The following is a 57,671-nucleotide window of genomic DNA, read 5'->3' on the forward strand; positions in this document are numbered from 1 at the left end:
GACATCAAAGATTTGATGTCTAAAATAAACAGATGTAAAATGAAAGTCGAATCCGCAGAATCTTCTATGGATATTTTTGCTCCTAATGGATATTCTTCTCAATACTCTCGTGGAGAATATGCGCGGGCAAAAAAAGAGAAAGAAGAAGCCAAATCTGATTTGGATAAATATACCAAGAAACTTTCAGAACAACTTGTTTCTCTAAAAGAAAATGTTGCAAAATATCACAAAGGTGAATTTACAGGTTGGGCGGTAAGTCATAGATTTAGGAGTCTTAATGGCGCAGGCTCAATGACCATTCCGGGAGAAATGATTTTCTTTTGCGATAAAGAGTTTACAACTTGTGGCGGTTATGAAGTTGATAAGTTTGAGAACTTTGCAAAAATCTTGAAAGCTGTAGATGAAGCAACTTCTGATGAAGATATAATAGATTATTTTAGGGAGGATAGCTTTTTACTGTAACTCTCGTCTTTTAATAGAATAGAAAGTTAGCGTGCCTTCATGGCACGTTAACCTTTTATACAATGTAAACTTTATCAACGGCAAATCTTTCTTTTAGTATGCAGGCATTGTTTATTGGGGTAATTTGTATTATAACTATTTCAATTTGTTATATAGCTATAACAAGAACACGCCTAAAAAATAAGTCCAAGGAACTTTCTGAAAAGTTAAACCACATATCTTCTTATAGCAATAAATCCAATTATGAGCAAGCAAGAGAAAGATTGTCGGCATTAAACAACGGAGCATTTATTGATATTCCGTCCGACCTTAATAGCACTTTTTCAGGGAAGATAATATCTGCAACGCAAGAAAAAGATTTTGTCAATCATTATAAGCCGCATTTTCAAGAAGCATATTCACTTGTTAAGAAACTTGAAGCCTTTAATATCACTCCATCTGAAACCATATTCAAATTTATCAGTGACTTTGGGGCTATCAATAGACTTGTAAAACAACATAATGAGGGAATCATTACATTTCTACTTGACACGCATAAAGAGTTTTTCGACCATTGCCTAAAATATCCGTTAGACAAGCAACAAAGACGCTCAATCGTTTCAGAAGAAGAAAATTGTTTAGTAGTCAGTAGTGCAGGGAGTGGAAAGACTTCATCCATCGTAGGGAAAGTAAAGTATTTGACTGAAATAAAGAAAATCAACCCTCAAAATATTCTCCTTATCAGCTACACAAACAAGGCTGCCGCTGAATTAACAGAAAGAATGGGTATTGCTGGTTTGCGAGGGTACACTTTTCACAAACTTGCCCTTGACATTATCGGACAGACAACAGGACAAAAGCCATCAATATATGAAAATACGGACGCGCTCTTCGTGAAAATCTACCATGAATTATTGAACGACAAGAAATTCAAGAAAAGCGTAATAGAATACTTCATTGATTATCAAACGCCCGAAAAGGAGTGGGAAAAGCGGAAGAATGAGCGTAGGCAACAACTTTCAGAGCAAAAAGAGGTGCGTTTGAAAGCAACGTTTCCCGATATGGATGGAAAAACTGTTTATGTACGGAGTGAACAAGAGCAGAAAATATGCTTTGCGCTATCTTCCCTTAGCGTAAAATTCAGATATGAAGAGCCATACGAGCATCCATTGGTAGACGAGATGCACTCTCAATACAAACCGGATTTTTCCATTTATTTTGAACAAGGTGGAGAAACAAAGCGAATATATTTAGAGCATTTTGGAGTGGACGAGCATGGGCTTGTTCCTATATGGTTTGCCAAAGACAGAGGCATTACCTATGAAGAAGCAAACCAAAAGTACAACGATGGCATAACATGGAAAAAAGCGGCACATGAGAAATTCGGCACTAAGCTGTTGACAACTTCAAGTGCAGACTTTCATTATTCCGATATTCGGGAGAAGTTGAAAACCTTATTGGAAAAGGCTGATGTTTCCATCCAAGAGAAAACAGATGCAGAATTATACGATATGGTTCTTCCCCCGAACAGCAAGCATGAGAAGGCTTTTATCCGCCTTGTCGTGACTTTTGTGACATTGATAAAGTCAAGTTGCAAATCTGTAGATGAAGTATTAAGGCAAACTAAAAACGCAGGGGACGAACGCAGTACGTTCATTATCAAAAACATCTTTCAGCCCGTTTATAAACGGTATATTGAAGAATTGGCGAACATCAACCAAATAGATTTTACGGATGCAATTCTGCAAGCTACCGACATTTGTCGTTCCTCCCATCCTGTGAAGTATGATTATATCATTGTGGATGAGTTTCAAGACATATCAGTTGACCGTTACAACTTCTTAAAAGTATTGCGAGAGGGAAATCCACCCGCCAAGTTGTATTGTGTGGGCGATGACTGGCAGTCCATCTATCGTTTTTCGGGGAGCGACATGGCACTTTTCAATCAGTTTTCAGATTACTTCGGCCAGACAGAAATCAATAAGATTGAAACAACATATCGGTTTGGAGAGCCTTTAGTCAGCCTGTCCTCGCAATTTATCCAACGCAACGAAGCCCAAATTAAAAAGAACATCCATCCTTTTAACCCACAAGTTAAAACAGAATTACAGTTTTGCGATTATGAAAGACGAGATTATTGCAATGTTATCGGACAATTGGTCGCGTCAATTCCATTAGACAAATCAGTCTTTTTGTTATGGAGATATTCCTTTGACGATTATTACCTGTCGTTCATGTATAAATCCGTGAAAGAGGGTAATCGCTTTTTCTATATCATCGGAGACAGGAAAATAGAGTTTCTGACCGTTCATAAATCCAAAGGACTTGAAGCAGACTATGTGATAATTCTTCAATGCAACAAGGACACATACGGGTTTCCCTCACTTGTAAGCGATGACCCTGTGCTTAATTATGTCTTGACAAAAAGCGACCAATATCCATACGGAGAAGAACGCAGGCTGTTTTATGTAGCCATTACCAGAGCTAAAGTAAAGACCTATATACTGTATGACAGACGCTTTCCTTCCGTTTTCGTAGACGAATTCTTGCATCCGGAAAAAATCACGGAAGAAAGTTATGCCAAGCATCCAAACGCCAACAAAAAGTGGACACGCAGTGCGGATAATTTTCTGCTTACCCTTTATCATGAAGGGAAAAGTATAAAATACATAGCCGAGAAAATGGGCAGAAGTCAAACCTCGATAGTAATGCGATTAGGAAAATTGGAAGGGAAACGGCAATAAAATACTGATTGCATTTCGTTTGTCGAAAATATATGTTACCTTTGCATAGAGTTGTTTGACAGCAATGTACTACACATCGCAGAATTTATGACCGTTGCCAAGTCATTACCTCACTTGTGGCAGAAAGTGCGCAAGTTGCTTATTTCTAAATTATTCCTGTCTTATAGCTGTATTTTATCGAAAAAAATGATACCTTTGTGAAAGTAAATCTATGGCATATTTTATTATTAACGTAAAACAAATCATATTTATATGAAACGGATATTGTTGTCTATTATCGCCTTTTGGTCGGTTGCGGTTCATTCGTCGTTCGGAATAGTTCAAAATCCTATGTTGTGGGCCGATGTTCCCGACCCTGATGTAATCAGAGTGGGAGATTATTATTATCTGGTGACCACGACAATGCATCTGATGCCCGGTGGGCCGATAATGCGTTCGAAAGACCTCACGAACTGGGAGACCGTAAGTTATCTGTTCGACAGACTGGAAGACTCGCCCAAGTATGACATGCGGGGCGGTACGGTATACGGTCGCGGCCAGTGGGCAACATCGCTGAAATATCATAACGGAAAGTTCTACGCCCTGTTTGCGCCCAACGATAATCCGGGTGGACAGACTTATATCCTTACAGCCGATGACGCTGCCGGTCCGTGGAAGCTCGTGTCGCGCATGAGACACTTTCATGACGCGTCGCTTTTCTTCGATGACGACGGACGTGTGTACGTGTTTTACGGTACGGGACAGATACAGGAACTGCTCCCCGACCTAAGCGACGTGAAGCCGGGAGGAGTGAGCATGACATTATTTAAGCGCGATGCGGAAGAAACCGGCCTGCTGGAAGGCTCACGGGTGATAAAGCACGACGGAAAGTACTACCTGCTGATGATATCATGGCCTAATGGCGGTAAGCGCCGTCAGGTGTGCTACCGGGCAGACAAAATCACCGGACCGTACGAGAAAAAGGTCATATTGCTTGACAACTTCGCCAGATTCCCATACGTGGGACAGGGAACAATCGTTGACGGCAAGGACGGAAGTTGGAATGCCGTAATATTCCAAGACCGTGGCGGAGTGGGGCGCGTGCTTACGGTGATGCCGTGCCGCTGGACAGACGGTTGGCCGATGCTTGGCGATGAGAACGGCAAGGTGCCCATGGCTGTGAGCGGTGAGCCGGCATCGCTGGTAGAGTCTGATGATTTCGAAGCCACGAAGTTGAAGTATTGCTGGCAGTGGAATCACAATCCGATAGATGCCGCATGGTCGCTGACGGAGCGTCCGGGATATCTGAGATTGAGAACAGACCGTGTAGTAAGCAATCTATACGAGGCTCTCAATACCGTTTCGCAAAGAATGGAAGGCCCTCGATGCTCAGGTGCCGTAACGATAGATCTGTCGCACATGCAGGACGGCGACCGATGCGGATTGGCTGCGTTCAACGGCCATTCTGGAATACTGACGGTGAGCAAGGATGGTAAGCGTAATTACCTTACAATGTCTTCCGCAGTGGTCAATTTGTCTGATAAAGACAAGAAGGTGGAAGGCGTGGATGAAGAGACATTGGAGCGTGTGGAAGTGGACGGTAATATCATTGAACTCCGCATAGATGCCGACTTCACGCTCGGTAAGGATATTGCCACATTCTACTATAAGACATCCGCAGGGGAATGGAAAGAGATCGGAAAGCCTTATAAAATGCGGTTCGACTACCGTCGTCTGTTCATGGGCACGCGTTTCGCCATATTCAATTATGCCACAAAGAAAGCCGGAGGATATGTGGATGTGGATAATTTCACATATAACCGTGAGCCTAACTTTGACTCGAAAGTTATTTCGGCAAGCCTGATGGAATGTACCGATGAAGCTCTGACAAATGTGGGAGGAAATAAATTCCCGAGAATAGACAGCGAACGCCGCGGGTGGTTCCGTCTGCATGCTCCGCAAGCAAAGAGGGTGCAGGTGGATATAGCAGGCAAGAAATACGATATGCAGCGTGATGCCTCCGGCACATGGCTTGGTGTCACGGATCCGCTTGTAGTGGGATTTCATTATTACTTTCTGATAGTAGACGGAGTGTCCGTGATAGACCCGGCAACCGATACGTTTTACGGATGTTGCCGTCAGGCCGGCGGAATAGAGGTTCCGGAAGGCAAGGAGGGCGATTATTATCGTCCGCAAGCCGGTGTGGCCAAGGGACAGGTACGTTCGGTACAGTACTGGTCGGATGCGAAGAAAGAATGGCGCAGGGCAATGGTATATACGCCCGCAGAATATGAGAAAGGAAAGAAAAAGTACCCGGTACTTTATCTGCAACACGGAATGGGAGAAGATGAGACCGGCTGGTCGAAGCAGGGAATGATGCAGAACATTATGGACAATGCCATTGCAAAAGGAGATGCAGTGCCGATGATCGTAGTAATGGAAAGCGGAGACGTGGAGCAGCCTTTCGACTTCAGGAACGGAGGCCCGAACACGCAGGAGCGCAGTAGCTACGGGGCATCGTTCTATGGAGTGATGATTAAAGACCTGATACCGTATATTGATTCCCATTTCCGCACGATCGCCGACAGGGAACACCGTGCGATGGCGGGACTGTCGTGGGGAGGTCATCAGACATTTGACATCGTGCTTTCGAATATAGACAAGTTTGCGTGGATGGGCGGATTCAGCGGCGCGATATTCGGATTGGACATCAAGAAGAATTATGAAGGTCTGTTATCTCGTCCCGATGAGTTCAATAAGAAGATACATTACCTGTTCCTTGGTTGCGGCAGCGAAGAGAATATGGGAACAGCGGCTCTTGTTAAGACATTGACCGATGCCGGTATAAAAGTAGACAGCTATACGTCGCCCGGCACACATCATGAATGGCTCACATGGCGCCGCTGTCTGAATGAGTTTATTCCCAATCTGTTTAGAAAGGCATCGAAATGAGACTAAAACTGTTTGTTTTCCTATTATTGTTGCCCGCATGTATGATAAAGGGGCGCACTTTCCATGTGGCCAATACGGTTGTCAGTCACGATAAGAATGAATCAGTATCGGTATGTAAAGCCATAGACGCTTTATGCGCCGATATAGGAAAGGTGACAGGAACGCATCCTGAAATAAAGGTCGGCAAAGCCAAAGGCGCACGTATAATTATCGGTACTTACGGAGAAAGTAAACAGATTTCCGCACTTGTGAAAAAGGGAGTGTTGAAAGAAACGGATCTTAAAGGCCATTGGGAGAGTTACGTGATAACCGTTACCAAAGATAAAAATCCATGTCTGGTGATAGCCGGAAGCGACAGGAGAGGAACCATTTACGGTATATATGAAATATCGAAACAAATAGGAGTGTCTCCGTGGTATTGGTGGGCGGACGTGCCTGTGCGCCATAATGAGAACGCGACAGTGGATTATGATTATTATATATCGGGAGAACCTTCGGTTAAATATCGCGGTGTGTTCATCAATGATGAGGACTGGGGGTTGAAGCCTTGGGCATCTCACAATTATGAAAAGGAACTGGGCGATATCGGTCCGCGCACTTATGCCAGAGTGTGTGAACTGTTGCTCAGATTGAAGGGAAACATGCTTGCTCCGGCAATGCACTCATGTACAGGAGCGTTCTATTCTCATCCGGAAAGCAAACTTGTGGCAGACTCTTTCGGAATAATCATCACTACTTCGCATTGCGAACCGCTTCTTCTCAACAACGCGGCAAAGAGCGAGTGGGACTCCAAGCGTGACGGCGAGTGGAACTACAAGACGAACAAGAACACAATAATAGGAAAATGGGAAGCAAGGCTCGGTGAAGCGGCACGTTTTGAGAATATCTATACACTTGCCATGCGTGGCGTACATGATGAGGGAATGCGCGGCAATCTGCCCATGGAGGAACGTGTACGGCTTATTCAGCAGGTAATCGGCGACCAACGGGAAATGATAGCCAGACATACGGGAAAGAGCATTGCCGATGTCCCGCAGATATTCGTGCCATATAAAGAGACAATGGATATATATGAAAACGGACTGTGTGTGCCTGATGATGTCACGCTTGTGTGGGTTGATGACAATTACGGATACATGAAACGTGTGTCTGACGAGAATGAGAAAAAGCGCGGCGGACGTGCGGGAGTGTATTATCACTTGTCGTATCTTGGCGCACCGCACGACTATCTGTGGCTCAACACGACGGCTCCGGTTCTCATGTATGAAGAATTGAAAAAGTCTTACGACTCAGGTGCGGACAGGTACTGGCTGCTTAATGTAGGCGACATAAAGCCTATGGAGATGGGAATACAGACTTTCTTCGACATGGCCTGGAATTTCTCTTCGTTCAATATCGTGAATGTGAACAATCATCAGGCGGAGATGCTTGCCGGAATATTCGGAAGTAAATATAAGGATGAGTTTCAAGCTGTCCTTGATGAGTATTACAGGCTGGCATGGATACGCAAACCGGAATATATGGGTTTTGAATATGAATGGGATGACGCCGCACATACGGGACTTCGCGATACGGATTTCTCATTCGGCAATTACCGTGACGCGCAAAGACGTTTGGCCGACTATGAGGGACTATCAAACAGGGTGGAGATGATGGCTCGTTCGCTCGGAGATGACAATTCTACCCTGAAAGAATCATTCTTTCAGTTTATACAATATCCCGTACAGGCCGCATATCAGATGAACCGTAAGTTTCTCATGGCCCAACTTAATCATGAACTATATTCCGCGGGACGGTATGCGGAAGCGAACTGGTCTGCAAGACAGACGGACATGGCATACGACAGTATACGGTCGTTGAACGGTAGATACAACGGTATGCTTGAAGGAAAATGGAACGGCATGATGAGCGTGCCTCCCGGATTTTGCGCATTATACCACAAAAAGCCGAATGTGGCTTATACGGATGGAGAAGAGGAGAAGGTGCCGGGCGACATTTTGGAATATGACAGCGAAGAAAAGGCTGGGTTGAAGGGTTGCCATGTGGTAGATTTGGCCGGTTACGACCGTAAGACAGATGAAGTGAACATAATAAAAGGCATGGGTTATGACTGGCAAGTGGTGCAACTCGGCCGGCCGGGTGCCACGCCAAAGGAAATAAAGGGACAAACCGTTCCAGCGATAGAATATATATTCCCTAAGGTGGATCGGGATTTTATAGACGTGATTGTATATACGGTTCCGTTCTGGCCTCTTCATGCCAAGCGCGGCAATGCGATAGGCATATCGGTGGATGGAGGCGAAAAGAGTATTTACGACAACCGGTTTGAGGAATATTCGCGCAGATGGAAAGATCAGGTCATGAAGAACGGAGCGGAACACCGCGTGACATTTGCTGTGGATAAGACACGTCCTTATCACACGTTATCGTTTTTTATCGGTGACTCCGGACAAATGATAGAGCGGGTAATCATTGATTGGGGAGGACCGGAACAATCTTATATAGGCCCATCGGGTAAGTAATGACGAAAAAGTAATGTAATGAAACAATTGAAAAATAAGATTTTGTTGTTGGCGCTTGGGATGACAGCATGCTTTACAGTATCAGCCCAGGAACACAGACTGTGGTATGGCAGGCCGGCAGAACATTGGCTGGAGGCATTGCCGGTGGGTAACTCTCATCTCGGAGCCATGATTTATGGCGGCACTGATACAGAGGAAATACAGCTGAACGAGGAAACATTCTGGGCGGGGTCGCCATATAATAACAACAGTATGGAAGCGAAAGGGCATCTGCGGGAAGTGAGGGACCTTATATATGAAGGTCGCGAGAAAGCCGCCCATGAACTTTTGGACAAGTATTTTGTGAAAGGCCCGCATGGAATGCGTTATCTGACATTGGGCAGTTTGAAACTAAACTTGGGACATGATAGTGTGAAAGAGTATTATCGTGATCTTAATTTGGGAAGCGCCGTGTCGACAACACGTTATAAACATGACGGAGTGAAGTATGAGAGAACGGTATTCGCGTCTCTTTCCGATAACGTGATAATAGTGAGATTGAATGCCGACAAAAAAGGAAAACTTAATTTTAAGCTGTTTCATGACTGTCCTTTAAAATCCGATGTGTCAGCAAAAGGAAATGAACTGACAGCCACAATAAACAATGCAGGACAGGAGGGAATAAGAGGAGGACTGACAGCGGAACTTCGTGTGCGTGTGGAGAGTGACGGTAATGTAAGCGGTCATGGTGGATATATAGATATAAAGGAGGCTTCCGTGGCAACACTTTACATAACAGCCGCAACCAATTATGTCAATTACCATGATGTGACAGGAAATCCGACCTTAAAGAACGACAATGCGTTTAATGCCATAAAAGGATTGTCATACAAGCGGTTGCAGAGACGTCATGTGGATAAATACCGTGAACAATATGACCGTGTGTCTCTGACTTTGGAAAAGTCGGAGAACTCATTGCTGGAAACAGACAAGAGGCTTGCCGCTTTTGCGGATGGCAAAGACATGGATTTTGTTTCGTTAATGATGCAATACGGTCGTTATTTATTGATATCATCATCGCAAAAAGGAGGACAACCGGCAAATCTGCAAGGTGTATGGAACCACAGGATGAATGCTCAATGGGATTCCAAATATACCATCAACATCAACACGGAAATGAATTACTGGATTGCCGATGTCGGAAATATAGGAGAAACATCCGAACCGTTGTTTTCAATGATAAAAGACCTTAGTGAGACAGGGGCGGAAACAGCGCGGGACATGTATGGCTGTAACGGATGGATGGCTCATCATAATACCGATTTATGGCGTATAACGGGAGTTGTGGACGGCACGACATGGGGAATGTTCCCTACCGGTGGCGCATGGTTGTCGACGCATATATGGCAGCATTATTTGTTTACGTGCGACCGCAGTTTCCTTTCTGATAACTATGAAATAATGAAGGGGGCGGCAGATTTTCTCCTTGATTATCTTCAAGAACATCCGAAATATGGATGGCTTGTAACCGTGCCGACGGTATCTCCCGAGCATGGACCAAGGGGAAAAGGAACAACCGTGACGGCCGGTTCGACGATGGATAATCAGATAGTTTTCGATGTTTTGAACAATATGCTTTGTGCAATGGATGCTCTTGGAAAGAAAGATGAGGCTTACGCGGAAAGATTGCGTAAGGCCATAGAGCAGCTACCGCCCATGCAGATCGGAAAATACGGGCAGTTACAGGAGTGGCTGCACGATGCGGATGACCCTAAGGATGAGCATCGGCATATATCCCATTTGTATGGGTTGTATCCGTCAAACCAGATTTCCCCTTACAGTAACCCTGAATTGTTCACTGCCGCAGCCAATACCTTGAAACAGCGTGGGGATATGGCTACGGGGTGGAGTCTTGGTTGGAAGATAAATTTCTGGGCACGCATGCTTGACGGCAATCATGCTTTCCGTATAATAAAGAATATGCTTCATATTCTTCCGGATGACGGCAAGATAAAGGAATATCCTGACGGTCGTACGTATCCTAATCTTTTCGATGCTCATCCACCTTTCCAGATAGACGGTAATTTCGGCTGTGCGGCAGGTATTTGTGAAATGCTTATGCAGAGTCATGACGGTGCGGTACATTTATTGCCGGCATTGCCGGATGCGTGGAAAGACGGTGATGTAAAAGGGCTTTTGGCGCGTGGAGGTTTTGAGGTGGATATCAAATGGACAGATGGGGAATTGGATAAAGCCGTAATTCTTTCGAAGTCAGGTGGTGTGTTGCGCCTGCGTTCTTATGCGCCGTTGAAGATGAAAGGACTGTGTGAGGCAAATGGTGATTGTGCCAATCCGTTGTTGAAGAAAGCCAATATAAAGAAACCGCTCACATCCGGGGAATTAAAAGATTTCAAGACATTACCGATACGGAAAGTATACGAATATGAAATAAAAACCGAAGTCGGCAGGTCATATACGATACAGCCGGCAAACAAAAGGTAAACATAGAATAATTATGAAAATGAAAAAGGTTTTTTGGCTTTCTTCTTTAATGTTGTTTTTGACTGTTGCGACAAGTGCAGGCAGCAGAACGGAAGAACGTAAATTGCCGTGTGGATTATTGGATGGTTTTACGGAATGGGACTATTCCGTATGTTTGCCCGATAGCTATGATAAAGAGAAAGACAGGACATATCCTGTACTTTATCTGCTTCATGGCGGAGGATGCCCGCATACTCAGTGGGAAGACAACGGACATCTGTCTGCTTTGGTTGACGAACTGGTCGCAAGCGGAGAGATGGAGGAGATGATTATAGTATGTCCCGAGGCCAATAAGCATCGAATGAGTTGGGTGAATGACGAGGTATGGCCTTATGAGGATTTCTTCTTCAAGGAATTTATTCCACATATAGAGAACACATTCCGTGTACGTGCCGATAAGTATTCGCGTTATATAGGCGGTTTTTCCATGGGAGGCGGTGGAGCCGTAGTTTACGGCCTGCATCATCCCGAGATGTTCCGTGCCGTTTATGATATGACCGGTTATCTCCGTCGCCAGCCGCTTGATTTCCTTAAGAGCGATCCTTTGGGTGAGTGGCGCCAGCAGGCTGTGGAGCGCAACAATCCTATACGTACTGTTATGGAAGGTTCGAAGAATGATATTGACAGGTGGAAAACCGTAAGTTGGTTTATAGATTGCGGTGAGAGTGATTTTACTTTTGATGCCAACAAGGATTTTGTGTCGGCATTAAAAGAAAAGGGTATTGTGTGTGATTGGAAAACAGGTGATGGGAATCATAATTGGGATTATTGGCAAAAAGCATTACGCCGTGCGCTAAAGGTAGTAGGTGGAGTTCCGATATCTGCCGCATGGAATGTGCGAAGGGCTGAATATCCGTGTGTAACAAAAGACCACAGAGTGGTATTCCGCATGAAAGCGCCAGATGCCAGGCATTTGGTTGTCGACCTTGGCCGTCGTTATGAAATGTCAAAATCGGCAGATGGATATTGGACTTGTATAACCGACCCGCAAAGCGAAGGCTTTCATTATTATTTTCTTATCGCGGACGGTTTGCGTGTCGCCGATCCCAATAGCGAGACATTTTTCGGATGCAGCCAGATGGCAAGCGGTATAGAAATACCGTATTCGGAAGATATTGATAAGTTTGAGATGAAAGATGTCCCTCATGGCGATGTGCATAGAATACGTTATTATTCGGATGTAGAGAGAGCATGGAGACGGATGTATGTATATACCCCTGCCGGTTATGAAGAAAATGATAATCGTTATCCGGTTTTGTATTTGCAGCACGGTGGAGGTGAAGACGAGCGTGGATGGAGTCATCAAGGACTTTGTGATATAATCTTGGACAATCTTATTGCCGAAAAGAAAGCGGTGCCGATGATTATAGTCATGGCAGATGGCAATACGAAAGATTTTGCGGCAGAACTTTTACAATGTGTACGTCCGGTAGCGGAAAAGAGATTTCGCATTAAGGCAGGACGTGAAAATCGCGCTTTGGCCGGTTTGTCTATGGGTGGAATACAAACATTGTCTACAGTTGTCAGTCATCCCGATGATTTTGCTTATGTAGGCGTATTCAGTTCGGGGTGGTTTCGTACTTCCCAGTCTTTCATGGCTAATTCGTCCGGTGAGCCATATTATAAGATTTTGGCGGAACGGCCGGATTATTACAACAAACAGTTCAGGCAGTTATGGTTCTCAATGGGTGGAAAGGAAGATATAGCTTATGAGAATTGTAAAGCCATGCTTGGGCGTATGGACGGAATCGGCATACGTTATACTTATTACGAATATCCCGGAGGCCACACATGGCCTGTGTGGCGTGAGAGTTTATGGAAATTTGCGCAATTATTATTTAAATAACACGATATGAAAAAATCTATATTGATAACAGCTTTGGCGATGACCGCAACTATTGCGGGTGCTCAGAACCCCATTGTTCAGACACGTTATACTGCCGACCCGGCTCCAATGGTGGCAGGTGACAGATTGTATCTTTATACCAGTCATGACGAAGCCGGGGCTGATTTCTTCTGGATGTATGATTGGAGATTGTATTCAACCGAAGACATGGTGAACTGGACAGATCACGGAGTGCCTCTGGGACTTGGTACATTCAGTTGGGCTGATGATAGGGCGTGGGCTGCGCAGTGTATAGAACGTGATGGTAAGTATTATTGGTATATATGTGCCCATTCGAAGATTACCAACGGTATGGCAATCGGAGTTGCGGTGGGGGACACTCCGACCGGGCCGTTTAAGGATGCCATAGGCAAACCGCTTGTTGATAATGGCAGTTGGGACAATATAGACCCGACTGTGATGATAGACGATGACGGACAGGCTTGGCTGTTCTGGGGCAATCCCAATATATATTACATACGTCTTAACCGTGATATGATTTCATACAGCGGGGAAGTGGAAAAGATAGAACAGACGGAAGAAGGTTTCGGTGCTCCGGGTATGAAACAGAGGAAGAAGGACGTAAAGTATAAAGATTGTTATACGGAGGGGCCTTGGTTGCTTAAACGCAATAAGCTCTATTACTTGCTTTATGCTGCCGGTGGAGTACCCGAGCATATAGCTTACTCCACGGCAAAGAAACCTACCGGCCCGTGGAAATATCGTGGTGAGATCATGCCTTTGTGCAAGACCGGTTCTTTTACTAACCATTGCGGTGTGGCAGATTTCAAAGGACATAATTATTTCTTCTACCATACCGGAAAATTACCCGGTGGCGGAGGATTCGGACGTAGTACGGCTGTAGAAGAGTTTAAGTACAATTCCGATGGTACATTCCCTGTAATCATGCCTACTGACGAAGGTGTTAAACCGATAGGTGTTTTAAATCCGTTTATAAAGACAGAGGCTGAGACCATAGCTTTTTCAAAAGGAGTGGAAACAGAGAACAACGATCGTACGGGTGTATATGTGTCAAACATAAATAACGGTGACTGGACGAAAGTGCGTGAGGTGGATTTTAATAAAAGGGAATATAACAAGTTTATTGTTTGTGCAGCCTCTGCCTTGAAGGGTGGTACTATTGAAGTTCATGCAGATAGTATAGGCGGAACCTTGATAGCGGAAACAGCCATTCCTCGTACCGGTGGTTGGGAAGAATGGAAAATCTTTGAGGCACCGGTGAAAAATAAGATTAGCGGAAAGCATGATATTTATTTCGTTTACAAGGGATATAAGGGCTGCAAGCTGTTTAATTTCGATTGGTGGAAATTTGAATAAGTATAATAATGACGTGGTTTTGGGAAATAATGAGGCTATTGCCATAGCCTGCACTGTTGAGTGTATAAAACAATTTGTTTATGGCAGTGGACACATGTCAAATGTCAATCGACTATTGTGAACATGTTTTAGCCGGTCATGGCTTTATTCTGAGTTCGTGGAACTAACGTTATAATAAATGAAGTAATATATGAAAAAACTGTTTTTGATATCTTTGTTGGTATATGTTCCTATGTTTTTGTTTGGGGCGGAATATGTTGTAAACAGTCCTGACGGACGGATTGCGGTTACTGTTTCCGATGAGAACGGCACTCCTCAGTATGAGGTTAAATACGATGGCAAGACTTTTATCGGTAAATCCTTTTTGGGCTTGATTACCGATATCGGTGATTTCAGCCGTGAGCTGGTGTTGAACGGTTCGGAAAGAAAAACAATAAACGAAAGTTACGGCTTGCGAAACATAAAGCAAAGCAATATAAATTATTCGGCCAATGAAATGATTTGCCGGTTTGATAAAGCCGGCAAACAGGTAATGTCCGTTATATTCCGTGTCAGTGACCGTGACGTGGCATTCCGTTATACGCTCAATGCGCCGAAAGGAAAATTCAGTTGTGTGATAAAGGAGGAAAAAACATCCTTTGATATGCCGGAAGGCACGACAACATTCTTGTGTCCTCAATCAAAGCCAATGACCGGATTTGCCGGAACGGCTCCGAGCTATGAGACAAGGTATGCCTGTGATGAGGCGACCGGAAAGAATGGTTGGGGATTTGGATATACTTTCCCATGCCTTTTCCGTAATGGCGATAACGGATGGACACTGATATCCGAGACTGGTACGGACGGCGACTATTGCGGATGCAGATTGCTTGGCGGACCGAATGGTAATTACAGAATAGGCTTCCCGATGGCCGAAGAAAACAACGGTTGGGGAGATACATCCGTACAGATGGCTTTGCCGGGTGAGACGCCATGGAGAACGATAACAGTGGGTGCGACATTGGCAAATGTGGCGGAGACTACTGTTGCGTGGGATTTGGTAAAACCGAAATATTCTACGGAATATAAATATGAGTACGGTAAAGGTACTTGGTCGTGGATTATAGGCATGGATTCCAGTTGTAATTTTGACGAACAGCGTCGTTATATCGATTTTGCTGCCGCTATGGGATACCGTTCTGTTCTTATAGATGCTCTTTGGGATGTTCAGATTGGTTATGGGCGAATAGAAGAACTGGCCAAATATGGAAAGCAAAAAGGAGTGGGACTGTATCTTTGGTATAACTCTAACGGTGCATGGAATCATGCTCCGCAATCTCCGCGTGGCATAATGAATGATCCTATTAAACGTAAGGAGGAGATGCGGTGGATGAAAAAGACCGGTATACTTGGAATAAAGGTTGACTTTTTCGGTGGAGACAAGCAATCGACAATGCAACTTTACGAACAGATACTTACGGATGCCAATGACAATGATCTGCTCGTAATATTCCATGGATGTACGTTGCCTCGAGGATGGGAACGCATGTACCCCAATTATGCGGCAAGTGAGGCTGTTCTCGCAAGTGAGAACCTTCATTTCTCGCAAGGGTTCTGCGATGTAGAGGCCCATTGTGGAACGATACATCCGTTTATCCGAAACACAGTAGGTTCGATGGATTTCGGAGGCTCTACGCTCAATAAGTTTTATAATGCCAATAATAAAACTGGCAGCCGTCGTGTGACTACGGATGTATACGCTCTTGCCACGGCCGTGCTTTTCCAAAGCGCCGTGCAGCATTTTGCCCTTGCTCCCAATAACCTCGATGACGCCCCGTCATGGGCGATAGATTTTATGAAACAGGTGCCGACAACGTGGGATGAAGTGAGATACATCGACGGCTATCCCGGGCGTTATGCCATAATGGCTCGCAGATCAGGAACCAAATGGTATATAGCGGGAATAAACGCAACGGGTGAGACAATGAAGAAGACTTTGGAGTTGCCGATGTTTGAAGGTGGTGAGACCGTAAGCCTTTATATGAACGATAAGCTCGTGACAGCAAAAATATCGAAGAAAAAGACCGTCAGCGTCAGCATACCGAATAATGGCGGGGTAGTTATTGTGAGATAGATGCGATATGTTATGTATTGCAAATAATATAGGAACAGAATAAAACAACAATGATGATAGGAAAGATGCTTCTGGTGTTCATTGTCGCGGCATTGGTTTCGGTGCGGTCGTCAGCACAGTCATGGACGGCAGATAACGGCAATGGGACATACACAAATCCGTTGTTTTACGATGAGTTCTCAGATCCGGATATCATTCGTGTCGGCGAAGATTATTACCTTGCCGGAACGACGATGCACTGTTTGCCGGGACTTATTGTCTTGCATTCGAAAGATCTTGTGAATTGGGAACTGGCAAGTTACTGCATGGATAACTTTAATCTTGGAGACCAGTTTAGGCTTGTCAATGGTAAGGAGTCTTATGGACAGGGAATATGGGCGCCTTGCATTCGTTATCACGACGGTAAGTTCTATGTATTCTCGAATATCAATGGCGTAGGAATGCAGGTTTTTATTTCCGACAATCCCAAAGGGCCGTGGGAACACAGGAACATGGGAGGAAACATTTATGACCTCAGCGTTCTTTTCGATGATGACGGCAGGATATATGCGGTGCATAAGTATGGTTCCGTTCAATTGACTGAACTGAAATCCGATCTTAGCGGTATAGTTGAGGGTAGTACCCGCGAGATAATACCCGAAGGGAATGCCATGGGTGAGGGGCATCATATATACAAAATAGATGGTAGGTATTATATCATCAGTGCCGACTATTCTCCGATGGGACGTATGCAATGTGCGCGTTCAGATAAAATAGATGGCCCTTACGAGACTGTTACTATATGCCAGCGCGAGTCTTTCGGAACCCCTATCGGGCACATGGTTCACAATGTGGGGCTTGGACATCCTGTTCCTGGTGACGGATTTAAATTCAATGTCGGAGGGCAAGGCGGCAATCGTCTTGGGTGCGCTACCGTGCATCAGGGTGGAATAGTTGATCTCCCGAATGGAGAATGGTGGGGCATATCAATGCTTGATTTTACTTCCGTCGGTCGTACGGTGGCTCTTTCTCCTGTCACTTGGAAAGACGGATGGCCTTATTTCGGAACAGAAGGTAATCTCGGACGTGTACCGCGTACATGGTTTAAACCCAATACGGGGAAAACTGTTGCTCCGCATGCGCCCTATGTGCGTAATGATGATTTCGATGGAAAGAAATTGCGTGAGGTATGGCAATGGAATCATGAGCCTGTTGCCGGTATGTGGAAGTTGTCAGGTGGTAAACTGCGTTTGAATACCATGCCGGCCAAAGATTATCTTTGGGCGAGAAATACTCTTACTCAGCGTGGCATAGGTCCTGTTTCCGCGGCTACGGTGGAATTGGACTTCTCACATTTAAAAGATGGGGATATAGCCGGGTTGGGATTGTTGAACATGCCTTACGCATGGCTTGCTGTGGAACGAAGTGCGGGAACTTTTGTTTTAAAGGTGAAAGACCAGAACGGTGATAAGATATCCCAAGGCGTATCGTTGTCTCCCAAGTCTGCTGTCTATCTTCGTGTGACGGGCGATTTTGATAAAGACGTGGCTCATTTCAGTTATAGTACAGACGGACGTAATTATACAAATATAGGGGAAGAGGTCTTGATGCCATATCAATTGAAGACATTTCAAGGTACCCGTTATTCGCTTTTTGCATATAACAGGAATGGAAGGAATGGCGGTTATGCCGAATTTGATAATTTCAGTATCGTAGAGCCTTTGGCGGATCGAAGGGCTAATCTGCCGATTGGAAAGGTTGTCATGTTGACAAATCTTGGTAATGGAAATCGAATGATGGCCATGAGACACGGTATAGTTCATGGTGTGGCTCGTGGTTCTAAAGATTATGATAGTGATGCCGTATGTTTCCGTGTTCACGATCGTGGCAACGGGCGTGTGGCGCTTGAAGCCATGAACGGAACGGGTTTTATTACTGTTGTCGGAGAAGGGCTTTCCGCGGATGTCAGATTGATGGAAAAAGAGACAGCCGGTAGCTTGTTCTTATGGCAGGATATGTTGCGTGACCAGTGTATGTTGATGTCAATGCGTACTCATCGTTTTGTCGGCTGTGAGCCTACAACCGGTGAACCGTATTCAGCCGACAATGCCGGAACGACTCCCAACCGTAAGAACGGAACTGTGTTTAAAGTGGAAATTAGAAACTAAAACAAATACAAATTTATGAAACGACTTACTGTTTTTCTTTTCTTTTTGGCGCATATAGCGTTTAGTTTTGCTGCCGAACGGTTCATAATATTCACGGGGCATGGTGATGCTCTGTCATTGAACAATGCGACGGTTGGTTGCGAGAGCGGCGAACATAAGAGTGTGCGGATTGCCATGGATAATTTGAGGTGTGATTTAGAAAAAGTCACAGGTGTAAAACCGTCTGTGTCTGCGGACGCTCCCCGAATACTGATAGGTACCTTAGGCTGCAACAGCCGGATAGATAAGTTGGTGAAGCAAGGCTTGCTTGGCGATCTTAAAGGCAAAACAGAGAAATATGTAATAAAGACAATAGGCGATCAACTTGTCATTGCAGGTAGTGATAAGCGTGGCACTATATTCGGTATCTATGAAATGTCACGGCAGATAGGTGTGTCTCCTTGGTACTATTGGGCTGATGTACCTGTTGAAAAACATGCCGACTTGTACGCGGTCAGAGGAGAATACACAGATGGTGAACCTGCCGTGCGTTATCGCGGACTTTTTCTTAATGACGAAGCTCCTTGCCTTACATCGTGGGTGAAGAATACTTTCGGCACCAATTACGGAGATCATCGTTTTTATGAGAAAGTATATGAGCTTATCCTCAGATTGAAAGGTAATTTCTTGTGGCCGGCCATGTGGGGTTGGGCTTTTTATGCAGATGACCCTGAAAATTCAAAATTGGCGGATGATATGGGTATTATTATAGGTACTTCACATCACGAACCGATGGGACGCAATCATCAGGAGTGGGCACGCAACCGCAGGAAATACGGAGAGTGGAACTATCAGACTAATCAAAAGGTTTTGGACAAGTTTTTCACCGAGGGTATAGAAAGGATAAAGAATACTGACGATATCGTCACCATTGGAATGCGTGGCGACGGTGATGAGGCCATGAGTGAAGAGGCTGATACCAAATTGTTGGAACGTGTTGTGGATAATCAGCGTAAGATAATCAGCAAGGTGACCGGTAAGCATGCGTCGAAAACACCTCAGGTATGGGCTTTATATAAGGAAGTTCTTGATTATTATGACAAAGGTATGCGTGTACCTGACGATGTCATAATGCTTTTGTGCGACGACAACTGGGGTAATGTCCGCCGTGTTCCTAATGCCAAAGAGAGAAAGCATAAAGGAGGCTGGGGGCTGTATTATCATGTGGATTATGTAGGTGCGCCACGAAATTCAAAATGGATAAACGCCACTCCTACACAGAATATGTGGGAACAGTTGACACTTGCTCATCAGAACAGTCTTGACAGATTATGGATATTGAATGTCGGAGACCTTAAACCCATGGAATACCCAATAACACTGTTCATGGATATGGCATGGAATCCTGATGTGATAAAGACAAAATCAAACGGTTGTGAAATGGTAGCCGATGTGGAATCTCATACGCGCGAGTTCTGCCGCATGCAGTTTGGTGATGCTCAGGCCGATGAGGCTGCCCGTATTTTAAATCTATGTTGCAAGTATAACGGACGTTCAACGGCAGAGATGCTCGATGCCAAGACATATAATCTTGTTTCGGGAGAGTGGCGCAAGGTCGCTGACGATTACATGCGTTTGGAGGCGGAAGCCCTGAGGCAGTATATCACTCTTGACGAACGGTACCGTGACGCATACAACGAGTTGGTGCTTTTCCCAGTTCAGGCCATGTCAAACCTGCATCAGATGTATTATGCCCAGACAATGAACAATTATCTTTATAAGAATAATGACCCTGAAGCCAATGTATGGGCAGACCGTACGGTTGAGGCTTTTCGACGTGACTCACTTCTTTGTGCTGCGTACAATAACGATATAGCGGGTGGAAAATGGCGTGGAATGATGACCCAGAAGCATATCGGTTATAAATCATGGAATGATAATTTCAGAGCGGACATTCTTCCTAAGATATATCGGATCGAACCTGCATGCGGTGGGTTTGTCTTTGAAGCCAAAGACGGTTATGTAGCTATTGAGGCTGGACATTATTTCAGTAGTAAATCGTCGGATGGTACGTCTTGGACTGTCATTCCAGACATGGGGCGTACACGTGGAGGCATTTCGCTCATGCCCTATGACAAACCGGCCGATGGCGCTGTGCTTACTTATAAGTTCCGTCTTGATAATCCTGCCACAGATGATGCCGAACTGCATGTCATAGTGAAATCAACGCTTGATTATCTCAATAAGGGCGGATTGGTGTATGATGTATCCATAGATGGCGGTAAACCGCAATCAGTAAACTTCAATGCGCGTCTCAACGAACATCCGGACAATATTTATTCGGTATATTATCCCACCGTCGCGCGTCGTGTTGTTGAGAGTAAGGTGTCGTTGGGGCGTCTCGGAAAGGGTGAGCACACCGTTACGTTTGCTCCGAAAGACCCGGCCATCGTGCTTGAAAAACTTGTGATAGACCTTGGCGGCTATCGTCCCGGTTATCTGTTCGGTGACGAATCTCCGCATTCCAGACCGTGATGATATGATTGTATCTGATTTTTAAGTTGTAAAGAATATAAGAATAACAGCATTATTATGAAAAAATTGCTTTTATCGGCGGCAATGCTTCTCGCATCGATGGGCTCACAGGCTCAGACCGCCACATTCAAGTATTTCAAGTATGACGGAAACGATGCGCGTTTCGATAAGAAGTATGACCCGTCAAGTCAGTATTTGAACCCCGTTTTGGCCGGTTTCTATCCCGATCCGTCGATGTGCAGGGTGGGAGATACATATTATCTTGTCAACTCTTCGTTCTCGTTTTTCCCCGGTGTACCTATTTTTACGAGCAAGGACCTTGTAAACTGGAAGCAGCTCGGTCATGTTCTTGACCGTGAGAGCCAGTTGCCGCTCGACAACCAGAAAGTTTCAGGCGGAATTTTCGCGCCAGCCATCACTTATAATCCGAAGAACAAGACGTTCTACATGATAACGACGAATGTAGGCCGGGGCAATTTCTTCGTAAAGACCCAAGACCCTGCAAAGGGGTGGAGCGAGCCGATTTATCTCAAAGAGGTAGGAGGTATAGACCCGTCTTTCTTCTTCGACAAAGACGGCAAAGGCTATATCGTGAATAATGACGAGCCTGTCGGCGGCCATGACTATGAAGGACAGCGTTCGATATTCATCCATGAGTTTGATGTAAAGAACGATAAGGTTGTCGGCGAGCAGAAAGAAATACTCCGAGGCGGAACACATGTAGATAAAAATCCTATCTGGATAGAGGGTCCCCACCTCTTCCGTGTCGGCAAGTATTACTATCTCATGTGTGCCGAGGGCGGTACTTGCGAGTGGCATAGCGAGGTTATTCTGCGTGCCAAGAATCCGATGGGACCTTGGGAGGAGTTCGGCGGGAACCCGATACTCACCCAGCGTACAGGTCTTGACCCCAATCGTCAGGATATAGTGACGAGCGCAGGCCATGCGGACATCGTCCAGACGAAGAAAGGCGACTGGTGGGCTGTATTCCTCGGATGCCGTCCTTATGAGGGCGATTTCTACAATACGGGGCGCGATACATATCTGTTGCCTGTCACATGGAAAGACGGGTGGCCTGTGATATTGGAGAAGAACACAGCCATCCCCACTGTAAACGATAAAGCGGACATCATCCCGACGGCAGATAAGACACTTACCACGGGTAATTTCGGATATACGGATCGTTTTGACTCGCAGACGCTTGATATCCGTTGGATGTTCCTGCGCAACCCGTCGGAGTTCTTCCGTCTCGACAACGGCCTTGTGATAAATCCCAAACCGGTGAGCATCACCGAGCGCAAATCGCCTTCGGCAGTGTTCTGTCGTCAGCAACATACTGTTTTCTCTGCCGAGACTCAGGTTGATTTCACTCCAGGCTCGGATAAGGATTTTGCCGGATTTACATTATTGCAGAACGAGGAATACAACTTCACTTTCGGCAAGACATTGCTTGGCGGCCGTCCTGCCGTCGTGCTCACCCGTGCCGAGAAAGACCGTGTCGTTGTCGGGTCGGCATTCATTATCGGCAATGCTCCGGTGAAGTTGAAGATAGAAGGCCGTGGCCGCTACTATGATTTCTACTATGCCGAGCAAGGTAAAGAGTGGCAGCTTATCGCCCGTGGTGTGGATGCAGTCAATCTGAGTACCAGCCGTTCCACCGGTTTCATTGGAGCGTGCATCGGTCTGTATGCCACGTCGAAACAGTAAATACGGTAGTCCCGTATCATTAGTATTTCGTGTATCGCAGGATTAACCTGCGGTACACGGAGTAAACCGGAGTTAAAGCGTCGGTAGGCTTGTTTTCCGATATGAGTGTTTAAACAAAGAATATTATTATGGTTATCTTGTCAATGTCAGGCATTAAAACGTCAATTAGTACTTTCCGATATTTTAAGGCGTACGGTTTCCAATGTCTGCGAAACTACTGTCACGAAGCGTTGTTAAGCGTTCTGTTTTTTTGTACAGCGTCTTTTGTCTGCAATAAGGCATCTGCCGGTGTCGTCTCGCCCAATGGGAGAATTGTGGTCGAGGTGCAGGGCGACACGTCGTTGGCGGTGAAATACATCGACGGTAAATCGGTCTGCCGTGCATTCACGATACCGTCTCTTGGTGTGGCGGTCGACGGTAATTCCGAAAGCGGCCGGTGGCGGGTTGCCGGCATGAAGTCTTCAAGGCCGCTCCATGAGTGCTATACCATGCAGACCGGTAAGCGTTCAGAATGTGTCAACGAGGGTATAGAGTACATATATGCCTGTTCTTACGGTACCGACGGCCATGGCAGATTGGCTCTGAGGCTGTATGACGACGGTATCGCGTTCCGGTATGAGATAGACGGGCTGGCCGGCAGCGTTGTCTACGATGAGTTTACGACATACCGCATACCAGAGGGCGTGGAACGATACATACAGCGTTTCGACCCTTCATACGAGAACTTCTTTCCTAAGACCACATCTGGCAGGGAGAGTGCCGCCAATTCCGCTTACCCTGCTTTACTGCGGTTTGCTCCCGAATGCTGGGCGTTGATAACCGAGGCCGGTATCGGGCGTTGTCATGCGGCCTCGTCGTTGACAAATCGTGCCGTGCCGACTGATTATAAGGTGACCCTTGCCAGAAACGACCGTGCCGTGACCGGAGATTGGGTGTCACCGTGGCGAGTAATCATTATGGGGCATCTCGATGATGTGGTGGAGTCCACTCTTGTCACGGATGTCTCCCGTCCTGCGGAAAATGGAACAGATAACGGGTGGATAAAGCCCGGTGTCGTATCGTGGATTTATTGGGCGCATAATCATGGTTCGAGGGACTTCATGCTTGTAAAGCAATATATAGATCTGGCTTGTGCCTTGCGACTGCCGTACGCTTTGATAGACGCCGAGTGGGACGAGATGTCCAATGGCGGAAATATCGACGACGCTATAGACTATGCCGCGTCAAAAGGCGTGAAGCTGATGATTTGGTATAACTCGTCTACGGCATGGGTGAACAACGGCGCTCCAGGTCCTTTCTACAGGCTTAACAAGCCCGAAGACCGCGAGCGCGAGTTCGCGTGGCTTGAAAAGAAAGGCATCGCCGGTGTCAAGATCGATTTCTTCGACGGCGACACACAGCCCACCATGGAGTATTGTATGGATCTGCTCGAATCGGCCGCACGCCATAATCTGATGGTAAACTTCCACGGAGCCACCATTCCGCGGGGCTGGCAGCGCACTTATCCCAATCTTATGTCGGTCGAGGGAGTGTATGGTGCCGAGTGGTATAACAACCGCCCTGTTCTCACCGACCGTGCCGGTGTGCATAATACCACATTGCCTTTTACCCGCAACGTCGTCGGCTCTATGGACTATACACCGTGCGCTTTTTCCGATTCGCAACATCCGCATATCACCACTCACGCCCACGAGTTGGCCCTGACCGTCGTTTTTGAGTCGGCATTGCAGCATCTGGCCGACAGGCCGGAGAGTCTGCTCGCGCAACCGGAGGATGTCCGCAATTTCTTCTCTTCCCTGCCCACGGCATGGGACGACACAAAACTTATCAGCGGCTATCCCGGCAAGTCGGTGGTGATGGCCCGTCGAAAGGGCGACAACTGGTGGGTAGGTGTCCTTAACGGCCTTGATGTCTCGCAAGAGATATCATTCAATTTCGGCTTTTTGGGTGTTGGCGATTATGAACTTGTGTCTTTTGAGGATAGTGGCAGCACCGGTGCTCCGTGGCGAATATCACGCAGAAAGGTCTCATCCTCGTCTTCATTGTCATTGTCCGCCTTGCCCCGTGGCGGGGCGGTGTATGTTATAAATAGATAGTAGATATAGTTATCTTTTGTAAAATACATACAGACAATCATTTGCAACAAATGATTGTCTGTATGTATTTATTATTATGTATTTTTGTCACATTATAATGTGATACATATACTATGATAGTATTTTTGGTTATTTTATTTTTGAGTTGTTTGTTTCCACCATTATTTTTCTGTTGGGAAGAATATTTGTTACCTAAGTGGTATATTAGTTTAAGTGTTATCTGTTTTTATTTTTTATATTTTGGGATAAAAGCAAATATTAGTTTAAAACTATTCAAACAAGGTGTTTCAATAGCAGCCTGTTTTGGTATAGTATTTGAAACGATTTGGGTGTTAGGACAATTACTATATTATGGAAAATCAGTTCTAGAAATAGGCGTGTGTGGAACTTTTGGTAATCCAGGTGGACTTGCGGTAGCAATATGTTTATTATTGTCATTGTCATTTGCTGATAGTGAAAGTTGTTTTTTTTATTATACTAAATATAAGGGAGAACGCCGTAAATTGTTCTTTTTATCTTTTATATTCTTTTTAGCAATAGTACTTATTGTATTGTCAAAATCTCGTACAGGCTTTGTTTCATTGACAATAATTGTATTAATGTTTATTGGACATATATTCCAATTGAAAAAGAAATATATGCTACTGATTTTATTTATTTTGATAATTTTAGTGGGTAGCATAATTTCTTTTCAAAAGACAAATTCAACACTTGGTAGGTTTTTTATACTTGAATTGACTTGGGATTTGATAAAAGAGAGGCCATTATGTGGATATGGTATGAATGGTTTCCAATATAAATATATGTCAAGGCAAGAGGAATATTTTTCTTTATGTAATACTGGGCATGAGGCGATGCTTGCGGATGAAGTTTTACATCCACTAAATGAATTCTTATTATTGTGGCTTGACTTTGGTATAATAGGACCAATAATATTGATATTGTTATTGATAATGCCTATTTGGGCTTTTAGACATTCATTTATTATTAAAAGTATTCAGAGCACATTGTTTTTATTCTGTCTTTTATCTTATCCACTCAATCAGCCTTTACCTTGCTTATTGATATTGTTTTTGTCGTTTTCTAGTATATTTATTTTATTTCCAAGTTCCAAGATGTTTTTTTATAAAATAAAAAAATGCGTGTTACTTCCTATTACTATATTGTTATTCTTGATTTATATTGTATTTCTTCCAGTTGATGTATTAATGAGTTTAGGTAATTATAAATCAATGGTTCGTAGTCATTATAAATCATTGTATTATTATAAAAAACTAGATTCGTTATCAATGGTTTTTCCATATAATTTAGGTATGTATTATCGTCGTAGTAGTTTTCTTTATAATTATTCTTATGAATTGTTTGTAACAGCAAAATTTAATGAAGCACTTGAAAAAATTAATGAGTGTTCAACTATAATGAGTAGTTACAATATGGAATTGCTAGCAGGTGATATTTGTTTGCATCATGATATTCCAAGACAAGCTTTAAAGCATTATAATAAGGCCGCAAATATGTGTCCAGTGAGATTCGCACCTCTTGAAGGAATGTTGTTGGCATATAGAAATTTAAATGACACTACTCATGTAGATTCTGTTGCATTAGTTATTAAATATAAACCAATAAAAGTAATGACATATGATATAACTAGAATAAAAAGATTGGTAATCAGTCTTAATTAATTGCTTGTTTTACAGATATATAAAATAATGAAACGTATTTGTAACATGTTTTTTGTAAAAAAAAGTATATTTGCCAAATATTTATAGAAAGAAATAATAATGATTGATTTTTTTAAGACAAATAGATTGCTTTTGTTCTTGGCCGTTTTAAGTTGTTTTCAATATGCTGCGGCAGGTATTCGTCCTAGCCGTGATGTAATAATGAGGATGAATCCAGGATTAAAGGTCTTAGTTAATGGGTATAGTAATGACTCAATGAAAAAGGCTGCTGCATTATTCTTAATAGATAATATTGCTTTTCATGGTGGTTTAGAAGGTAAAGAGGTTGATGCAGTTCATAAGACATATGAAATATATAGTTCTAATAAAGATATAACTCCGAAACAGGCGAAAGATTCAGTAAAACAGATATATGGTATTTGGAATACGAAAAATTTAGTAACAAAAAGTGATGTTAAAATTGATTATAGAATAATACAAAGGAATATAGATTTTGCTTTTAAAATATGGGAAGAATGTCCATGGAAAGATTCAATAAGTTTTGATACTTTTTGTGAGTATGTGTTGCCTTATAGAATAGGGAACGAAAGTGTTACATATTGGCGTGAAAAGGTTTTTTATCAGTATAAGCATTTATTTGAAAGTTTGAAAAAAGATCCGAAAGCTCGTAGTATAAAATATGCTGCTCAAAAAGTACTTGATTATTTAGTTAGTAAACCAATTCGATTTACTGAGGATATTTCAACTGATGTATATCCTGGACCGGAAATTGTAAAATGGCGTGTGGGAAGTTGTTTGGATTTAACAGTTATGACAGTGTATGTTTTTCGTGCTCTTGGTCTTCCGTGTACTATTGAAATGATGTTAATAAGGGGGGATAATAATGTTGCTCATTATTGGAATGCGACAATAGATGGAGATAAAAAAGAATGGTTCTTTTCTCCTCTTTACGCTAAAAAAGTATTAGAATCTCCTGATACTTACTGGAATCCAAAAGGTAAAGTTTGGCGTATAACTTTTTCTTTAAATGAAGAAATGGCAAAAGATTTTGGTATACCACAGGAAAAAGTCCATCCAACTTTTTCTTATCCATTAATGGTTGATGTAACTTCTCATTATGCAGGAAAATTTAATTGGGGAATACATATTCCTTGTTCTAAATTTTTGTCTCATTATTCGGAAGGAGAGTTGATTTACCTTTGCCTTTCAAGCAGGTTAGGGTGGTATCCTGTTGGATATGGACATATAAAGAATGACTCTGTTAATATAAGAAATGCAGAAGGTGGTGTTGTGTATGCTCTTGCAACTTATAAAGAAAATCATATAAATTTAGTTACAGATCCTTTTTTATTGGAGCGTAAAAGAAATGTGGTTAGATATTTTTCTCCAATGAAGGAAAAGAATAAAATAACCATTTTGCATAAATTTAATCTTTTTATAGAACCATTTATAAATAGAATGGTAAATGGTGTTTTTGAGGGAAGTAATAATTCTGATTTTAGTAATGCAGATACTCTTTTTGTAATCCGAGAAAAGCCTGTCCGTTTACTTAATATGTGTAGTATAAATGTAGATAAATCTTATAGATATTTGAGATATGTTGGACCAACTAATGGTTATTGCGATATATCAGAAATAACTTTTTACTCATCAGATGAAGCTACTGTGCTTTCAGGAACAATAATCGGTCCCCAAGAGGGTGCATTAGGAACACATTCTTATTATAACGTATTTGATGGAAATCCTTATACATCATATCATTATGATGCCCCAAATGGTGGGTGGGTAGGTCTGGATCTTGGTGAGCCCAAGAGAGTTGGTAAAATAGTTTTTACTCCTCGTAATCGTGACAATTTTATAAGAAAGAATGATGTTTATGAATTATTCTTTTTACATGAGAGTAAATGGAAGTCAGCGGGAATATGTAAGGCCGAATCAGATTCAATTGTATATGAAGTACCGAAAAATGCTTTGCTTGAATTAAAGAATCATTCAAGAGGTGTTGATGAGAGAATTTTTGAATACAAAGATGGGAAACAAATCTTTTATTAGTAATAATTAAATATAGTAAAAATGAAACAATTCTTTTATTTTTTATTTGTTCCTTGTTTAATAGGAGCAATTTGTATTTTTACTTCTTGTGAACAAGATGATATGGAAGAAGATTGGGGTGAAAAAGAAGTCTTTTCTTTGGCAAAAAGAAATTTGACCCGAGGTAATCCTGAGTATACTGAATATAGGCGGGAGATATTGCCGGGTAGTGCTATTGGTAGAGAAACTTTTATGTTTGATAATCAGATGGTGGAGGTTAACTTATCCGCTTATTGGGGTGGGGGACCTGCTTTCTTTCCAGTTAAATATAAATTAGAGGGAAGTGTAAATCCTTCAAGTATAAATGGTTATAATTTAAACTTTGTTGGAAATAGTGGTATGGTTGGCAGTCATAATGAAGTAAGTTATTGTGTGAATGCGGTTCCTGTTGATACACTTAATAATAAAAAACCACATACCGCATATAGTGGAATGTATTCCTTTGATATAACTATTGTTGATGTTCCTGTTAATAATTAAAAATACAACTATGAGAGAGTTCCTTGCCCTGCTGCTTCTGGCAGTGCCGGTCCTTGCCCGAAGCGGGCGGACGGCAAACATCGACAAACCCGATTATCTGGCGTTGCCGTCGGATGGGGTCACCATTATGCGCGTAAAGACGACGGACAAGGCCACCACGCTCTATTTCCATGCCGTGGGTGACAGTGCGTTTAGTTTCAGTATTCCGTCATGCAGCTATCTTGTCGACGAGTCGGGCAGGCGCTATAAGATGACGGGATGCAAGAATGTAGAGGCCGGCAAGGATGTATGCCCGGGAAAGAAAGGCTTGAAATTCAGCGTGTCTTTTCTGCCGTTGCCCGACGGCACGGAGCGTTTCGACATGATAGCGGAGATATTTGTGAATGCCGGAAGATACTATTACGGTATCCGTGAGGGCGGGCTGCCGTTGCTTGGCGGTAAGCGAACGAAACAGGGCTGTGCGTCACCTGCTGTTGCCAAGGTATTCCCCGATGATGTTTTCATGGCCGACTCGATGATTGTCTCCGGCCGTTTTCACGATACCGGCAATTATTCCGTTGGCGGTTTCCGGCTGGAAGTGGCGGAATATCATGATTGTATAGACAGCGTGGCAACCAATATGAAGTTCGGTTATACGATTATTGTCGACAGTACGGGATGTTTCAGTGCCAAAATACCGGTGCTGGGACCGTCATGGACATCCCTGTATGCCTTAAAACCGAAGTCACCCGAGTTTTTGGATAAGCCGTTCACTTCCGCCACTCACTATGCGCCTCAGGCAATACCCGTGGTGCTCTATCCGGGAGACAATCTCCACATGGACATATACGACTATGCCGGCGGTGACAGGCGGATAGAGTATAAGAGCGGGAAGACGGATTTCGGCAAATTGCTCAACAACTGCCCTATGGTCGCGTGGCTATATACCGGAACGACGGATGCCGCTAAGGCAGGGAAGTGCGCAGGCAAAGAAACTGCTGAAAGGCGGATGGACATATTGGACTCCCTCGCCCTTTATCTTTCGTCAAAATACAGGCTTGGCGATGTAGAGACGCAGATGCTGCGCACGGAGTATAATGTAGGATGCGCAAGGGATGCGGTCGATGAAGCCAACCGGGTGGCAAACAGGATGATAAAGCCTTTTCTGGGCGGCGGACCGAAAGTACGGACTCTTTCCGACACGTTGCCATATATCATCAGGCATTCGGGTTATGATGTCATTTCGCGAGTGAAAGCGTGCGACAACACATTCCTCGTCGTACCGTCATATAAGCCTTTCATGCGCGAACTGATGGCCTCGTCGCTGAGCCGTTACGGCAGTTTGGCGTGTGAAAATGACCGGTGTGAAACTAAGGAGGAACGCATCTTGTGTGCTGAAAATAAGGTTATGGGGGCAATAAGGGCTTTCCGGCATAAGCCCGCCGGCACCGACGCTCTTTTCGAACAGGCATATCTGATGATGAGTTTCAGGGATAAGAACAATTTGTTACCGGGTGTGCCGGATGCCAGACTGCTTGAAATGAGAAGCCGTCGGATAACCCTTCCCGTGTTCTCCGGTATGCTGAAACTTGCTCGTGAGCACTTCTTTGCGGCGGAAGAATGATATTGTTGTTATGTAAAATCCGTATATATAATAAGGCGGATGCCGTTCGTTTCAGTACGTCTGGCATCCGCCTTGTTTTTATTTCGGCACTGTATTGTCAGGCTTTGCGTGCCGCCTCGTTGAATTTTTCGAGCAGCCATTGTTTCTGTTCGTCGAGCGTCATGTGGCTGTTGTCCAGTTCGATGGCATCGTCTGCCTTGCGCAGCGGCGACACATCGCGGTGTGAGTCGATGTAGTCACGTTCCTGCACATTGCGCAGTATGCTGTCCAAGTCGGCGTCCATGCCTTTTGCTTTCAGTTCGTCATAGCGGCGTTTGGCCCTTACTTCGGCACTCGCCGTGACGTAAACTTTCAGTTCGGCATCGGGAAACACCGTCGTACCGATGTCTCGCCCGTCCATTACCACGCCTTTGTCCTTGCCCATTTGCTGTTGCATGGCCACGAGAGCCGAGCGCACGAACGGCAGCGCCGCCACCGGACTGACACGGTCCGACACTTCCATCGTGCGTATGTCACGCTCCACGTTCTTTCCGTTCAGGTATGTTTCGGGCAGGCGCGTATTCTCGTTGAGCCTGAAAGATATGTCGATATCCGGCATCCTGCTTTCCAGTCCGGCCTTGTCTATGTTGCCGTCGGCATCAAACATTCCGTTTGTCAGTGCGTAAAGGGTGACACAGCGATACATCGCCCCCGTGTCCACATATACGTAACCAACCTCTTTCGCAAGGTCTTTTGCCATCGTGCTCTTGCCGCACGACGAGAAACCGTCTATCGCTATGGTAATCTTTTTCATGTGTTCCGTTGTTGTCATTGTAGTGAAAAAAACTTGTTTCTTAATAGTGAGTAAATATGTTTCTTGTAGTGAATGAATTTGTTGCTTATGATGGATGATTTTTCTTATAGTGAATACGTCACGTTGAAGGTCAGTGATGTGGACGATACGTGGTATTTAGCGTAGGCAACGTTCAGCTTGAACCGTTCGAGTTGCAGTCCGGCTCCGAGCGACAGTCCAGCCCCGTGACTGCTTTCGCCCTCGCTGTCGGTGATTTTCATCTCGTCGGCGCGCCTGAAATTATATCCTCCGGCAATGTAGATGTTGTCTGACAGCATGATGTCCGCTCCAAGCACTAAGTGATTGATGAGCCGCCCTTCCCGGCTGTTGAGTCTTGTCAATGTGCCGGATATGCGCAGCGGGGCGTTGCCGAGCTGCTTGCTCACTCCAAGTTGTATGTCGAGCGGGATGCTCTCGAAATCATCGTTGAAAGCTTTGACCTGTCCGCCGAGGTTTCTCGCCACGGCCGATACGGACAGTCCCCGGTCTTCGATGTAGTAGTTCAGTCCCAGATCCACGCCCATCGCTATCGAGTTGTATCCTGCTATGGTCGATGTTATCACCTTTGCCGTTATTCCTCCCGCCAGTTTGTCGGTCAGGGTGTATGCGAACGAGCCGCCTATCATTATGTCTTTTGCCGAGAATGTACCTGTCTGCACGTTGTCGGGTGTCGTTTCTTTCATGCTTCCGTAGTCCATGTATTGTGCAGACACTCCCCATGTCGCCTTGTCGTTCACCGCCTTTACGAACGATGCTCCTGCCAGCCTCACGCCCTCCATGTATGTCATGTAGTCCAGGTTGAGCGACTTGTCGCTTACGCCTGTTATCAGCGACGGATTGTGGAATATAAGTGTTGGGTCGTCTTCTATTATCGTTATGTTGTCGCCTCCGAGTGCGGCAGCGTGTGCGCTCATGGGCAACCGCAGGAAATTATAATCGGTCCGGCTTTCCTGTGCCATTGTCAGCACGGGAAAAAGCAGGGCGATTATGGCAAAAAGCACTTTTTTCATCTATTTTATGGTAATTTGTCGGCAAAGTTACGCCTTTTTGAAATATCTGCGTTAATTTTGCATCAGTAATTCGTTTTATCACTGACAATATAACGAAAAATAACTCTTTATATTATAAATACGAATGGAGATAAAGAAGAGCGTCTCGGCAGATTTGGAGAACAAGCGGCTTACGGGGTTCCTACTCGGGCTGATATTCGCTTTATCTCTTCTTTTCGCGGCTTTTGAATACATTGTGAGCGATACCTCGTCTGATGCCGGTGATACGGCTCTCGACGATCTTGCCGCCGATCTCGAACTCAGTCCTGTACGTGTAGAGGAAGACATGATAGCCTTTGCTCCTGTAAAGCAGGACCCGGCGGCCGACAGGCTTCGGGTCGAAGACGATGCCGTGACCGACGAACATGCCGCCATGTCCGACAGAGAGACAGCCGCTCCTTCAGGCAATGCCGACGGCATGCTGCCTTTCATGCCGGCCGACGATGATGCGGCTCTTGCCGTTCCGCCGCTTTCTCCCGTTGCCGGCGATAATCCGGAGCATTTCCGTGTGGTGCGCGAGTTGCCGCAGTTTCCAGGCGGTCCGGTTGAGATGATGAAGTGGCTCACCCGCAATCTTAAATATCCTTCCGACGCAAAGCGGCGCAATAAGGAAGGAAAGGTCATAGTGCAGTTTATCGTCACTGTCGATGGCGTTGCCACCGATATTAGGATTGTGGCTCATGCCGACCCGGCACTCGACCGTGAGGCACTGCGCGTGATAAGGATGATGCCACGGTGGAAAGCCGGCATACAGGACGGCAAACCATGCCGGACAATGGTTCGCGTCCCCGTTGTATTTAAATTGTAATAACATAAAACCATTATCTATATGTTGACATCAGCAGAAATACTCAGCATGGTGAACGATTTCATCGACAATCTGCCATACTCCCGTAAACCCGAGTCGCTCTACGACCCCATAAAATATGTGCTCTCGCTCGGCGGCAAGCGCATACGCCCGGTGCTCATGCTCCTTGCTTACAATCTGTATAAGGACGATCCGGAAAGCATTCTCATGCCTGCCTGCGGCATAGAGACATACCACAACTATACATTGCTCCACGACGACCTGATGGATAATGCCGACGTGCGCCGCGGTCGGCCTACCGTTCATCGCAAGTGGGATGCCAACACGGCGATACTTTCGGGCGATTCCATGCTCGTGGTAGCCTATCAACGCATTGCCGCATGTGCTCCCGACAAGTTGAGGCAGGTGCTCGACCTGTTTACGGAGACGGCTTTGGAGATTGGCGAGGGACAGCAATATGACATGGACTTCGAGACCCGAAGCGATGTCAGGGAAGAGGAATATATCGAGATGATACGTCTGAAAACGAGCGTGCTGCTGGCCTGTGCCGTTAAGATTGGCGCCATACTGGCAGGCGCGTCGGACGCCGATGCGGATAATCTTTACAAGTTTGGCGAGCGGATGGGACTGGCGTTCCAGTTGCAGGACGACCTGCTCGATGTCTACGGAGACCCGGCCGTGTTCGGAAAAGCAATCGGAGGCGACATCACTTCAAACAAGAAGACATACATGCTGATAAACGCCTTGCAACTGGCAGACGGCAGGCAGCGTGCCGAACTGGAACGGTGGATAGGCATGAAAGAGTTTGACCGCGCCGAGAAGATAGCCGCCGTCACGGCTATATACGATGAGATTGGCATCCGCCGGCTGTGCGAGGAGAAGATAAACAGCTGTTTTGCCGAGAGCGGGAAGTATCTCGACATGGTCGGTGTGGCCGATGAGCGTAAGGAGAGCCTGCGCCGGTTTACTGCCGGGATGATGAAAAGGGAAAAGTAAGACCATGCGTCACATTTATCGTGAGGCGTGCTGTCGGAAAGAAATCATTGTTTTGATATGTACTATATAGACACTCACACGCATCTCGACGGCACAGAGTTCGACGCCGACCGTGACGAGGTCGTGTCACGTGCCCGTGAGGCCGGGGTGGGGCGCATGTTCGTTCCCGCCATAGATTTGTCGTCGTCGGTCGCTGCCCGTAATCTCGCCGCCAGCTATCCGGGTTTCGTATATCCCATGGCCGGACTGCACCCCGAGGAGGTGAAGGCCGACTATGCCACAGTGCTGGCCGGCATAAAGGCGTTGTTGCCCGACTGTTATATAGCTGTCGGCGAGGTTGGTCTCGATTATTATTGGAGCCGTGAGTACGAGAGGGAGCAGCTTGCCGCTTTCGAGGAGCAGGTGTGCTGGTCGATAGAGCACGGCCTTCCGCTGATGATTCACTGCCGCAAGGCGCAGAACGAGATGGTGGCCATGCTGCGCAGGTACGAGAAAGAACTGCCGGGAGGCGTTTTCCACTGCTTTACCGGCAATGCCCATGAGGCCGCCGAACTGTTGCGTTTCGAACGTTTCGCTCTCGGAATAGGCGGTGTGCTGACGTTCAAGAAGAGCAATCTGCCCGATGTGCTCCCATCTGTGCCGCTCGGCAGGGTCGTCCTCGAGACAGACAGTCCTTACATGGCTCCCGTGCCGATGCGCGGCAAGCGCAATGAGAGTGCGTATACGCTGTATGTACTTCGAAAGATGGCCGAGTGCTACGGAGTCAGCGGGGAAGATATTGCCCGTGCCACAACTGCCAATGCTGAGCGTATATTTCGGTTTATAGACAAATAAGACTGTCTCTTTTTTACATGTATGCGCCGGCATGCGGAACTTTCGATACTGAAATGCGTTTATTTGCTTTAAGGAAATGTCGTTTCGTATTGTCACATAACCCTCCGGAACTTCGTTCGTTTTCTTTTGTAAACATAATTCCTGCAAAACCGTTCTCTTCCGGAATGCATATTTATGCAAGACTGGATGTAAAGCGGTGTTCCGAACATTGATAAATGATATGTTTCCTTTTGTTGTGACCTCGCTTTGCCTGCAGATGATGGTGATCGGGGCATGTTCATGCATTCGGTATCCCGTTATGTCGCGTTTAGATACCGGTTGCATTGCGTTTAGACGCTAAACGGCTTCCGTCTAGCGTCTAAACGCAATGCAACCGATAGCCGGATGTGAGTGGCAAAAATGTGTTTTTGCATAAATATCCATTCATGTATAAACGTGTTTGCGGGGCTTCACACAGTGGTGAAGCCCCGCAAACACGACAGCCGGCAAATGCCGATAAATCATAATATGCGTGACAAAGACGCGGACGACGGTTTGTCGTGCGGCAATATCATATTTCATAGTCTTCGATTATTGCATAAATATTCATGGATGGATGCCCGTCTTGTAAATTAAATGTCATGTTGTTCTTTGTCCTTGAATTGTTCGTACCATGCAAATTTAAGGAAAAAACATGCGTCAAACAAGGATTGTCACTATATATTTGCCGATATATCCGGAAGATAAAACAAAGGCGATAAACCGGCTTTTCCCTTAAAGAATTATAAAAAAAGCGTGTGAAATATATGAATTAGGACGAAAAAGGATAAATTTGCACCGCAAAAAGCGTCGTATGCGGCGCAGACGCTGATTTTAGGAGAGGTGCTCGAGTGGCTGAAGAGGCACGCCTGGAAAGCGTGTAACCGGCAAAACCGGTTCGGGGGTTCGAATCCCCCTCTCTCCGCAAAAAGAAATAATCAGCTTATTTAAACCAATTCAGCTTATTTTAAGGAATGAGAAAATTAATTGCGGTTTTGGCAATTAGCGGTTTCCTTTTGTTAATCAAGGCAGACTTAGCGAGTGCTCAGGCAAGACAGGATACGGTGGAAACCGTGGCGGAAGACAGTGCGGCGGTTGTGGCACGCGACTCTTCGGCAAGCGGGATAATCAGTGATGATACAGCGGACAATCTTTCGGACGACGGGCTTGAGGCAGAGGAAAGCACAGGCTTTCATACACGGCTGAAAACAAAATTCATAGAAGGTAATGCCGGTTTTATGTCTCTCGTGGCTATCGCTCTCGTGCTGGGACTGGCTTTCTGCATAGAGCGCATCATCTATCTGACGCTTTCCGAGATAAACGCCAAACGGTTCATGCGGGACTTGGAGGAGAAAGTAGCCGCAGACGACATTGAAGGCGCCAAGCAGCTGTGCCGTGACACCCGCGGCCCGGTGGCCTCGATATGCTATCAGGGGCTTGCCCGTATCGGAGAGCCGATAGACAACATAGAGCGTTCGATAGTCTCTTTCGGGTCTGTACAGTCAGCAAATCTCGAACGGGGATGCTCGTGGATAACTCTTTTCATCTCAATAGCCCCGTCGCTCGGATTTCTCGGCACGGTGATAGGCATGGTCATGGCTTTCGACCAGATACGCATCGCCGGCGATATAAGCACGTCTATCGTGGCATCGGGCATGAAAGTGGCCCTGATAACCACCATATTCGGTATCATCGTGGCTCTCATCCTGCAACTTTTCTATAATTATGTGATATCTAAGATCGAGCATCTGACGTCGCAGATGGAGGAATCGGCAATAGCCCTGCTCGATATGATAATGAAATTCAAACTCCGTCACGATGAAGAGAGCCGGTAAGACAAATATCGGCAACATGTCGGCCGATAGAATTGCCGGTCGCGTGTTTCTGTTGCTCATTGTCGCAGCGGCCGTGGTATTCGGCGCTTTTTATCTGTTCGGCTTTTCGGTGCCTTACGAGGAAAATCCGAACTACAACGCCCCTATGTTCACCGATGTACTGATAGGGCTGGCATATACCCTCGTGGTATTGGCTGTCGTGCTTATTGGGGTGTCGGTTGTACGCGACATAAAGACCCGCATGGGCGGCGATGCGGTGTCCAACGGAATTCCCTCGGCCCGCATCATGTATTCCACGGCAGGCACTTCAGCGGTTGTTTTGTTGATAACGTTTCTTTCCGGCTCATCGGAGCCCATGGAAATCAACGGCCGTATGTACGGCTCTGCCGTGTGGTTGAAACTTAGCGACATGTTTATCAACACATCTGCCGTACTCATGGTCATTGCCGTTATATGTGTGGTGTTCGGCCTGTCGGGCATAGTCCGTGGCGGTCGCAGCTCAAAAAAATGTTGATCAATGTTCAGGAGACGTATTCGAAGCAGGGTGCCCGCACTCAACACTACATCCACCGCCGACATATCTTTTATGTTGCTGGTGTTCTTTCTCGTCACCACCTCGATAGACAGCGACAACGGTTTGCAGCGTCGGCTTGCCCCGCCGCCGCAGAGTGAGGAAGAGGCCGAGCTGGTGGTCAGGCGCTCCGACATGATGAGGCTTGACATAGCGGCGGACAACCGGCTTACGTGTGACGGTGAAGACATCACGCCCGAAGAGTTGGTACGTCGGATCGAGACGTTTGTGGAAAGCAAGCGTACGAAGCACGTACTGTCGGTACACGTGGACAGAAGCGCAACTTACGACACGTATTTCGCCATGCAGAACGCCATAATGGCGGCATACAACAACCTGAGAGACAGGTATGCACGGCAGCGTTATGGACGGCCTTATGCCGAGTGCGACACTAAAGAGAAGACTATGGTGGCCGAGCGATACCCGCAGCGTATATCGGAAACGACGGAAGGGGGCGGCAGATGAGCATGTTCGACCGCCGTGAGCACCGTATGCCGGGACTGAACACCTCGTCGCTGCCCGACATGATTTTCACCGTGCTCTTCTTTTTCATGATAGTCACGACCATGCGCGAGGTGGAGATGAAAGTGAAATACACAGTACCGCAAGGTTCGGAGACCGAGAGGCTGGCAAAGAGGTCGACGGTATCCCATATATATATAGGCAGGGTCGGGGCTTCGTCCGGTGGAGGTGATGCCGGTGCCATACGTATACAGCTCAATGACAAGTTGGCCGACGTGGATGATATAGCCGACTATATAGCGGCCGAGCGTTCGCGGATGTCTCCCGAAGACCTTAAAAACATGAAAGTGAGCATAAGTGCCGACAGGTCGGTGCCGATGGGGCTGATAAGTGACGTGAAAGAGGCGTTGCGCAAATCTTATGCTCTCAACATCGTATATTCGGGAGAACAGGAAGAGAAAGAATGATGATTTATAATAATAACCGTAATATTACTTACGGTTTTATTGCGAATATGCGATATTTGTTATATCTTTGTGCCTGTAAATATCAATTAAAATGGCAAATCAGAAATTGGATAAACTTGACAAACAAATTTTGCGTTTGATAGCCGACGATGCCAGAATACCGTTTCTGGAGGTCGCTCGGGCGTGTAATGTGAGCGGCGCGGCTATACATCAGAGAATACAGAAACTAACCAATCTCGGAATATTGAAAGGCTCGCAGTTTGTCATCGACCCGGAAAAGATAGGGTATGAGACATGTGCATATATCGGCCTTAACCTGCGCAGTCCCGAGAAATTCGACGAGGTGGTGGAAAAGCTGAGGGATATTCCCGAAGTGGTGGAGTGTCATTACACCACGGGAGATTTCGACATGTTCATCAAGATATACGCCATCAACAATCATCACTTGCTGAACATCATCCACGACAAGTTGCAGCCGCTCGGACTGGCACGTAGCGAGACGATAATATCGTTCAACTCGGCGATAGACCGGCAATTGCCGATAATGGACATACCGGTATCCGAAGAGGATGAAGACTGAATGTTTGCAGGCAATATCGACCGATATTGCCTGCGATTGTCATATATGCTGTGCGTGCCGATCGCGTTATGTCATTTTAACCTGATTGTCACGTGGCGTTTTTCGTTTTTATTCATGGTGCGGTGCCGTTTCTATTCAGGTGATGCCGGGTTGTCGCTTTATGCTTGAATGGCGGCAGTCGGGAAATGACGGATATTCGGGTTAATGTAAAAAAAGTTCTTTTTTTCCGTATTTCTCTTAAAAATAAATACTTATTTCCTTTTAATAAAAACAATTTTTTTGTTGTCTCGGCAAAATAATTTAAATTTGCACCGTTTTCGAGAATAATAATATTTAGATATGAACAAGAAGATTCTTATACCTTTGATAGGTGTTTTAGTGTTTCTCATAGGGGCGGTGATATTCCTCGTTTTTAATCTCAATGAGCAGAAAGAGGCCAACCGCGACATGCAGGAACTGGCAAACCTTGAAAAGAAAGAGATGGAAAACGAGTATGAGCAGTTTGCCCGTCAGTACAGCGAGATGAAAGCTCAGATAAACAACGACTCTATCGTGGCACAGCTCACGCAGGAGCAGTTGCGCACGCAGAGGCTTCTCGAAGAGTTGAAGCGTGTGAAAAGCGATGACGCCCGGGAGATAACAAGACTGAAAAAAGAACTGGCCACGGTGCGTATGGTGCTCCGCAGCTATGTGTTGCAGATAGACTCGCTCAACCGGTTGAACCAGAACCTGATGGATGAGAATCACAGAGTAAAGGACCAGTATGCCGAGGCCACGCGCCAGATAGAGGGACTCAGCAACGAAAAGGCGTCGCTGTCGGAGAAAGTGGCAATAGCGTCGCAGCTCGACGCAACATCGATCAACATGGTGGTAAGAAACAAGCGTAAGAAGCCGGCCAAGAAAATCAAGGACGGCAAGACGATAGAAGTATCATTCAACATAGCAAAGAACGTGACGGCCCCTAACGGAATACGCACCATATACGTGCGTATAATGACCCCCGGCGGCTCTATATTGGGCAGTACGGGAGGTACATTCGCCTACGAGAACCGTGAGATAGAGTATTCAATGACGAAGAACATAGAATATACGGGAGAGGAAATGTCGGTCATCACGTATTGGAACATAACAAACTATCTCGAAGGCGGAACATACAACGTGAGCATATTCGCAGACGGAAACATGATAGGCGCACGCAATTTTACCTTTAAATGATAAGTAATTATTTGCCTATGAGATATTTAGCTGCATTATTCCTTATGTCGTTCCCTGTGCTGGAAGTCGCTGCCGGGCAGCCTGTCGGCATAGACAGTTGTCGTGCCATGGCTTTGCGCAACAACAAGCAGATGAGCATATCGGAGGTCAAGCAAGACATGGCGAGAAACATACGCAAGTCGGCTCGCACTAAATATCTTCCTGGAATACACGCATTCGGGAGCTATATGTATACAAGCCGTGAGATATCGCTTCTCAACGGAGACCAGAAGTCGGCATTGTCGAACATCGGAACAACAGCCGCAAACGGAATAAATTCGGCCTTGCAGAATGCGGGCGCATCCCTGACTCCTGAACAGCTTGCGGCAATAAACGGGCAACTTGGCGCTCTCGGTACAAGCATTGAGCAGATAGCGGGCGGTTTCAATGAGCACATAAACAGTGCCGCGGCAATGCTCAACGCCGGAGGCCGCAGCCTCGTGGACGCTTTCCGTACCGACACTCGCAATATCTTTGCCGGCTCGGTGATCGTTACGCAGCCGATATATATGGGAGGAAGCATCAAGGCGGTTAACCGCATGGCCGATATAGGCGAGCGGATGGCCGCCGGAACAGCCGAGGCGGTACGCCAGCAGACAATATACGACACCGACAAGGCATATTGGACAGTCGTGTCTCTCAAGCACAAGAAGAAACTGGCAGAGAGTTATCTCACCCTGACAAAAAAACTGCGCGGCGATGTATATAAGATGATTGCCGAGGGAGTGGCTACCCGTGCCGAGGGACTTGGGGTTGACGTGAAGGTCAATGAGGCGGAAATGACACTGCTTCAAGTCAATGACGGACTGACCCTGTCGCGCATGCTGCTTTGTCAGCAATGCGGATTGCCCGTGGATACGGAACTGATAACGGACGATGAGGACAAGGATAACATAGTGCCTGTGGCGGTTCCGGTGGAAGCAACCGCTGTTAAGACGGCGGCTGATAATCGTCCGGAAATACATGTGCTTCAGGCTATGGCAGACATGAGCAAGCAGGCGGTAAATCTGCTGAAATCCGGAAACCTGCCGAAGATAGGGCTTACGGGCGGTTATACGGTGACGAACCCCAATGTTTACGACGGTTATCAGAAGAAATTCGGCGGAGTATGGAATGTCGGTGTGCTCGTGAGTATACCGGTATGGAACTGGGGCGACGTGGCTTATAAGGTTCGTGCGGCGAAAGGTGCGTCTGCTATTGCGGCACTTGAGGTGGCCGAGGCCCGTGAAAAGATAGAGCTGCAGGCAAGTCAAAGCGCCTTCAAGGTTGGCGAGGCGTCTAAGCGTCTGACACTTGCCGACAGCAATGTGAAGCGTGCCGAGGAGAACTTGCGCAGTGCCGAGGTGGGATTTCGTGAGGGTGTGATGCCTGCCACCACGGTGATGGAGGCGCAGACTGCATGGTTGCAGGCACGTTCGCAGAAGATTGACGCGGAGATTGATATCCGCCTGAGCGACGTTAATATGCGTAAGGCTCTCGGCACGTTGGAACAATAATCTACCAAAATTTTACTAATACATATAGTTATGTCAGCAAAATCACAGCACAACAGCATACTTTATGCCATAGCGGGATTTACGGCAGTGGTGTTAATCGTGGCCTTGATAGGTTATTTTACCATTGGCGGTGAACCGGATTTCATTCAAGGGCAAGTGGAAGTGACGGAATACAGGGTGTCGAGCAAAGTGCCCGGCCGTATTCTTGAACTGCGTGTGAAAGAGGGCGACTTCGTCAAAGCGGGCGATACGCTGGCCATTATAGACGCTCCCGACGTGCGGGCGAAGATGGAGCAGGCGCAGGGGGCGGAGAATGCCGCCGCCGCTCTTGACGCAATGGCAAACGCCGGAGCGCGCGCCGAGCAGGTGCGCGGGGCATATCAGGTGTGGCAACAGGCTCGTGCCGGACTGGATATAGCGCAGAAATCGTATGAGCGTATGCAGCGTTTGTTTGATGAGGGAGTGATAAGCGCACAGAAGCGTGACGAGGTTTACGCCAATTATAAAGCTATGGAAGCGCAGGAGCGGGCTGCTAAGAGCCAGTATGACATGGCTCGCAACGGGGCGAGAAAAGAAGAGAAGATGGCTTCCGCGGCACAGGTGAGCCGTGCGAAGGGAGCTGTCGATGAGGTAAACTCGTATATAAGCGAGACGGTTCAGACTGCCACGGCAGACGGTGAGGTGACAGATATATATCCGAAGGTCGGTGAGCTGGTGGGTACAGGCTCGCCGATAATGACGATATCGGTGATGAACGATATGTGGGGTACGTTCAATGTACGTGAGGATCGCTTGAAAAGCATGAAGGTGGGAGAGGAGTTTACGGCCTTTGCTCCGGCATTCGGTAAAGATATTCGTATGAAGGTATACTATATCAAAGACGAAGGCAGCTATGCCGTATGGAAGGCGACGAAAGCCAACGGGCAGTACGACTTGAAGACTTTTGAGGTGAAAGCCCGTCCCGTTAAGGCGGTGGATGGTCTTCGCCCCGGTATGTCGCTCATCATAAAGGATTTGTAATTGGCTGTCAAGGGGCTTTGTTATGAGTGTGGCGGGATATATTAAAAATGTGCTCATGGTGTCGCGGCGTGAGGTAGGCATCATGGTTTCAAACCCGATGTATTGGTTTTGCATGGTGGTATTCCCGTTGCTGACCATGTTTTTCTTCACGTCGCTCATGGATTCAGGCCAGCCCCAGGACATGCCTGTGGGCGTAGTGGACCTTGACAATACCTCAACCAGCCGCAAACTGATACGCAATCTCGATGCTTTCCAGACCAGTAGGGTCGTTGCACGCTATGAAAGCGTGGCCGAGGCTCGCGCTGCCATACAGCGAAACGAGATTTATGCGTTTATATACATTCCGAAAGGTACGGCAGGCAAGCTTTTGTCGAGCCGGCAACCGAAGATTTCTTTCTATTACAGTTTGACGTCGTTGACATCAGGAGCACTGCTGTTTCGTGACTTGAAGACAATATCCACACTTGGTTCGGCATCGGTGGCGCAGGCAGCCATGAGCGCGAGGGGATACACCCCTGAGCAGATAAAGACATTCTTGCAGCCCATACTGATAGATCTTCATCAACCGTCGAACCCATGGACGAACTATAATGTATATCTTAGTACGGTGCTTGTGCCGGGTATGATAATGCTGTTCGCCTTTCTGATAACGGCCTATTCACTCGGAACAGAACTTAAATTCTGCCGTTCCAAGCACTGGCTCGCTTTGTCCGGTAATAATATGCCGGTGGCAATGGCCGGTAAAATAATTCCTCAGACCATCGTCTTTCTTGCCGTCACATACGGATATATGTATTATGTGTATGGCATTCTCGATTTCCCGCATCCGGGAGGTATGGTGCCTATTGTGCTTTCGGGACTTCTGATGGTGCTTGCCTCGCAGGGGTTCGGCGTGTTCATATTCGGTCTTATGCCTTCATTGCGCCTGTCGATGAGTACCTGTTCGCTTTGGGCTGTGCTCAGTTTCTCCATGGCCGGCTCGGCGTTTCCCGTCATGGGCATGGACGGGGCGTTGCAGTCTCTGTCGTGGCTCTTTCCGCTGCGTCATTATTTCATGATATACCAGCAGGCGATATTCAATGGCTTCCCGCTGGTCGATGCCATGCCGCACATAGTGGCTCTTGCCGTTTTTGCGTTGTTGCCATTGGCTGTGTTGCCTAAATTGAAGAAGGCCATGCTCAATTATGTTTATATACCATAGGCGTATGAAGGACAAAGGACCATTATCAAGAATTGCCGAAGGAATAAGCGACGCTTGTTATGTGTGGTGGCAGGAGATGAGAAACACATTTAAAGACGAGGGGGTGATAATCTTTTTCCTCATCGTTCCGATTGCTTATCCTCTTCTTTATTCGTGGGTGTACAACAATGAAGTGGTGCATGAGGTGCCTGTTGCCGTGGTAGACAACTCCCATAGCGCGTTGAGCCGTGACTTCATTCGCCGTTGCGATGCCTCGCCCGATGTGAGAATAGCCTGTCATGCCACGGATATGGATGAGGCCAAGGCACTGATGAGCAGTCAGGAAGTGCGTGGTATTTATTATATCCCGTCCGATTTCTCCACCCGTCAGGGACGGATGCAGCAGACGGTAGTGAGCGTTTATTGCGATATGAGTCTTATGCTGACTTATAAAGCCGTATACCAGGCTGCCCTGTTGGTATCTCAGGAGATGAATTCCGATATACAGGTGGCTGTTTCCGGAAATCAGACAGACCGTGAGGATGAGATAATGAGAATGCCGCTGGCGTATGAGGAGGTTCCCATTTTCAATTCTACAGGCGGTTACGGTAATTTCATATTGCCGGGGGTTCTTATGCTCATACTGCAACAGACACTCGTGCTCGGCATCGGTCTCGCTGCCGGAACAGCCAGGGAGACAAACGGTTATAAGGAACTGATACCCATAAGCAAGCATTATCGCGGGGTATTCCGTATCGTATTGGGCAAAGCTTTGTGTTATATGATGATATTCTCTGTTACCGCCGCATACCTCACTCTTGTGGTACCGAGGATTTTCGGCTTTGCCGCTCTCTCGCGTCCGGCAGACCTTTTAGGCGTAATGTTGCCCTATTTGTTGGCTTGCGTATTCTTCGGCATGACGGTATCGTGCCTCATCCGTTATCGTGAGAATGTAATGTTGCTTGTCGTTTTCATGTCTGTTCCGTTGCTGTTTCTTTCTGGTGTGTCATGGCCTCAGAGCGATATACCGTGGTTTTGGCAGGCTGTTTCGTGGATATTCCCGTCAACATTCGGTGTGCGTGCCTTTGTGCGGGTCAACTCCATGGGTGCCGGCCTTTCGGATGTGGTGACCGAGTATCGTATGCTATGGCTGCATGTCGTGGTCTATTTCTGTCTTGCATGTGGCGTATATCGCTATCAGATATATCTTTCACGTGCCAATCTGATGCGCCGTTTGCGCGATTTGAGGCATAAGCGGGCTGTCCGCCGTAAGTTAAGGCATGGTGTTGGGAAAGACAGATGATGTCTTCTCATGCCTTTGATATCGTTCCGTTGCATGGTGATCGGGTAAAGGATATTCGGGAGACGCAAAATCGTTGTCTTTCGATACATGTTCTATTGCGGTATCAAACGAAAATAATGCGACCGGTATATCGGCAGTTCTTTTGAACATTGATATATAGTCGCATTATCCATCAATATCGTCCCATCCGTTTTTTTATATGCGGATATTTTCTCTAAGCCTTTTTACTCTCTACCTCATCCTTGTGCGCGGCCAGGTAGTCGGCCAGTATGTTTATTTGATTCTTGCGTTTATACTGTTTTATTTTCTCCCAGTCTCTTGGCAGCACCTCTTTGTTCTTCCATATAGAGTAACATTTTAGGATGCTCCTTTTTATTCCTTCAATATCGTCGTTGTCTACGGTAAAGCCGGTCTTGGTCTCGTCGAGCAATTCGGCTATCACGTCATTAGGGTCGCATAGCGCGAGTATAGGTTTGTTTGTCGCAAGATAGTCGAAGACCTTTCCCGTGTATACTCCTTTTCTTCCCGTTTGGTGTATTACTACCAGGACATCCGTCTCTGTCGACATTCTGATGGCTTCCGAGTGGGATACCCTGTCTATTTGGATGACGTTATCTTTGATACTATCGGGAACATTTAGTTTTATGTATGTGTTTCCCACTATTTTTATTTTACTGTCGGAAGGGATTTTCCTTTCTTCCATAAGCTCGTTGAATGCTTTGAACAAGTTGTACGGTGTAATTAAATTCTTATAGAGGTTCCCGATATATGACATCGTGAATTGAGGCTGGAATGTTACGTCATGTATTTCATCATAGTCGTATCCGTTCTTTACTTCGAGAAACCTTCCGTTATCGCATGTGGCTTTGAAGTCTTTGATTAGATGGGCTGACACGGATACCGTAACGTCGGCTGAGTCCAGTATCTCATGCTCATACGAGCGGATACGTCGGCGGTAGAAAGGAGGTCCGAAATAAAACTTGGACATCTCGTCGCGCATGTCCGCTATCCAGTAGAATTTGTATCCGTTCTTTCTTAGTTTGAGGGCAAGCAGGTGCGAAGCCAAGAACGGGTATGAGCTTAATACGACATCGAAATGCTTGTGTTTGAATAACTCGACGATTTTTTTATAAGCCCAGTGGTTCCAAGACAATATCGAGGGGTCGAGTAGTGCGCGTGAAAGAATGGCGTTTGCCATTCTCTTTAGAGTCCATTTTTTATGTAGATTTCTGCACTTTTCCAAGTAAGCCTTTTGTGCAATGCGATTTTTAACGTAATGAACGTCACATCCGTGCCATTTGATGTGGTTCTCTTCATCCCATTCCGTCACTACGGTTATATCGTGACCGGCTTCTTTCAGGTATTTGGCAAAAGCCTCTATACGATATGCCGCTATGGTTGTGGAAGGGCAGAAATAGTTGCTTACGATAAGAATATTCATGTTATTGTCGTTTATTTAATATCTGTTTCAGGCATATCCGGCATCGGATATGTTGTTTTTGTATATTCCGATCCTTGATATTATAGGCCGGAAAATCTCTTTGTAGTCGATTTTCGCCATGCCGGCGATGAAGCAGTATGTCATGATGAAAATGCAGAAACCTGTCGTCAGACCTGCTATTCCGTGCATATTGCCGAGCAGATATCTCGTAAATACGGCGATGATACATGCTGCCGCCGAGGCGGTGAGTATTCTGATGCTCTTTTTCCACGGCACGAGTTTGGCGACGGTGGTATTCAACGAACGCGATATGACGGCCATGAGCATTGCCCTGCATAGCAGGATACACGATGTGTGTATCAAGGTTATCAGTGTGATGGAGTGGAAAGACAGGCTTACAGACATTATATTCAGCCCCACTATCAGTGCCGCCGCCAGCATATAGGCACGCGCCAGCTCTTTGCCTCTGTCAAGTGCGAGCATGATGGTGTTGTATGGCATGACGTATGTGAGGTTTATCATCGTGATGATCTGAAACAATACCGACGCGTCTGAGTATTCCGTTCCGTATATGGTACATATTATATCCTTTGCGAATACGCAGCAGAAGAGCGACAACGGGCATATCACGGAGAGCGATTTGTATACGACAGATTTCCACAGGGAAATGAACTCGCGGTTCATGGCTCCTGTTTTTTGCATCTTTGAGAATTCGGGAAGCAGCACGGCGGTGGCTGCGCTGATTATCATTCCTGCGAACGGAAGTTCCTTGTAACCGTTGGCGAACATCGCAAACTCTTCGGCGCCGAAGTATCTTCCTACGAAAAAAAGACTTGTCGAACTGATGACAAATCCGTAAACGGTCGTAGTAAATACGGGCTTGGAGAACCTTATGATTTCCTTTAATCCTGTTTTTGTCTTTCTTTGGACCGTATTTCGGAACGGAAGTCTTATCAGAATGTATCCCGAAATACAGGTTATCACCGACGAGACTACAAATCCGATGACGGCGTGTTTGGCGTCAGCTTTTATCATTACCACCGGCAATACGGTGCATATAATCATGAAGAGCCTGCTTACGGTGGCATAGACAGCCACCACCCGAGACATCTTGTATACCGTCAGTACGTTCTCCACACCCATCACCGGCATGAGGAGTATGGGGGTGACGGCGAAGTATCTAAGGTTCTCGGCAAGCGGAGGGTTGCCCAGCAGGCCGGCTATAGTGTCGGCGCCAAACAGCAATACGGCGGAAAAGACGGCTGCCATGCCGATAAACAGCATGCTTATTTTCTTCACCATGTCAAGGCCCTCGTCTCTCGGTATCCGTGCGAGGAAATAAGAGTATGCCTTCGGCAGTCCCAGTGAGAATATTATCAGCAGTGTGGAGTATATGTAAATGACCTGTCGGTATGTGCCGTATTCCGATTTTGTCATGAACCGGCTGAGTATGGCTGCCGTTATAATACCTACGCTCAGCGACATAAATCCGGCCAGAGTGAGCCACGAGGCCTGTACGGTGCGGCTGTTACCGGTATTTTCTTTTGCCCTGCGGTCGGTTGTATCACGGTTCGATCGTAGTGGTAGACTCTGCGTTTCTGGCATACGGACGAATTTAAACATACAACTGGTTTATCTCAAAGGCTCCAATATCTCAGTGACTTTATCTTGTCTTTATATATCCATTTTATATCGGCGAGCACGGCGTTACCATCCGACAGCCCGATAAAATAATCCTCATCGAGCGCTTTGTATTCATCATGAGCCACCGTTATGGCTATGATGTCATATTTGCCGGTCGGCTCAGCGGCAAGCGTTATGCCGTACATGGCCGATACTTCTTTCGGATCTGCATGCGGGTCCGTTATGTCGGTGGCTATGCCGGCTTTGGTCAGTATATTGAAAATTTCTGCTGTAAGCGTGTTTCGTATGTCGCCGACATTCTCCTTGTACGTAAATCCCATTATCAATGCTCTTGCCTCCTCGGGGTTTCTGCCGGTTGTCCGTATGAGGCCGATCAGTGATTCTGCCACATATCGCGCCATATTGTCGTTCACTCCGCAGCATGTTCTTAGTACCGGTGTTTCCACTCCCGCTTTGTCGGCAAACGCCAGGAGGTAGTGCGGGTCTATCGGGATACAGTGTCCGCCCACAAGTCCCGGCGTGTATCGTGCGAAATTCCATTTGGTGGCCGCGGCTTCCAGTACGTCACGCATTTCAATGCCTGTCCGCGAGAACAGTACCGACATCTCGTTCATCAGAGCGATGTTCACGTTTCGCTGTGCGTTTTCGAGCATCTTCGACGCTTCCGCCACTTTTATGCACGGTGCGCGGTGCACTTGTGAGTCTATGACTGACGAATAAATGTTTGATATCAGTTCGAGCGCGTCGGCATCGTTGCCCGATACTATTTTCGGTGTGTTGCTGAACTGGTGTCGTGTGTCGTTAGGGTTTATGCGTTCCGGTGAGTATCCAGTCTTGAAATCCTTTCCTTGTTCCAGTCCCGAATATCTCTCGATGATTGGTACGCACGTGTCTTCGGTACATCCCGGGTGCACGGTCGATTCGTACACCACGCAGTCTCCCGGCTTTATGTGCCGTGCCACCGTCTTTGTGGCGTCGAGCAGCGGTGCCAGATCGGGCTTGTTGTCACTGTCTGTCGGTGTGGGTACGGTTATTATGTGGAACGATGCTTTATCCAGTTCCTCTTCCCTGTCGGTAAACAGTATGTTGCCGTTTGCCGTGCCGTGTTTTTCTTTCAGTGTTTTTATTCTTTTGCCATTGATGTCGTAGCCTATGACTTTGAACTTTCCGGCGAAGCACATCGCCGCGGGCAGTCCCACGTAGCCGAGACCGATTACGGCAATTGCCGTCTCGCCGTTTGTAAGCCGTCTCAATGCCGTGTCATTGCTCCACTTCATACACTGTGCCCTCCTTTAATACGTATTTCAGTCCCGACTCGTCGCAAACGGCCTCTCCTTTCTCGTCGAATACCAGTTTGCGGCCGCATCGGCTCATCCATCCAGTCTGTCGTGCCGGCACTCCCATCATCCTTGCGTAGGCCGGCACCGACTTTGTCACCACGGCACCTGCGCAGATGAAAGCATACTTTCCTATCTCTATTCCGCAGCCGACAGTGGCGTTCGCCCCTATCGTGGCTCCTTCGCGCACTATTGTCCTTTCGTATTTACCGCGTCTTGAAACGGCGCTTCTTGGGTTTTTGATGTTCGTGAACACGCACGACGGACCGAGAAACACGTCATCCTCGCACGTCACACCCGAGTATACGGATACGTTGTTCTGTACTTTCACGTTGTTGCCAAGCCGTGCTCCTGAGGCAATCATCACGTTTTGTCCTATGTTGCACGATGCGCCGAGCACCGTGTCTCCCATTATATGAGAGAAGTGCCATATCCTGCAACCGTCGCCTATCATGGCGCCGTCGTCTATTATTGAGGTCGGGTGGATAAAATATCCTGTCATTGTAATAATATGTTTGTATTATTAGTTTGATATAGGTATCTCGGGTAGTGCGAATATACGGTCTCCGTATATGTTTTCGTGGGCCTTGTCGTCTGTTTATCCGACTTGCCTTATTTTTACCCCCCCCTACAGAATTGGCGTATCACGCCTATTATCGTGTCTTGATGTTCTTTTTTAAGTCCGCTGTGCATCGGCAGCGAGAGCACTGTTTCCGACAGTTTGGCGGCCTGTGTCACGCCCCTGTCCGACAGGCATATATTCTTGTATGCCGGTTGTTCCGTCAGCGGCATCGGATAGTATATCATCGACGGTATTCCGGCTTCGGCCAGTTTGTTTTTCAGTGCGTCCCGGCTGTTACCGTCGGTAAGCCTTATCGTATACTGATGATATACGTGCGTGCCGTGTGGCGGTGCGGCCGGCGTGATGATGGTTCCGTCGAGTCCTGCCAGCCCGGCCGTGTAGTACTCGGCGGCTTTGCGGCGTTTTGCGGTCCATTCGCCAATATGTCCCAGTTTGGCAAGCAGTACGGCCGCCTGTATTGTATCCAGTCTTGAATTTACGCCGACATGCAGATGGTTGTATTTGCGTATCTGTCCGTGATTGGACAATGCCCGCATGCGTTCGGCCAGCCTGTCGTCGTCGGTGAACATGGCTCCGCCGTCTCCGAAGCATCCGAGCGGTTTCGACGGGAAGAAAGACGTACATCCGATGTGTCCTGCCGTGCCGGAGTATTTGCGTGTGCCGTCCGGAAAAAAGCACTCCGAGCCGAGAGACTGTGCGTTGTCCTCTATTACCGTCAGTCCGTGTCGTGCCGCCATGTCGTTAATAGCCGCCATGTCGCACGGCTGTCCGAACAAGTGTACCGGTACGATGGCTTTCGTGCGTGGTGTTATCATGCGTTCGGCACTGTCGGCAGACATGTTGAACGTGTCTGCCTCCACGTCGGCGAATACGGGTGTGCCGCCGAGCAGGGCCACGGCTTCCGCCACGGCACCGAACGAGAATGCCGGCACTATCACCTCGTCGCCTTGTCCGATGCCGGTCGCCATCATCGAGATGAATAGCGCGTCAGTGCCGTTGCCGCACGTGATGCAGTGTTTTGTGTCCAGAAGTCCGGCAAGCCTGCTTTCGAGTTCACCTACGGCTTCGCCCTTGATAAAGTCCGAGTTGGCAATAACCTCTTTTATGGCTTTGTCTATACTTCCGGCCGTATCAGTGTACTGGCAGTACAGGTCTGCCATTTTAATGTCCGTGTTGTGCATGAAACCGATTGAGGCGTATGATTTATAAAAACTTTTTTCAGTTGTCGCAAGGTGGCCGGTCACTCCGTTATTTTTGTTTTCGCCACCTGATGATAGTCGCCTGCGAACCCTTTCGGCTCGGCTCCGTTTATGGCTTGCAGTGTCTTTACGGCCATGGCCGTGTCTTCTATGGTGAAGCCCTCGCCTTTCAATATATGTTCGTAGCTGGCGGTGTGCAGATCGGTAAACCCGTTTGTGAAGTCGATCTCCGCCCCGTCTATGGATATGCTCCTGTATGGCGTCATCATGTTGTCTGCCGGCACCGGCCTGTGCGCCGGGTTGATGCTCAGGAAAAACCTTACTCGCGCTTTTTTCATGTATAGCATTCCGGCAGCGCTGTCTGCCGAATAGTGGTGCATCACCACCTGTTCCGTTTCGCCGAATATCCAGTTGAGCATGTCGATGAAGTGTATGCCGATATTCGCCACCAGTCCGCCGCTTTTCGTGCGGTCGCCTTTCCATGACGCCGCATACCAGCTTCCTCTTGGCGTTATGTAGGTCAGGTCTATGTCGTGCGTGGCTTTCCGTGTGTCGCCGTCCACCGCCTGTTTCAGCCTTATTATTTCGGGGTGATGCCTTAGCTGCAATATCGTCCATACCTGGCGTCCGCATGCCTTCCGGCAGTCGTCCATCATTCGCAGTTCTTCGGGCGTGGTGGCGAGCGGTTTCTCGCATATCACGTCGTTGCCCGTTTGCAGTCCGCCTATCACATGGCTGCAATGAAGGTGGTTAGGGGTGCACACCGTGAGAAAATCTGTATTTCCGGTGGCGATATGTCTTTTGAAATCATCGGCGTCGGTAGTGAAATATGCGTTCGGGAAGTAGCTGTCCATTATTCCCACGCTGTCGAAAAGATCATGGGCGACGGTCAGTTCCGCATCCAATGCTTTCATTGCTTTCAGATGTCTCGGAGCTATGTATCCAGCTACTCCGGTGATGGCAAATTTTTTAGAGATGGGTATGCCCATGTCTGTATGTTTTTAGATTATGAAGATTTGGTTTTATCAAATTGCAAAGTTACTTATAAATTATTCTATAACGCTTTTGTGGAGAGAGAAATTAAAGTTTTTTAAACTTAAATAAAACAGTTGTTCCTTGATTGTGAATAATGTTTACAATATGCTGTTTATATTCTTGTTTTTCTGAAATATGACTCACGTGCCCGAAAATATCGCCGTATTTCGCCGTTTTACACAAACGGTTGTCAGTCAGGGCGATACGTATGTAAGACCTGGATTTTACGCCAGTCATGTTGCGTCTGTCCGATATTTTTTATGCAACGGGTATCTTATTGCCTTGCGTTTAGCCGCCCGTTGGGTTGCAACGGGCGGCTAAACGCAGTGCAATCAATTGCTAAACGCGTTCCAAGGAGCGTCCCGTTGCAAAAGAAACGGTCTTTAGGCGGTATGCGGCACTCCCGCTATCGTGTTGTGTATATGTGTGTGTAGCGTTTTGAAATTCTATTTCAAGAAAAAAAGAGAGCGTTTTTTTATGATTTTTTTTATACGGAAATCATCTTTTGCCGTGTTTCCGATGTCGATGTATGGATATGTGTCCGTGACATGAGTGGCATATAGGGAATGCGTGATGGCACGAAAACAAAAAATCCGCAGATGACACTGCGGATTTTTTGTTGTGGATATCCATTTTTTTGCCGACTGCCGGAAGACCGGCCACGGCCGTTTGTCATTGTCTGCTGACCTTCACTATTCGTGTCGGGTCTTGCTCTTTGTTTCGCCTGTTGGTCACCGTGACCACGGATTGGGCAAAGCCGAGAAACGCCTGCCCCGTGGCGGTGTCGGGTTTGGTGGCTGCCGGTTCGCCGTCGTCGCCGCTCTCGCAGATGCTCTGTACGAGCGGTATCTGGGCAAGCAGGGGCGTTCCCATCTCATCGGCGAGCTTTTTGCAGCCTTCCTTTCCGAATATGTAGTACTTGTTTTCGGGCAGTTCGGCCGGCGTGAACCATGCCATGTTCTCCACCAGTCCGAGTATGGGCACGTTCACTTTGTCGTTCTTGTACATGTCTATTCCCTTGCGGGCGTCGGCCAGCGCCACGCTCTGCGGCGTGCTGACGATTACGGCTCCCGTGATGGCGAGCGTTTGGAGGAGGGTCAGATGTATGTCGCTCGTGCCCGGCGGGGTGTCGATGACGAAGTAGTCGAGCTCTCCCCAGTCGGCATCGCCGATGAGCTGTTTAAGCGCGTTGCTCGCCATCCCGCCGCGCCAGAGGGTGGCCGTGTCGGGATTGACGAAGAAACCGATGCTCAGCAGCTTCACGCCGTATTTCTCTATGGGCACGATCAACTGGCGGCCGTCTTTCTCCGTGGCATAAGGCCGCTCGTCCTCTACGTGGAACATCTTTGGCATTGACGGGCCGAAGATGTCGGCGTCGAGCAGTCCCACCTTGTAACCGAGCTTTGCCAGGGCTATTGCCAGGTTGGCGGCTACGGTGCTTTTGCCCACTCCGCCCTTGCCTGAACTTACGGCTATGATGTTTTTCACCTGCGGCAGGAGCTTGCCCACCTCAGGGCGTGGTTTCGACTTGAACTCCGTTTCGATTGTCACCTGCACGTCTTTACCCACGTGGTAGTGTATGGCTGCCTCTGCGGCTTTCACCGTCGATTTTAGAAACGGGTCCGTGTCGCGCGGGAACAGCAGTACTATTTTCACCGCCATGCCGTTGATTGATGGCGTGTCGGCTACCATCTCGCTTTCCACAAGGTTCTTCTTGGTACCCGGATAGGTCACTGTTGCCAGTGCGTCGAGAATCAGTTTGGGATATAGTGTCATTTCATTCATTGTTTATTTGTTTACCGTGTGCAGGCAAATACCGTGCCGTTATGGCTCTTTCACCGCTTTTCGGCTTTTTCCGTTTCAATATACCTCAAATCGGTATGCCTGTATCCGGCAATGGGCGGATTGTCTTTATATGGCAGGGCGTGCCGCCCCGGTGGCGTCGGTTTCCGGCGGCGGTTTATTTGCTTGTGGCCAGTCCGCTCCGCTTAGGCCTTTTGTAGCTCCGGTATTCGTCGAGCGGTATCTCCACGTCCGGCTCTGTCAGGGCGCCCGCGGCGGGCAGGGCAAACTTCATGTATCTGATGTTCAGTCCGCGTTCTATCCACATCGACTCGTAGTATGTGCGTATGCCGAGTATCTTTTTGGTCTGCTCGTCGATACCATCGGTATGATAGAGGTCTTCCGTCCGGAACAGCACCGGCAGGCCGTTGTGCTCCACCATGTATGTGGTGTATGTGAACAGGAAGTTCGAGTCTGTTTTGATATGTATCGTACCGCCGTCTTTCAGGAAGCGTCTGTACCGTTCGAGGAAGTATGTGCTCGACAGTCTCTTGCGTGGGTTTTTCATCTGCGGGTCGCTGAACGTGAGCCATATCTCCTGCACCTCGCCTTCACCGAAGAAGCGATCGATGATTTCGATGTTGGTGCGCAGGAAAGCCACGTTGGCCAGTCGCTCGTCGAGAGCCTGCGTGGCTCCTGTCCACATGCGCGCTCCCTTTATGTCTACGCCTATGAAGTTCATGTCGGGATAGAGCTTGGCCAGTTCCACGGTATACTCGCCCTTGCCGCAACCAAGTTCCAGTACTATCGGATTATCGTTCCCGAAATAGTCTCTCCACTTGCCTTTCTGCTCAAAAGGAACGTGTTCCATTACCGAATAGGGGTATTGGAACACGTTCTCGTACTTCGCCATGTCGGCGAATTTCTCTAATTTTCCTTTGCTCATCTGCGCTTATCAGTCAATGGCTCCGACTTCGGCAATCTCTTTCTTCGCGTCCTCATAGAAGTGGGCGCGTGCCGTATATATGTAAGGAATGAGGAAAAGGAAACCGATACAGAGTGTCAGGACAGAGAGAATGGCCCATCCGATGAAGCTCAGGTCGAGCAGGAACAGCTTCATTTTCTTACCTTCCATCATTCTCATACTCTCCTCGATGGCAGCGTTGTTGCTCAACTCAGGGTTGTCTTTGAGCACATACGGTGTCATGGCGTAAGAATAGCTCTTTATTATTCCGGGAACTATGAGCAGCAAGGTCCACAGCAATGTGTATATGTTCTGCAATAAAGTGGTGAGGAATATCCTTTTGAAATCTTTGAAACCGTCGAACAGATTACCGTTTGTCACAGGTTCGTCGCGGCTTATCCCGAGGAAGAAGCAGTAGAGACCGTATGCGAGGGGCAATCCGACCAAAAGAGAGATAACGGAACCCAAGCCTTCCTTGATAAAATCGAAAGAAGACAATGCGCCAGAAACGGCAAGGTAGATGAATGTCACGATTGCGCCTTTGCCCCACTTGCTGTTAAGTGATTGCAGCGCCAAATTCTTGTACTGTGTACTTGTTAACATGGTGATAATTTTTTAATTTGTTATTCTATGATGACTGTTGTCCAGCCGTGTTTATCTTCTTCGGTACCGTATTGGATTGCCCTCAGGTGGTTATAAAGCCTTGTGGATACTGGCCCCGGCTTGCCGTCACGGCTGAAAGTGTAGCGCGTTCCGGTGTCGAGATCGTCGATATATGATATCGGTGATATTACGGCGGCCGTGCCGCAGGCTCCCGCTTCCTCGAATGTGGCGAGCTCTTCTTCCGGTATCTGCCGTTGTTCCACGGTCATGCCGAAGTCCTCTGCCAGCTGCATGAGGCTCTTGTTGGTGATGCTCGGCAGTATGCTCGATGATTTCGGGGTGACGTATGTGTTGTTTTTTATGCCGAAGAAGTTGGCCGCTCCGCATTCGTCCATGTATTTCTTTTCCTTTGCGTCGAGATAGAACTCGCAGGCATAACCTTTCTCATGGGCGATGTGATTGGCGCGGAGGCTGGCGGCATAGTTGCCGCCCACCTTGTACATGCCCGTGCCGAGCGGTGCCGAGCGGTCGTAATCGCGGATGATTACATACGGGTTTGTGGCAAACCCGCCTTTGAAATACGGGCCGACGGGAGTCACGAAGATGAGGAACAGGTATTCCGTGGCGGGATGGACGCCCACCTGTGCCGACATGCCGATGAGCAGAGGACGGATATACAGTGTGGCTCCGCTCTCGTAGGTGGGTATGTATTCCTGATTGAGACATATAACCTGGCGCACCATCCGCTCGAAAAGCTCGGCCGGAACCTCGGGCATCATTATGCCGCGGCATGTGCCTTGCAGTCTCGCGGCGTTCTCGTCCATACGGAACACACGTACCTTGCCATCGGGACAGCGGTATGCTTTCAGTCCCTCGAACGCCTCCTGGCCGTAGTGCAGGCATGTGGCGGCCATGTGCATGTTGATGTATTCGTCGGAGCAAATCTCCACTTCGCCCCATTTGCCGTCACGATAGTAGCATCGAACGTTGTAATCTGTCGGCATATAGCCGAACGAAAGGTTGGCCCAATCTAAGTTCTTCATTATTGTTCAGACTCTTTTTTATGTCGTTAATGTGCGATGATAATCCCAGCGGCGCGCAGTCCGGTTTACTTGAAGCGGCCGTAGATGAGGTTTATCTTCTGCAAAAGTAGTTAAAATATAGGACACTGACAATAAAATGTCGTATAAATTGACCTCTGTTGTAACAAAACTACTCTTTATCGAGTATTTTTCTTATTTCCTCATCGGTCTTTTTAAGTTTGCTCTTACAGATTGTAATCAGTTCCTGCGCTCTTTTAAGTCTGTCTGACATAACGTCGATGTCGAGCCTGTCGCTTTCCATTTGCCTTACAATCTCTTCGAGCTCTTTCACCGCTTCTTCGTATTTTATCGCTTTTTTCATTGGATATTGTTTGTTGATTATGATTTAATGATGATTTTGGAAGATAAGGAAGTGGAATTGGGAAGTTGAAGAAGTATTTTTGGGAAGTTAAAGAAGTTAATGAAGTTAGGGGAAGTTAAAGGACAATACCGACAGTGTGCCTGATTGCGCAGACGTGTCG

Annotated in this window: 42 protein-coding genes and 1 tRNA gene; 30 read left to right on the forward strand and 13 right to left on the reverse strand. The window is 46.9% G+C overall.

The window, feature by feature from the left end:
• The 16 genes from HPS53_RS10665 to HPS53_RS10740 form a co-directional block, all read left to right on the forward strand.
• On the forward strand, nt 1-462 hold a 462-nt coding region (locus HPS53_RS10665; protein WP_172206156.1), incomplete at its 5' end, for a hypothetical protein.
• A gap of 98 nt (nt 463-560) precedes the next feature.
• Complete coding sequence (locus HPS53_RS10670) at nt 561-3,185, forward strand: UvrD-helicase domain-containing protein (RefSeq protein WP_172206157.1); 2,625 nt, start codon at nt 561-563, stop codon at nt 3,183-3,185.
• A 252-nt stretch (nt 3,186-3,437) separates the two neighbouring features.
• A complete protein-coding gene (locus HPS53_RS12650; RefSeq protein WP_253942881.1) occupies nt 3,438-6,116 on the forward strand; it encodes a family 43 glycosylhydrolase in 2,679 nt (892 codons plus the stop codon).
• Nucleotides 6,113-8,638 (forward strand): glycosyl hydrolase 115 family protein, encoded by a 2,526-nt coding sequence (locus tag HPS53_RS10680; RefSeq protein WP_172206158.1) that lies wholly within the window; start codon nt 6,113-6,115, stop codon nt 8,636-8,638. Before HPS53_RS12650 ends, HPS53_RS10680 begins: the two co-directional genes overlap by 4 nt.
• A gap of 18 nt (nt 8,639-8,656) precedes the next feature.
• On the forward strand, nt 8,657-11,119 hold the full coding sequence (locus tag HPS53_RS10685) for a glycoside hydrolase N-terminal domain-containing protein (protein WP_253942882.1): 2,463 nt from the start codon (nt 8,657-8,659) through the stop codon (nt 11,117-11,119).
• A 19-nt stretch (nt 11,120-11,138) separates the two neighbouring features.
• Nucleotides 11,139-13,004, forward strand: a complete 1,866-nt coding sequence (locus tag HPS53_RS10690; protein ID WP_172206159.1) for an alpha/beta hydrolase-fold protein — start codon at nt 11,139-11,141, stop codon at nt 13,002-13,004.
• 6 nt (nt 13,005-13,010) lie between these two features.
• Nucleotides 13,011-14,381 (forward strand): glycoside hydrolase family 43 protein, encoded by a 1,371-nt coding sequence (locus HPS53_RS10695; RefSeq protein ID WP_104370187.1) that lies wholly within the window; start codon nt 13,011-13,013, stop codon nt 14,379-14,381.
• A gap of 190 nt (nt 14,382-14,571) precedes the next feature.
• On the forward strand, nt 14,572-16,494 hold the full coding sequence (locus HPS53_RS10700; RefSeq protein WP_172206161.1) for a glycoside hydrolase family 97 protein: 1,923 nt from the start codon (nt 14,572-14,574) through the stop codon (nt 16,492-16,494).
• A gap of 53 nt (nt 16,495-16,547) precedes the next feature.
• Entirely contained in the window at nt 16,548-18,641 is a 2,094-nt protein-coding gene (locus HPS53_RS10705; protein ID WP_253942887.1) for a glycoside hydrolase 43 family protein, read from the forward strand.
• A 15-nt stretch (nt 18,642-18,656) separates the two neighbouring features.
• A complete protein-coding gene (locus HPS53_RS10710) occupies nt 18,657-21,155 on the forward strand; it encodes a glycosyl hydrolase 115 family protein (RefSeq protein ID WP_172206164.1) in 2,499 nt (832 codons plus the stop codon).
• A gap of 57 nt (nt 21,156-21,212) precedes the next feature.
• Nucleotides 21,213-22,862, forward strand: coding sequence for a glycoside hydrolase family 43 protein (locus HPS53_RS10715; protein WP_172206166.1), 1,650 nt, complete (start codon nt 21,213-21,215; stop codon nt 22,860-22,862).
• Nucleotides 22,863-23,005: 143 nt separating this feature from the next.
• A complete protein-coding gene (locus tag HPS53_RS10720) occupies nt 23,006-24,958 on the forward strand; it encodes a glycoside hydrolase family 97 protein (protein ID WP_172206228.1) in 1,953 nt (650 codons plus the stop codon).
• Between the two features lie 113 nt (nt 24,959-25,071).
• The gene (locus tag HPS53_RS10725) at nt 25,072-26,640 is read left to right on the forward strand and encodes an O-antigen ligase (protein WP_172206168.1); all 1,569 of its coding nucleotides are present in this window, start codon (nt 25,072-25,074) and stop codon (nt 26,638-26,640) included.
• Between the two features lie 99 nt (nt 26,641-26,739).
• Nucleotides 26,740-28,692: a transglutaminase domain-containing protein gene (locus tag HPS53_RS10730; RefSeq protein ID WP_172206170.1), complete on the forward strand. Its 1,953-nt coding sequence runs from the start codon at nt 26,740-26,742 to the stop codon at nt 28,690-28,692.
• A 21-nt stretch (nt 28,693-28,713) separates the two neighbouring features.
• The gene (locus HPS53_RS10735; protein ID WP_172206172.1) at nt 28,714-29,211 is read left to right on the forward strand and encodes a hypothetical protein; all 498 of its coding nucleotides are present in this window, start codon (nt 28,714-28,716) and stop codon (nt 29,209-29,211) included.
• A 10-nt stretch (nt 29,212-29,221) separates the two neighbouring features.
• A complete protein-coding gene (locus HPS53_RS10740) occupies nt 29,222-30,814 on the forward strand; it encodes a hypothetical protein (RefSeq protein WP_172206174.1) in 1,593 nt (530 codons plus the stop codon).
• Nucleotides 30,815-30,911: 97 nt separating this feature from the next.
• On the opposite strand, the gene cmk is transcribed toward HPS53_RS10740, so the two are convergent.
• On the reverse strand, nt 30,912-31,607 hold the full coding sequence (gene cmk / locus HPS53_RS10745; RefSeq protein WP_104370201.1) for a (d)CMP kinase: 696 nt from the start codon (nt 31,605-31,607) through the stop codon (nt 30,912-30,914).
• Nucleotides 31,608-31,711: 104 nt separating this feature from the next.
• Nucleotides 31,712-32,656: a type IX secretion system protein PorQ gene (porQ, locus tag HPS53_RS10750; protein ID WP_104370181.1), complete on the reverse strand. Its 945-nt coding sequence runs from the start codon at nt 32,654-32,656 to the stop codon at nt 31,712-31,714.
• A gap of 124 nt (nt 32,657-32,780) precedes the next feature.
• Between porQ and HPS53_RS10755 the strand changes: the two genes are divergently transcribed.
• From HPS53_RS10755 to HPS53_RS10820, 14 genes are all read left to right on the forward strand, one after another.
• Nucleotides 32,781-33,503 carry an energy transducer TonB gene (locus HPS53_RS10755; protein ID WP_172206176.1) on the forward strand — a complete coding sequence of 241 codons (723 nt, stop codon included), beginning with the start codon at nt 32,781-32,783 and terminating at the stop codon, nt 33,501-33,503.
• A 21-nt stretch (nt 33,504-33,524) separates the two neighbouring features.
• Nucleotides 33,525-34,499 carry a polyprenyl synthetase family protein gene (locus HPS53_RS10760; protein WP_104370179.1) on the forward strand — a complete coding sequence of 325 codons (975 nt, stop codon included), beginning with the start codon at nt 33,525-33,527 and terminating at the stop codon, nt 34,497-34,499.
• Between the two features lie 57 nt (nt 34,500-34,556).
• Nucleotides 34,557-35,333, forward strand: coding sequence for a TatD family hydrolase (locus HPS53_RS10765; protein WP_172206178.1), 777 nt, complete (start codon nt 34,557-34,559; stop codon nt 35,331-35,333).
• Between the two features lie 855 nt (nt 35,334-36,188).
• Nucleotides 36,189-36,276: transfer RNA gene (locus tag HPS53_RS10770), tRNA-Ser, on the forward strand.
• Between the two features lie 49 nt (nt 36,277-36,325).
• Nucleotides 36,326-37,186, forward strand: a complete 861-nt coding sequence (locus tag HPS53_RS10775; protein WP_172206180.1) for a MotA/TolQ/ExbB proton channel family protein — start codon at nt 36,326-36,328, stop codon at nt 37,184-37,186.
• Nucleotides 37,170-37,700 (forward strand): hypothetical protein, encoded by a 531-nt coding sequence (locus HPS53_RS10780; RefSeq protein WP_172206182.1) that lies wholly within the window; start codon nt 37,170-37,172, stop codon nt 37,698-37,700. Before HPS53_RS10775 ends, HPS53_RS10780 begins: the two co-directional genes overlap by 17 nt.
• A gap of 3 nt (nt 37,701-37,703) precedes the next feature.
• Complete coding sequence (locus HPS53_RS10785) at nt 37,704-38,222, forward strand: biopolymer transporter ExbD (RefSeq protein ID WP_172206184.1); 519 nt, start codon at nt 37,704-37,706, stop codon at nt 38,220-38,222.
• Complete coding sequence (locus HPS53_RS10790; protein ID WP_172206186.1) at nt 38,219-38,686, forward strand: biopolymer transporter ExbD; 468 nt, start codon at nt 38,219-38,221, stop codon at nt 38,684-38,686. Before HPS53_RS10785 ends, HPS53_RS10790 begins: the two co-directional genes overlap by 4 nt.
• A gap of 91 nt (nt 38,687-38,777) precedes the next feature.
• Nucleotides 38,778-39,266 (forward strand): Lrp/AsnC family transcriptional regulator, encoded by a 489-nt coding sequence (locus HPS53_RS10795; protein WP_172206188.1) that lies wholly within the window; start codon nt 38,778-38,780, stop codon nt 39,264-39,266.
• Between the two features lie 339 nt (nt 39,267-39,605).
• Nucleotides 39,606-40,481, forward strand: coding sequence for a hypothetical protein (locus HPS53_RS10800; RefSeq protein ID WP_172206190.1), 876 nt, complete (start codon nt 39,606-39,608; stop codon nt 40,479-40,481).
• 17 nt (nt 40,482-40,498) lie between these two features.
• Nucleotides 40,499-42,016, forward strand: a complete 1,518-nt coding sequence (locus HPS53_RS10805; protein WP_172206192.1) for a TolC family protein — start codon at nt 40,499-40,501, stop codon at nt 42,014-42,016.
• Between the two features lie 30 nt (nt 42,017-42,046).
• A complete protein-coding gene (locus HPS53_RS10810) occupies nt 42,047-43,036 on the forward strand; it encodes an HlyD family secretion protein (protein WP_172206193.1) in 990 nt (329 codons plus the stop codon).
• Between the two features lie 22 nt (nt 43,037-43,058).
• Nucleotides 43,059-44,237: an ABC transporter permease gene (locus tag HPS53_RS10815; RefSeq protein ID WP_253942883.1), complete on the forward strand. Its 1,179-nt coding sequence runs from the start codon at nt 43,059-43,061 to the stop codon at nt 44,235-44,237.
• A gap of 4 nt (nt 44,238-44,241) precedes the next feature.
• Nucleotides 44,242-45,519, forward strand: coding sequence for an ABC transporter permease (locus tag HPS53_RS10820; protein ID WP_104370199.1), 1,278 nt, complete (start codon nt 44,242-44,244; stop codon nt 45,517-45,519).
• A 214-nt stretch (nt 45,520-45,733) separates the two neighbouring features.
• On the opposite strand, the gene HPS53_RS10825 is transcribed toward HPS53_RS10820, so the two are convergent.
• The 11 genes from HPS53_RS10825 to xseB form a co-directional block, all read right to left on the reverse strand.
• Nucleotides 45,734-46,960 carry a glycosyltransferase gene (locus HPS53_RS10825; RefSeq protein WP_172206194.1) on the reverse strand — a complete coding sequence of 409 codons (1,227 nt, stop codon included), beginning with the start codon at nt 46,958-46,960 and terminating at the stop codon, nt 45,734-45,736.
• A gap of 27 nt (nt 46,961-46,987) precedes the next feature.
• The gene (locus tag HPS53_RS10830; protein ID WP_172206195.1) at nt 46,988-48,565 is read right to left on the reverse strand and encodes a lipopolysaccharide biosynthesis protein; all 1,578 of its coding nucleotides are present in this window, start codon (nt 48,563-48,565) and stop codon (nt 46,988-46,990) included.
• A gap of 32 nt (nt 48,566-48,597) precedes the next feature.
• On the reverse strand, nt 48,598-49,881 hold the full coding sequence (locus HPS53_RS10835) for a nucleotide sugar dehydrogenase (protein ID WP_172206196.1): 1,284 nt from the start codon (nt 49,879-49,881) through the stop codon (nt 48,598-48,600).
• Nucleotides 49,865-50,443 carry an acyltransferase gene (locus HPS53_RS10840; RefSeq protein WP_172206197.1) on the reverse strand — a complete coding sequence of 193 codons (579 nt, stop codon included), beginning with the start codon at nt 50,441-50,443 and terminating at the stop codon, nt 49,865-49,867. Before HPS53_RS10840 ends, HPS53_RS10835 begins: the two co-directional genes overlap by 17 nt.
• A 116-nt stretch (nt 50,444-50,559) precedes the next feature.
• Entirely contained in the window at nt 50,560-51,684 is a 1,125-nt protein-coding gene (locus HPS53_RS10845) for a DegT/DnrJ/EryC1/StrS aminotransferase family protein (RefSeq protein ID WP_253942884.1), read from the reverse strand.
• 80 nt (nt 51,685-51,764) lie between these two features.
• A complete protein-coding gene (locus HPS53_RS10850; protein ID WP_172206198.1) occupies nt 51,765-52,712 on the reverse strand; it encodes a Gfo/Idh/MocA family protein in 948 nt (315 codons plus the stop codon).
• A 718-nt stretch (nt 52,713-53,430) separates the two neighbouring features.
• Complete coding sequence (locus HPS53_RS10855; RefSeq protein WP_172206234.1) at nt 53,431-54,534, reverse strand: Mrp/NBP35 family ATP-binding protein; 1,104 nt, start codon at nt 54,532-54,534, stop codon at nt 53,431-53,433.
• A gap of 184 nt (nt 54,535-54,718) precedes the next feature.
• Nucleotides 54,719-55,486, reverse strand: a complete 768-nt coding sequence (trmB, locus tag HPS53_RS10860; protein ID WP_104370162.1) for a tRNA (guanosine(46)-N7)-methyltransferase TrmB — start codon at nt 55,484-55,486, stop codon at nt 54,719-54,721.
• 9 nt (nt 55,487-55,495) lie between these two features.
• A complete protein-coding gene (locus HPS53_RS10865) occupies nt 55,496-56,107 on the reverse strand; it encodes a DUF975 family protein (RefSeq protein ID WP_104370161.1) in 612 nt (203 codons plus the stop codon).
• A 20-nt stretch (nt 56,108-56,127) separates the two neighbouring features.
• The gene (locus HPS53_RS10870; protein ID WP_104370160.1) at nt 56,128-57,150 is read right to left on the reverse strand and encodes a branched-chain amino acid aminotransferase; all 1,023 of its coding nucleotides are present in this window, start codon (nt 57,148-57,150) and stop codon (nt 56,128-56,130) included.
• Between the two features lie 169 nt (nt 57,151-57,319).
• Nucleotides 57,320-57,511: an exodeoxyribonuclease VII small subunit gene (gene xseB, locus HPS53_RS10875; protein WP_172206199.1), complete on the reverse strand. Its 192-nt coding sequence runs from the start codon at nt 57,509-57,511 to the stop codon at nt 57,320-57,322.
• Nucleotides 57,512-57,671 lie beyond the last annotated feature (160 nt).

Source organism: Prevotella sp. PTAC, assembly GCF_013166535.1.
Lineage (GTDB): Bacteria > Bacteroidota > Bacteroidia > Bacteroidales > Bacteroidaceae > Prevotella.

What these genes read in the sequence shown, in the direction of transcription:
- HPS53_RS10670 (WP_172206157.1), top strand. Translation starts at nt 561, where the DNA reads ATGCAGGCATTGTTTATTGGGGTAATTTGTATTATAACTATTTCAATT.
- HPS53_RS12650 (WP_253942881.1), top strand. Translation starts at nt 3,438, where the DNA reads ATGAAACGGATATTGTTGTCTATTATCGCCTTTTGGTCGGTTGCGGTT.
- HPS53_RS10680 (WP_172206158.1), top strand. Translation starts at nt 6,113, where the DNA reads ATGAGACTAAAACTGTTTGTTTTCCTATTATTGTTGCCCGCATGTATG.
- HPS53_RS10685 (WP_253942882.1), top strand. Translation starts at nt 8,657, where the DNA reads ATGAAACAATTGAAAAATAAGATTTTGTTGTTGGCGCTTGGGATGACA.
- HPS53_RS10690 (WP_172206159.1), top strand. Translation starts at nt 11,139, where the DNA reads ATGAAAAAGGTTTTTTGGCTTTCTTCTTTAATGTTGTTTTTGACTGTT.
- HPS53_RS10695 (WP_104370187.1), top strand. Translation starts at nt 13,011, where the DNA reads ATGAAAAAATCTATATTGATAACAGCTTTGGCGATGACCGCAACTATT.
- HPS53_RS10700 (WP_172206161.1), top strand. Translation starts at nt 14,572, where the DNA reads ATGAAAAAACTGTTTTTGATATCTTTGTTGGTATATGTTCCTATGTTT.
- HPS53_RS10705 (WP_253942887.1), top strand. Translation starts at nt 16,548, where the DNA reads ATGATAGGAAAGATGCTTCTGGTGTTCATTGTCGCGGCATTGGTTTCG.
- HPS53_RS10710 (WP_172206164.1), top strand. Translation starts at nt 18,657, where the DNA reads ATGAAACGACTTACTGTTTTTCTTTTCTTTTTGGCGCATATAGCGTTT.
- HPS53_RS10715 (WP_172206166.1), top strand. Translation starts at nt 21,213, where the DNA reads ATGAAAAAATTGCTTTTATCGGCGGCAATGCTTCTCGCATCGATGGGC.
- HPS53_RS10720 (WP_172206228.1), top strand. Translation starts at nt 23,006, where the DNA reads ATGTCAGGCATTAAAACGTCAATTAGTACTTTCCGATATTTTAAGGCG.
- HPS53_RS10725 (WP_172206168.1), top strand. Translation starts at nt 25,072, where the DNA reads ATGATAGTATTTTTGGTTATTTTATTTTTGAGTTGTTTGTTTCCACCA.
- HPS53_RS10730 (WP_172206170.1), top strand. Translation starts at nt 26,740, where the DNA reads ATGATTGATTTTTTTAAGACAAATAGATTGCTTTTGTTCTTGGCCGTT.
- HPS53_RS10735 (WP_172206172.1), top strand. Translation starts at nt 28,714, where the DNA reads ATGAAACAATTCTTTTATTTTTTATTTGTTCCTTGTTTAATAGGAGCA.
- HPS53_RS10740 (WP_172206174.1), top strand. Translation starts at nt 29,222, where the DNA reads ATGAGAGAGTTCCTTGCCCTGCTGCTTCTGGCAGTGCCGGTCCTTGCC.
- cmk (WP_104370201.1), bottom strand. Translation starts at nt 31,607, where the DNA reads ATGAAAAAGATTACCATAGCGATAGACGGTTTCTCGTCGTGCGGCAAG.
- porQ (WP_104370181.1), bottom strand. Translation starts at nt 32,656, where the DNA reads ATGAAAAAAGTGCTTTTTGCCATAATCGCCCTGCTTTTTCCCGTGCTG.
- HPS53_RS10755 (WP_172206176.1), top strand. Translation starts at nt 32,781, where the DNA reads ATGGAGATAAAGAAGAGCGTCTCGGCAGATTTGGAGAACAAGCGGCTT.
- HPS53_RS10760 (WP_104370179.1), top strand. Translation starts at nt 33,525, where the DNA reads ATGTTGACATCAGCAGAAATACTCAGCATGGTGAACGATTTCATCGAC.
- HPS53_RS10765 (WP_172206178.1), top strand. Translation starts at nt 34,557, where the DNA reads ATGTACTATATAGACACTCACACGCATCTCGACGGCACAGAGTTCGAC.
- HPS53_RS10775 (WP_172206180.1), top strand. Translation starts at nt 36,326, where the DNA reads ATGAGAAAATTAATTGCGGTTTTGGCAATTAGCGGTTTCCTTTTGTTA.
- HPS53_RS10780 (WP_172206182.1), top strand. Translation starts at nt 37,170, where the DNA reads ATGAAGAGAGCCGGTAAGACAAATATCGGCAACATGTCGGCCGATAGA.
- HPS53_RS10785 (WP_172206184.1), top strand. Translation starts at nt 37,704, where the DNA reads ATGTTCAGGAGACGTATTCGAAGCAGGGTGCCCGCACTCAACACTACA.
- HPS53_RS10790 (WP_172206186.1), top strand. Translation starts at nt 38,219, where the DNA reads ATGAGCATGTTCGACCGCCGTGAGCACCGTATGCCGGGACTGAACACC.
- HPS53_RS10795 (WP_172206188.1), top strand. Translation starts at nt 38,778, where the DNA reads ATGGCAAATCAGAAATTGGATAAACTTGACAAACAAATTTTGCGTTTG.
- HPS53_RS10800 (WP_172206190.1), top strand. Translation starts at nt 39,606, where the DNA reads ATGAACAAGAAGATTCTTATACCTTTGATAGGTGTTTTAGTGTTTCTC.
- HPS53_RS10805 (WP_172206192.1), top strand. Translation starts at nt 40,499, where the DNA reads ATGAGATATTTAGCTGCATTATTCCTTATGTCGTTCCCTGTGCTGGAA.
- HPS53_RS10810 (WP_172206193.1), top strand. Translation starts at nt 42,047, where the DNA reads ATGTCAGCAAAATCACAGCACAACAGCATACTTTATGCCATAGCGGGA.
- HPS53_RS10815 (WP_253942883.1), top strand. Translation starts at nt 43,059, where the DNA reads ATGAGTGTGGCGGGATATATTAAAAATGTGCTCATGGTGTCGCGGCGT.
- HPS53_RS10820 (WP_104370199.1), top strand. Translation starts at nt 44,242, where the DNA reads ATGAAGGACAAAGGACCATTATCAAGAATTGCCGAAGGAATAAGCGAC.
- HPS53_RS10825 (WP_172206194.1), bottom strand. Translation starts at nt 46,960, where the DNA reads ATGAATATTCTTATCGTAAGCAACTATTTCTGCCCTTCCACAACCATA.
- HPS53_RS10830 (WP_172206195.1), bottom strand. Translation starts at nt 48,565, where the DNA reads ATGCCAGAAACGCAGAGTCTACCACTACGATCGAACCGTGATACAACC.
- HPS53_RS10835 (WP_172206196.1), bottom strand. Translation starts at nt 49,881, where the DNA reads ATGAAGTGGAGCAATGACACGGCATTGAGACGGCTTACAAACGGCGAG.
- HPS53_RS10840 (WP_172206197.1), bottom strand. Translation starts at nt 50,443, where the DNA reads ATGACAGGATATTTTATCCACCCGACCTCAATAATAGACGACGGCGCC.
- HPS53_RS10845 (WP_253942884.1), bottom strand. Translation starts at nt 51,684, where the DNA reads ATGGCAGACCTGTACTGCCAGTACACTGATACGGCCGGAAGTATAGAC.
- HPS53_RS10850 (WP_172206198.1), bottom strand. Translation starts at nt 52,712, where the DNA reads ATGGGCATACCCATCTCTAAAAAATTTGCCATCACCGGAGTAGCTGGA.
- HPS53_RS10855 (WP_172206234.1), bottom strand. Translation starts at nt 54,534, where the DNA reads ATGACACTATATCCCAAACTGATTCTCGACGCACTGGCAACAGTGACC.
- trmB (WP_104370162.1), bottom strand. Translation starts at nt 55,486, where the DNA reads ATGAGCAAAGGAAAATTAGAGAAATTCGCCGACATGGCGAAGTACGAG.
- HPS53_RS10865 (WP_104370161.1), bottom strand. Translation starts at nt 56,107, where the DNA reads ATGTTAACAAGTACACAGTACAAGAATTTGGCGCTGCAATCACTTAAC.
- HPS53_RS10870 (WP_104370160.1), bottom strand. Translation starts at nt 57,150, where the DNA reads ATGAAGAACTTAGATTGGGCCAACCTTTCGTTCGGCTATATGCCGACA.
- xseB (WP_172206199.1), bottom strand. Translation starts at nt 57,511, where the DNA reads ATGAAAAAAGCGATAAAATACGAAGAAGCGGTGAAAGAGCTCGAAGAG.